The sequence below is a fragment of the Pseudomonas sp. Sample_14 genome (genome assembly GCF_004307515.1).
GTDB classification, from domain to species: Bacteria; Pseudomonadota; Gammaproteobacteria; order Pseudomonadales; family Pseudomonadaceae; genus Aquipseudomonas; species Aquipseudomonas atacamensis.
In genome coordinates this window covers 1-56,295 of the sequence record NZ_RCOC01000060.1, presented here as the reverse complement: position 1 = coordinate 56,295, position 56,295 = coordinate 1, and the positions used below count along the sequence as shown (strand labels likewise).

53 protein-coding genes and 1 pseudogene (1 of these 54 only partly in view) are annotated in these 56,295 nt (G+C 61.4%); 28 read left to right on the top strand and 26 right to left on the bottom strand.

Annotation, left to right across the window (positions count from 1 at the left end):
- Positions 1–20, bottom strand: partial view of an NCS1 family nucleobase:cation symporter-1 gene (locus tag D8U61_RS14125; RefSeq protein ID WP_130927141.1) — the 5' portion only. 1,465 nt of this gene lie to the left of the window's left edge; 20 of the gene's 1,485 nt are visible here — the first part of the coding sequence; its start codon is at positions 18–20; its stop codon lies beyond the left edge, outside the window.
- 624 nt (positions 21–644) lie between these two features.
- Here D8U61_RS14125 and hydA point away from each other — a divergent pair.
- From hydA to preA, 3 genes are all read left to right on the top strand, one after another.
- Entirely contained in the window at positions 645–2,084 is a 1,440-nt protein-coding gene (hydA, locus tag D8U61_RS14120) for a dihydropyrimidinase (protein ID WP_130927140.1), read from the top strand.
- A 164-nt stretch (positions 2,085–2,248) separates the two neighbouring features.
- Positions 2,249–3,616 carry an NAD(P)-dependent oxidoreductase gene (locus D8U61_RS14115; protein WP_041480947.1) on the top strand — a complete coding sequence of 456 codons (1,368 nt, stop codon included), beginning with the start codon at positions 2,249–2,251 and terminating at the stop codon, positions 3,614–3,616.
- A complete protein-coding gene (gene preA, locus D8U61_RS14110; protein ID WP_071172797.1) occupies positions 3,617–4,891 on the top strand; it encodes an NAD-dependent dihydropyrimidine dehydrogenase subunit PreA in 1,275 nt (424 codons plus the stop codon).
- A gap of 202 nt (positions 4,892–5,093) precedes the next feature.
- On the opposite strand, the gene D8U61_RS14105 is transcribed toward preA, so the two are convergent.
- Together D8U61_RS14105 and D8U61_RS14100 are read right to left on the bottom strand one after the other, a co-directional pair.
- Positions 5,094–5,714 (bottom strand): TetR/AcrR family transcriptional regulator, encoded by a 621-nt coding sequence (locus tag D8U61_RS14105; RefSeq protein ID WP_024013291.1) that lies wholly within the window; start codon positions 5,712–5,714, stop codon positions 5,094–5,096.
- A 90-nt stretch (positions 5,715–5,804) separates the two neighbouring features.
- Positions 5,805–6,827, bottom strand: coding sequence for a hypothetical protein (locus tag D8U61_RS14100; RefSeq protein ID WP_130927139.1), 1,023 nt, complete (start codon positions 6,825–6,827; stop codon positions 5,805–5,807).
- Positions 6,828–7,107: 280 nt separating this feature from the next.
- Between D8U61_RS14100 and D8U61_RS14095 the strand changes: the two genes are divergently transcribed.
- Positions 7,108–7,389: a hypothetical protein gene (locus D8U61_RS14095; protein WP_024013293.1), complete on the top strand. Its 282-nt coding sequence runs from the start codon at positions 7,108–7,110 to the stop codon at positions 7,387–7,389.
- 51 nt (positions 7,390–7,440) lie between these two features.
- Here D8U61_RS14095 and D8U61_RS14090 read toward each other — a convergent pair whose 3' ends face one another.
- Positions 7,441–7,647 (bottom strand): hypothetical protein, encoded by a 207-nt coding sequence (locus D8U61_RS14090; RefSeq protein ID WP_016775135.1) that lies wholly within the window; start codon positions 7,645–7,647, stop codon positions 7,441–7,443.
- 244 nt (positions 7,648–7,891) lie between these two features.
- On the opposite strand from D8U61_RS14090, the gene D8U61_RS14085 reads away from it, so the two are divergent.
- The 4 genes from D8U61_RS14085 (at position 7,892) to paoC (ending at position 13,688) form a co-directional block, all read left to right on the top strand.
- Entirely contained in the window at positions 7,892–9,646 is a 1,755-nt protein-coding gene (locus D8U61_RS14085) for an L-lactate permease (RefSeq protein ID WP_056789178.1), read from the top strand.
- Positions 9,647–9,916: 270 nt separating this feature from the next.
- Positions 9,917–10,540: an aldehyde dehydrogenase iron-sulfur subunit PaoA gene (gene paoA, locus D8U61_RS14080; protein ID WP_110645584.1), complete on the top strand. Its 624-nt coding sequence runs from the start codon at positions 9,917–9,919 to the stop codon at positions 10,538–10,540.
- On the top strand, positions 10,537–11,493 hold the full coding sequence (locus D8U61_RS14075) for a xanthine dehydrogenase family protein subunit M (RefSeq protein ID WP_125926933.1): 957 nt from the start codon (positions 10,537–10,539) through the stop codon (positions 11,491–11,493). The genes paoA and D8U61_RS14075 overlap by 4 nt, the downstream gene beginning before the upstream one ends.
- Positions 11,490–13,688: an aldehyde oxidoreductase molybdenum-binding subunit PaoC gene (paoC, locus tag D8U61_RS14070; protein WP_130927138.1), complete on the top strand. Its 2,199-nt coding sequence runs from the start codon at positions 11,490–11,492 to the stop codon at positions 13,686–13,688. The genes D8U61_RS14075 and paoC overlap by 4 nt, the downstream gene beginning before the upstream one ends.
- Before the next feature lie 337 nt (positions 13,689–14,025).
- Here paoC and D8U61_RS14065 read toward each other — a convergent pair whose 3' ends face one another.
- A complete protein-coding gene (locus D8U61_RS14065) occupies positions 14,026–14,502 on the bottom strand; it encodes a cupin domain-containing protein (protein WP_130927137.1) in 477 nt (158 codons plus the stop codon).
- A 96-nt stretch (positions 14,503–14,598) separates the two neighbouring features.
- Between D8U61_RS14065 and D8U61_RS14060 the strand changes: the two genes are divergently transcribed.
- Positions 14,599–15,492: a LysR family transcriptional regulator gene (locus D8U61_RS14060; RefSeq protein WP_130927136.1), complete on the top strand. Its 894-nt coding sequence runs from the start codon at positions 14,599–14,601 to the stop codon at positions 15,490–15,492.
- Between the two features lie 6 nt (positions 15,493–15,498).
- On the opposite strand, the gene D8U61_RS14055 is transcribed toward D8U61_RS14060, so the two are convergent.
- A complete protein-coding gene (locus D8U61_RS14055; RefSeq protein WP_177433333.1) occupies positions 15,499–16,458 on the bottom strand; it encodes an aldo/keto reductase in 960 nt (319 codons plus the stop codon).
- A gap of 111 nt (positions 16,459–16,569) precedes the next feature.
- Between D8U61_RS14055 and D8U61_RS14050 the strand changes: the two genes are divergently transcribed.
- Positions 16,570–17,340, top strand: coding sequence for an alpha/beta fold hydrolase (locus tag D8U61_RS14050; protein WP_130927135.1), 771 nt, complete (start codon positions 16,570–16,572; stop codon positions 17,338–17,340).
- Positions 17,341–17,590: 250 nt separating this feature from the next.
- On the top strand, positions 17,591–18,457 hold the full coding sequence (locus tag D8U61_RS14045) for a CAP domain-containing protein (protein ID WP_125926928.1): 867 nt from the start codon (positions 17,591–17,593) through the stop codon (positions 18,455–18,457).
- Position 18,458: 1 nt separating this feature from the next.
- On the opposite strand, the gene D8U61_RS14040 is transcribed toward D8U61_RS14045, so the two are convergent.
- Positions 18,459–19,217: an OBAP family protein gene (locus D8U61_RS14040; RefSeq protein ID WP_225914459.1), complete on the bottom strand. Its 759-nt coding sequence runs from the start codon at positions 19,215–19,217 to the stop codon at positions 18,459–18,461.
- Between the two features lie 141 nt (positions 19,218–19,358).
- Entirely contained in the window at positions 19,359–19,526 is a 168-nt protein-coding gene (locus D8U61_RS27810; RefSeq protein WP_024013301.1) for a hypothetical protein, read from the bottom strand.
- A 177-nt stretch (positions 19,527–19,703) separates the two neighbouring features.
- On the opposite strand from D8U61_RS27810, the gene D8U61_RS14030 reads away from it, so the two are divergent.
- Positions 19,704–20,132: a nuclear transport factor 2 family protein gene (locus D8U61_RS14030; RefSeq protein ID WP_024013302.1), complete on the top strand. Its 429-nt coding sequence runs from the start codon at positions 19,704–19,706 to the stop codon at positions 20,130–20,132.
- A gap of 69 nt (positions 20,133–20,201) precedes the next feature.
- Here the strand turns inward: D8U61_RS14030 and mqo are convergent, their stop codons facing one another.
- Entirely contained in the window at positions 20,202–21,848 is a 1,647-nt protein-coding gene (gene mqo, locus D8U61_RS14025) for a malate dehydrogenase (quinone) (RefSeq protein ID WP_024013303.1), read from the bottom strand.
- A 529-nt stretch (positions 21,849–22,377) separates the two neighbouring features.
- Here mqo and D8U61_RS14020 point away from each other — a divergent pair.
- Positions 22,378–22,809 (top strand): nuclear transport factor 2 family protein, encoded by a 432-nt coding sequence (locus tag D8U61_RS14020; protein ID WP_125926925.1) that lies wholly within the window; start codon positions 22,378–22,380, stop codon positions 22,807–22,809.
- Between the two features lie 159 nt (positions 22,810–22,968).
- Here the strand turns inward: D8U61_RS14020 and D8U61_RS14015 are convergent, their stop codons facing one another.
- Positions 22,969–24,582 carry a methyl-accepting chemotaxis protein gene (locus tag D8U61_RS14015; protein ID WP_130887969.1) on the bottom strand — a complete coding sequence of 538 codons (1,614 nt, stop codon included), beginning with the start codon at positions 24,580–24,582 and terminating at the stop codon, positions 22,969–22,971.
- 243 nt (positions 24,583–24,825) lie between these two features.
- Here D8U61_RS14015 and sodC point away from each other — a divergent pair, with 243 nt between their 5' ends.
- Positions 24,826–25,347, top strand: a complete 522-nt coding sequence (gene sodC / locus D8U61_RS14010) for a superoxide dismutase family protein (RefSeq protein ID WP_110600990.1) — start codon at positions 24,826–24,828, stop codon at positions 25,345–25,347.
- Between the two features lie 4 nt (positions 25,348–25,351).
- On the opposite strand, the gene D8U61_RS14005 is transcribed toward sodC, so the two are convergent.
- Entirely contained in the window at positions 25,352–26,005 is a 654-nt protein-coding gene (locus tag D8U61_RS14005) for a DUF2238 domain-containing protein (protein WP_130927134.1), read from the bottom strand.
- Between the two features lie 161 nt (positions 26,006–26,166).
- Here D8U61_RS14005 and D8U61_RS14000 point away from each other — a divergent pair, with 161 nt between their 5' ends.
- Entirely contained in the window at positions 26,167–26,481 is a 315-nt protein-coding gene (locus D8U61_RS14000; RefSeq protein WP_016775151.1) for a DUF2388 domain-containing protein, read from the top strand.
- 80 nt (positions 26,482–26,561) lie between these two features.
- Positions 26,562–26,963 carry a hypothetical protein gene (locus tag D8U61_RS13995; RefSeq protein WP_174823844.1) on the top strand — a complete coding sequence of 134 codons (402 nt, stop codon included), beginning with the start codon at positions 26,562–26,564 and terminating at the stop codon, positions 26,961–26,963.
- Here the strand turns inward: D8U61_RS13995 and ligD are convergent, their stop codons facing one another.
- A complete protein-coding gene (gene ligD, locus D8U61_RS13990; protein ID WP_130927133.1) occupies positions 26,964–29,588 on the bottom strand; it encodes a DNA ligase D in 2,625 nt (874 codons plus the stop codon).
- 409 nt (positions 29,589–29,997) lie between these two features.
- On the opposite strand from ligD, the gene pcsA reads away from it, so the two are divergent.
- A complete protein-coding gene (gene pcsA, locus D8U61_RS13985; protein WP_016775154.1) occupies positions 29,998–30,720 on the top strand; it encodes a phosphatidylcholine synthase in 723 nt (240 codons plus the stop codon).
- A 134-nt stretch (positions 30,721–30,854) separates the two neighbouring features.
- Here the strand turns inward: pcsA and D8U61_RS13975 are convergent, their stop codons facing one another.
- The 4 genes from D8U61_RS13975 to D8U61_RS13960 all read right to left on the bottom strand — a co-directional run bounded on the left by D8U61_RS13975 (position 30,855) and on the right by D8U61_RS13960 (position 33,850).
- Positions 30,855–31,667 (bottom strand): class I SAM-dependent methyltransferase, encoded by an 813-nt coding sequence (locus D8U61_RS13975; protein WP_130927132.1) that lies wholly within the window; start codon positions 31,665–31,667, stop codon positions 30,855–30,857.
- A 163-nt stretch (positions 31,668–31,830) separates the two neighbouring features.
- Entirely contained in the window at positions 31,831–33,042 is a 1,212-nt protein-coding gene (locus D8U61_RS13970; RefSeq protein ID WP_130927131.1) for a cytochrome c biogenesis protein DipZ, read from the bottom strand.
- Positions 33,043–33,130: 88 nt separating this feature from the next.
- Complete coding sequence (locus D8U61_RS13965; protein ID WP_122751049.1) at positions 33,131–33,553, bottom strand: hypothetical protein; 423 nt, start codon at positions 33,551–33,553, stop codon at positions 33,131–33,133.
- A gap of 33 nt (positions 33,554–33,586) precedes the next feature.
- On the bottom strand, positions 33,587–33,850 hold the full coding sequence (locus tag D8U61_RS13960) for a DUF2790 domain-containing protein (RefSeq protein WP_016775158.1): 264 nt from the start codon (positions 33,848–33,850) through the stop codon (positions 33,587–33,589).
- A 297-nt stretch (positions 33,851–34,147) separates the two neighbouring features.
- Between D8U61_RS13960 and D8U61_RS13955 the strand changes: the two genes are divergently transcribed.
- The 4 genes from D8U61_RS13955 to D8U61_RS13940 all read left to right on the top strand — a co-directional run bounded on the left by D8U61_RS13955 (position 34,148) and on the right by D8U61_RS13940 (position 38,289).
- Positions 34,148–34,888 (top strand): response regulator, encoded by a 741-nt coding sequence (locus D8U61_RS13955; protein ID WP_024013314.1) that lies wholly within the window; start codon positions 34,148–34,150, stop codon positions 34,886–34,888.
- Positions 34,885–36,195 (top strand): HAMP domain-containing sensor histidine kinase, encoded by a 1,311-nt coding sequence (locus tag D8U61_RS13950; RefSeq protein ID WP_130927130.1) that lies wholly within the window; start codon positions 34,885–34,887, stop codon positions 36,193–36,195. Before D8U61_RS13955 ends, D8U61_RS13950 begins: the two co-directional genes overlap by 4 nt.
- Positions 36,196–36,345: 150 nt before the next feature.
- Positions 36,346–37,392, top strand: coding sequence for a class I SAM-dependent methyltransferase (locus D8U61_RS13945; protein ID WP_130927129.1), 1,047 nt, complete (start codon positions 36,346–36,348; stop codon positions 37,390–37,392).
- A 54-nt stretch (positions 37,393–37,446) separates the two neighbouring features.
- Positions 37,447–38,289 carry an NAD-dependent protein deacetylase gene (locus D8U61_RS13940; RefSeq protein ID WP_130927128.1) on the top strand — a complete coding sequence of 281 codons (843 nt, stop codon included), beginning with the start codon at positions 37,447–37,449 and terminating at the stop codon, positions 38,287–38,289.
- Between the two features lie 150 nt (positions 38,290–38,439).
- Here the strand turns inward: D8U61_RS13940 and D8U61_RS13935 are convergent, their stop codons facing one another.
- The gene (locus tag D8U61_RS13935; protein ID WP_125918735.1) at positions 38,440–40,056 is read right to left on the bottom strand and encodes a L,D-transpeptidase family protein; all 1,617 of its coding nucleotides are present in this window, start codon (positions 40,054–40,056) and stop codon (positions 38,440–38,442) included.
- A 152-nt stretch (positions 40,057–40,208) separates the two neighbouring features.
- Between D8U61_RS13935 and D8U61_RS13930 the strand changes: the two genes are divergently transcribed.
- Entirely contained in the window at positions 40,209–40,922 is a 714-nt protein-coding gene (locus D8U61_RS13930; RefSeq protein ID WP_016775166.1) for a murein L,D-transpeptidase catalytic domain family protein, read from the top strand.
- Here the strand turns inward: D8U61_RS13930 and D8U61_RS13925 are convergent.
- Positions 40,919–41,539 carry a cell wall hydrolase gene (locus tag D8U61_RS13925; protein ID WP_016775167.1) on the bottom strand — a complete coding sequence of 207 codons (621 nt, stop codon included), beginning with the start codon at positions 41,537–41,539 and terminating at the stop codon, positions 40,919–40,921. The two genes, D8U61_RS13930 and D8U61_RS13925, sit on opposite strands and share 4 nt — an antisense overlap.
- A 198-nt stretch (positions 41,540–41,737) precedes the next feature.
- Here D8U61_RS13925 and D8U61_RS13920 point away from each other — a divergent pair, with 198 nt between their 5' ends.
- From D8U61_RS13920 to D8U61_RS13900, 5 genes are all read left to right on the top strand, one after another.
- A complete protein-coding gene (locus tag D8U61_RS13920) occupies positions 41,738–42,589 on the top strand; it encodes a CAP domain-containing protein (RefSeq protein WP_125918736.1) in 852 nt (283 codons plus the stop codon).
- A gap of 119 nt (positions 42,590–42,708) precedes the next feature.
- Positions 42,709–43,707 carry a GTP 3',8-cyclase MoaA gene (gene moaA, locus D8U61_RS13915; RefSeq protein WP_016775169.1) on the top strand — a complete coding sequence of 333 codons (999 nt, stop codon included), beginning with the start codon at positions 42,709–42,711 and terminating at the stop codon, positions 43,705–43,707.
- Between the two features lie 25 nt (positions 43,708–43,732).
- On the top strand, positions 43,733–44,632 hold the full coding sequence (locus tag D8U61_RS13910) for a bestrophin family protein (RefSeq protein ID WP_130927127.1): 900 nt from the start codon (positions 43,733–43,735) through the stop codon (positions 44,630–44,632).
- Positions 44,633–45,195: 563 nt separating this feature from the next.
- Positions 45,196–46,560 carry a glutamine synthetase family protein gene (locus D8U61_RS13905; RefSeq protein WP_130927126.1) on the top strand — a complete coding sequence of 455 codons (1,365 nt, stop codon included), beginning with the start codon at positions 45,196–45,198 and terminating at the stop codon, positions 46,558–46,560.
- A 147-nt stretch (positions 46,561–46,707) separates the two neighbouring features.
- Positions 46,708–47,991: an FAD-binding oxidoreductase gene (locus D8U61_RS13900; RefSeq protein WP_130927125.1), complete on the top strand. Its 1,284-nt coding sequence runs from the start codon at positions 46,708–46,710 to the stop codon at positions 47,989–47,991.
- 111 nt (positions 47,992–48,102) lie between these two features.
- Here D8U61_RS13900 and D8U61_RS13895 read toward each other — a convergent pair whose 3' ends face one another.
- The 3 genes from D8U61_RS13895 to D8U61_RS13885 all read right to left on the bottom strand — a co-directional run bounded on the left by D8U61_RS13895 (position 48,103) and on the right by D8U61_RS13885 (position 50,718).
- Entirely contained in the window at positions 48,103–48,888 is a 786-nt protein-coding gene (locus D8U61_RS13895; protein WP_130927124.1) for a DeoR/GlpR family DNA-binding transcription regulator, read from the bottom strand.
- 186 nt (positions 48,889–49,074) lie between these two features.
- On the bottom strand, positions 49,075–50,130 hold the full coding sequence (locus D8U61_RS13890; protein ID WP_130927123.1) for an AbrB family transcriptional regulator: 1,056 nt from the start codon (positions 50,128–50,130) through the stop codon (positions 49,075–49,077).
- 165 nt (positions 50,131–50,295) lie between these two features.
- Positions 50,296–50,718: an HD domain-containing protein gene (locus D8U61_RS13885; protein WP_024013327.1), complete on the bottom strand. Its 423-nt coding sequence runs from the start codon at positions 50,716–50,718 to the stop codon at positions 50,296–50,298.
- Positions 50,719–50,876: 158 nt separating this feature from the next.
- Between D8U61_RS13885 and D8U61_RS13880 the strand changes: the two genes are divergently transcribed.
- Complete coding sequence (locus D8U61_RS13880; RefSeq protein WP_076563430.1) at positions 50,877–51,308, top strand: hypothetical protein; 432 nt, start codon at positions 50,877–50,879, stop codon at positions 51,306–51,308.
- 70 nt (positions 51,309–51,378) lie between these two features.
- Here the strand turns inward: D8U61_RS13880 and D8U61_RS13875 are convergent, their stop codons facing one another.
- The 5 genes and pseudogenes from D8U61_RS13875 to D8U61_RS13855 form a co-directional block, all read right to left on the bottom strand.
- Entirely contained in the window at positions 51,379–51,663 is a 285-nt protein-coding gene (locus D8U61_RS13875; RefSeq protein ID WP_125927653.1) for a hypothetical protein, read from the bottom strand.
- Between the two features lie 143 nt (positions 51,664–51,806).
- Positions 51,807–52,355: a cupin domain-containing protein gene (locus tag D8U61_RS13870; RefSeq protein WP_011333561.1), complete on the bottom strand. Its 549-nt coding sequence runs from the start codon at positions 52,353–52,355 to the stop codon at positions 51,807–51,809.
- Positions 52,356–52,704: 349 nt separating this feature from the next.
- Positions 52,705–53,988 carry an FAD-binding oxidoreductase gene (locus D8U61_RS13865; RefSeq protein WP_024013330.1) on the bottom strand — a complete coding sequence of 428 codons (1,284 nt, stop codon included), beginning with the start codon at positions 53,986–53,988 and terminating at the stop codon, positions 52,705–52,707.
- A 49-nt stretch (positions 53,989–54,037) separates the two neighbouring features.
- The gene (locus tag D8U61_RS13860; protein WP_130927122.1) at positions 54,038–55,528 is read right to left on the bottom strand and encodes an aldehyde dehydrogenase; all 1,491 of its coding nucleotides are present in this window, start codon (positions 55,526–55,528) and stop codon (positions 54,038–54,040) included.
- Positions 55,529–55,783: 255 nt separating this feature from the next.
- Positions 55,784–56,295, bottom strand: a pseudogene (locus tag D8U61_RS13855) (glutamine synthetase); the annotation flags it as partial.

Below are 56,295 nucleotides of genomic sequence, written 5' to 3'. Positions count from 1 at the left end.
TGTGATCTGGTCTGTTGCATGGCCGCTCCACTGTTCTTCTGATTATTTTTTGCTCATCAGGCGGCTGGCGCATACGACGCCAGCCGGACGATGGCCGGAGGAACTGACAACTTTCATGCACCGGCCATGGTGTCAGCGGCGGGATCAATAAACGTGCCGGGTCTGGCGCTTAACGCTTGGGCGGTGCACTGAACGCTTTGCAACTTTCTGATATTCATCAGTTTTAATTGAATATTCGATGAGTCCGGGAAAACTTGTCTGAACGCTCAGGCTAAACGTCGGGCAAGTTGTCCGAAGTGTCAGGACTCAAACTGGTGCACTGCATTTATTTTTGTCGGTGAACCCGCAACCGCAGTACAACTTCAAGCGGCTGATTTCACATAGGAAATCTTGCTCATATTTCCATCCTGTCAAGTGCGTCAAAATGGTGAACGGCCTCACCATTTTGGTGATTTCCATTATTTATCCTTATTTATCAATAGCTTGAAATATCTATAAGCTTATAAAAAATATTCTTGATCATTCTTGAAATCGCGACTAGTTTCTATTCCTGACAGCGATGACAGGAATACGAACTGCGGCGCTGTACTTCAATAAAACATCTAGAACCGGCACAAGTCGGTCATGCCTGCGAGGAATCCGGAATGTCTCTGTTGATCCGTGGCGCCACCGTTGTTACCCATGATGAAAGTTACCGCGCCGACGTCTATTGCGCTGACGGCGTGATCAAAGCCATTGGTGAAAACCTCGACATTCCCGCCGGCGCCGAAGTGCTCGACGGGAGTGGCCAGTACCTGATGCCCGGCGGCATTGACCCGCACACGCACATGCAGCTGCCGTTCATGGGCACCGTTGCCAGCGAAGATTTCTACAGCGGCACCGCTGCCGGCCTGGCCGGCGGCACTACCTCGATCATCGATTTCGTCATTCCCAATCCGCAGCAATCGCTGATGGACGCGTTTCATCAGTGGCGCGGCTGGGCACAAAAGTCCGCGTCGGACTATGGCTTCCACGTCGCGATCACTTGGTGGAGCGAGCAGGTGCGCGAGGAAATGGCCGAGCTGGTCAGCCACCACGGCATCAACAGCTTCAAGCATTTCATGGCCTACAAGAACGCGATCATGGCCGCCGACGACACTCTGGTGGCGAGTTTCGAGCGCTGCCTGGAACTTGGTGCGGTGCCGACCGTGCACGCGGAAAATGGCGAGCTGGTCTATCACCTGCAACGCAAGCTGATGGCCCAGGGCATTACCGGGCCGGAGGCGCATCCGCTGTCGCGACCTTCGCAGGTCGAAGGTGAAGCCGCGAGCCGGGCGATCCGTATCGCCGAAACCATCGGAGCGCCGTTGTACCTGGTGCACGTTTCCACCAAGGAAGCTCTGGACGAAATCACCTATGCGCGCAGCAAGGGCCAGCCGGTTTACGGCGAGGTGCTGGCCGGGCACTTGCTGCTTGACGACAGCGTCTATCAACACCCGGACTGGCAGACCGCCGCCGGCTACGTGATGAGCCCGCCGTTCCGTCCACGCGGCCATCAGGAGGCGCTGTGGCACGGGCTGCAGAACGGCAATCTGCACACTACCGCCACCGACCATTGCTGCTTCTGCGCCGAGCAGAAAGCCGCCGGCCGCGACGACTTCAGCAAGATTCCCAACGGCACCGCCGGTATCGAAGACCGCATGGCGGTGCTGTGGGATGAAGGCGTCAACTCCGGACGATTGTCGATGCAGGATTTCGTTGCGCTGACCTCCACCAACACAGCGAAGATATTCAATCTCTATCCACGCAAAGGTGCGATCCGCGTGGGCGCCGATGCCGATCTGGTGCTGTGGGATCCGCAAGGCACTCGGACCATTTCCGCCAAGACCCACCATCAGCAGGTGGACTTCAACATCTTCGAAGGCAAGACCGTGCGCGGCGTGCCGAGCCACACCGTCAGCCAGGGCCGCGTGGTCTGGGCCGATGGCGACCTGCGCGCCGAACGCGGCGCCGGACGCTACATCGAACGGCCGGCCTATCCGGCGGTGTTTGATTTGTTGAGCAAGCGGGCGGAGTTGCATAAGCCGACTGCCGTTAAACGCTGACCCCTAGTGATCGTTCCCATGCTCTGCGTGGGAATGCAGCCCGGGACGCTCTGCGTCCCATTGGAACGCAGAGCGTCCCTTGAGGCATTCCCACGCAGAGCGTGGGAACGATCAACCACTGCCCATCAGAGGCAGCACCTCAATTAGCCATGAGGCCATAAACCGTGATCGAGACCCTGAACCACCTCCCCCACCCGCACGAAAGCGCGGCCGCCCTCGCCGGCCATTTCACTGATCTGGCGCCGCCGCTCAATGCCCGGCAGGCGCATCTGGAAGCCTCGCGCTGCCTGTATTGCTACGACGCGCCTTGCGTCAATGCATGCCCCAGCGAAATCGACATCCCGTCATTCATCCGCAACATCCATCAGGACAACGTCCAGGGCGCGGCGCAGAAAATCCTTTCGGCAAACATCCTCGGCGGCAGTTGCGCGCGGGTCTGTCCGACGGAAATCCTCTGCCAGCAAGCCTGCGTGCGCAACAACGCGCAGGAATGCGCGCCCGTGCTGATTGGTCTGCTGCAACGTTACGCCGTGGACAATGCGCATTTCGCTGAACACCCGTTCCAGCGCGCCCCGGCCACGGGCAAACGTATCGCCGTGGTCGGCGCCGGGCCGGCCGGGTTGTCCTGCGCCCATCGCAGCGCGATGCACGGGCATGACGTGGTGATTTTCGAAGCACGGGAAAAGGCCGGCGGGCTCAACGAGTACGGCATCGCCAAGTACAAACTGGTCGATGACTACGCGCAGAAGGAGCTGGACTTTCTCCTGCAGATTGGCGGGATAGAAATCCGCCACGGCCAGAAACTCGGTGCAAATCTTACTCTCAGCGAACTGCATCAGCAGTTTGACGCGGTATTCCTCGGCCTCGGCCTGAATGCCAGCAAGCAACTCGGTCTGGCCCACGAAGACGCGCCGGGCCTGCTCGCCGCCACCGACTACATCCGCGAACTGCGCCAGGCCGATGACCTCACGCAACTGCCCTTGGCCGAACGCTGCATCGTTCTCGGCGCCGGCAACACCGCGATCGACATGGCCGTGCAGATGGCCCGCCTCGGCGCGCGCGACGTCAATCTGGTGTATCGCCGTGGTGCCGCAGACATGGGCGCCACCCACCATGAGCAGGACATCGCCAAAGCCAATCAGGTGCGATTGCTGACCTGGGCCCAGCCGGAGCAAGTGTTGCTCGATGATCAGGGCCGCGTGCGCGGCATGCGTTTCGCCCGCACCGATCTGGTTGAAGGCCGTCTGCAAACCACCGGAGAAACCTTCGAGCTGGCTGCCGATGCGATCTTCAAAGCCATCGGCCAGAGCTTCGATGACAACGCCCTCAGCGATCCGTTGGCGCGCGAACTCAAGCGTCAGGGCGAACGCATCGCGGTCGATGAACACCTGCGCACCAGCGTCCCCGGCGTGTATGCCGGCGGCGACTGCACCAGCCTCGATCAGGACCTTACCGTGCAAGCGGTGCAGCACGGCAAACGCGCCGCCGAGGCGATCAACGCTCAACTGATGCTCAACGTGGAGGCTGCGTAAATGGCCGATCTCTCGATAGTCTTCGCCGGTATCAAAGCGCCCAACCCGTTCTGGCTGGCCTCTGCGCCACCCACCGACAAGGCCTACAACGTGGTCCGCGCCTTCGAAGCGGGCTGGGGTGGCGTGGTCTGGAAAACCCTGGGTGAGGATCCGGCGGCGGTCAACGTTTCCTCGCGTTATTCGGCGCATTACGGCGCCAATCGCGAAGTGCTGGGCATCAACAACATCGAACTGATCACCGACCGCTCGCTGGAAATCAACCTGCGCGAAATCACTCAGGTGAAAAAGGATTGGCCGGATCGCGCGCTGATCGTGTCGCTGATGGTGCCGTGTGTCGAGGAGTCGTGGAAACACATCCTGCCGCTGGTCGAGGCCACTGGCGCCGACGGCATCGAACTGAACTTCGGCTGCCCCCACGGCATGCCCGAACGCGGCATGGGCGCGGCGGTCGGCCAAGTGCCGGAGTATGTCGAGCAGGTGACGCGCTGGTGCAAGACGTACTGCTCGCTGCCGGTGATCGTCAAACTCACCCCGAACATCACCGACATCCGCGTCGCCGCCCGGGCGGCGCATCGTGGTGGCGCCGATGCGGTGTCGCTGATCAACACGATCAACTCGATCACCAGCGTCGACCTGGACCACATGGTCGCCCTGCCCACCGTCGGCAGCAAAAGCACTCACGGCGGTTATTGCGGTTCGGCGGTCAAGCCGATTGCTCTGAACATGGTCGCGGAAATTGCCCGTGATCCGCAGACCCAGGGTTTGCCGATCTGCGGCATTGGCGGCATCGGCAGCTGGCGCGACGCCGCGGAGTTCATGGCGCTGGGCAGCGGTGCGGTGCAGGTGTGCACGGCGGCGATGCTGCATGGTTTCCGCATTGTCGAAGAGATGAAGGATGGCCTGTCGCGGTGGATGGACAGCCAGGGTTACGCCAATATCGCCGAGTTTTCCGGGCGCGCCGTGGGTAACACCACGGATTGGAAGTACCTCGATATCAACTACCAGGTCATCGCAAAGATCGACCAGGAGGCGTGCATCGGTTGCGGGCGTTGCCACATCGCTTGTGAAGACACCTCACACCAGGCGATCGGCAGTCTGAAACAGGCCGACGGTACGCATAAATATGAAGTGATCGATGAGGAATGTGTGGGCTGCAACCTGTGCCAGATCACCTGCCCCGTGGCCGACTGCATCGAGATGGTGCCGATGGACACGGGCAAGCCGTTTCTGGACTGGAATCATGATCCGCGCAACCCCTACCACGTTGCAGTCTGAAAAACCCCCTCACCCTAGCCCTCTCCCCAAGGGAGAGGGGACTGATTGGGGGATGCTGACAAACTTCGCCGACCTGAAAGAGTTGTTGTGAATCCATAATCGACACGGTCTTTCAGGTCGATGTACCTCTCAATACACCTCGGTCGGCCCCCTCTCCCTCTGGGAGAGGGCTGGGGTGAGGGTAAGCCCTTGATGGTGCTCTTCAAGGCTCCAGCCCGATCCCGCGCAAAATCACCCCCGTCACGGTCTGCACCGCCCGCTCGAACTGCATATCCGACAACGGCTGGTGATCATTGAGAATGTTCACCTGATGATCAAAGTCGGCGTAATGCTGGGTCGACGCCCAGATCATGTACAGCAAACCCGACGGCTCCACCGGCAGAATCCGCTTGTCCTCGACCCACTGGCGAATCTTCGCTTCCTTCATCTTCGCCCAGTCATACAGGCTCGCATCCAGCGCCTCGCCCAAGGTCGGCGCGCCGTGGATGATCTCGTTGGCCCAGACCTTCGAGCCATAGGGCCGGCTGCGTGAGTGGTTCATCTTGGCGCGGATGTAACTGCTCAGCACCACGCGCGGGTCGTCGAACATCTCGAAGCACAGGGCGTCCTGCTTCCACACTTCCAGCAGATCGAACAGCACTGCGCTGTACAGCTCGCTCTTGGTGCTGAAGTAGTAATGCAGATTGGAACGCGGCAACTGCACTTCGGCAGCGATGTCCGCCATGGCGGTGCTGCCGAAGCCTTTTTCGGCGAAAACCTTTTCCGCCGCCAGCAGGATTTTCTCGACGTTACTGCGGCGAATTTCGATCTTGTGATTGCCCATGTGGGCTCCCTGACAACAGCGTTGCGCAAGACTAGCATCCGCTCTGATCCGGGCGCGACCGCCGCCAACAAAACTTCGCAGGTACAAGCGCTATGGCACAGCGCTCACACCGATAGACGTTGGTTCACTCACGCCCAGATTACCTTCGACCTGCCCGGCCATGTGCAGCGTGCCGGCCATCACCCCCGTTGTCGGATTCTGCAGCAGCTTCTGCCAGGCCTTGTCGAAGGTGTTGCCGAGGCTGCTGCGGATCAGCGCTTCGCTGTCGGGGCGGTCGTTGGCCTGGATGATTGCGCGTATGCCGGCCACGCCGACCGAAATCATCGCCCCGGCGAGTTTACCCGCCGCTGCCGCCACTGCACTGGCGGCGCCGCGCGGGGCCATTTCGGCTTCGATGCGCTGGCTGGCGCGCTTGGCCACCGGGGCCATCGCCGCGTCGGTGGAGGAAATGCCCTTGGCGCCGCCGTCGGTGTGGATCTTGTCGATCAGTGCGGCGTACGCCGGGAGGGTGTTGAGCGGCTCGGTGCTGATGACTTTGAACAGCGACGCATCCCGCGCCGGCGGCGGGCCGAGGGCGATGGCCGGGATCTTCTGCAAGCGCCCGTTGAGCTGCGCAATCGGCACACCATGACGCTGGGCGATGAGCGGCATCTGCTGCGCCATCAATTGCGCGTAGAACGCCGTGGCCTGCGCCAGGATCGCATCCGGATCGATCTCCACGGCGACCGGCGCAAGGACTTTTTCCTGATATTGCTCAAGCAGATACGCCGCCAGCCGTTTCGCCGAAGCGTCCTGCTCGCCGCCGGCGCTGATCGTGTACCAACTGACCTTCATCGACAGCCATTCCTGGGTCCAGTAGCTGCTGAACCAGGGGATGAAATTTTCTTCAGTTTGCTGATAGACCCGAGTGCGCCAATGTTCCATCGAGCCACGGGCGAACAGCTTGACCTGCTCGGTGGCCTGCTGCGAAGCGCTGAGGATCTCGCGGTCGATCTGCTGCCAGGTTTGCGCCGACACCACCACCGCCTGCGGCGCACTCACCGGTGCCCGGGCCGAGGTGGCGCAGCCGGCCAGCAAAAGCAGTGCGGCGACGACCAGCGCTCGTGGGTTCACGGTGGTGGTGTCCTTTGGCTTGGGGAGGGGCAGGTTTGAGTATAGGTGGGTCAGTCGATTTCGATGCTGAAGGTTCCGGCCTCTTCGCGAGCAGGCTCGCTCCCACATTTGAAATGTGTTGCACCTGTGGGAGCGAGCCTGCTAGCGAAGGCGCCAGCAGCAGCACCACAAAACTCAACCATCACCACCATCGATATCCACCATCGCCACGATTGCCTTCCGCCCTCCCATGATGAAAGGCACGATTGACCCATCCGAAACACAACGAGGCGTTCACACCATGATCCACACCCAAGTCACCCTCTCCGTGAGTTTCCCGGTGTTCGGCAGCAACTACTATCAACAGCACGTCGTGCCGCGCAAGGCGCAGACGCTGGTGTTCAACAAGGATTTCGACGATCTGCTGATGCCCGCCGCCAGCAACCATTTCAGCAATGAAGTGGTCGGCCTCAACGATCAGTTCCGTTTTCTGAGCGACATACTCGCCACCCATTTGCTCGATCACGAGGCCTCGCTGCCTGCGCGATCCCGCGTCCAGGCGAACGCTCGTTTTTTCAACTGAAAGCTGATGCACAGAGGGCGTTCCTTTGACGGGAACGCCCTCTTCACTCAATCAGTCATCATCGCGATCACGGTGATAACGACGGCCATCGCGGCGGTCGTCATCGCGGTCGTCCCAGCGCCGATCATGGTCGTAATAGCGGCCATGGTCGCGGTCGTAGTGCCGGCCATGGCGGTGGTCATCATCAAAATCCGCAATACAGCCGCTGAGCAATACGGCGGCGGTCACAGTGAGCAGCATCGTTGTCGCTTGCTTCATTCAACACTTCCCTAAAACCCAAGGTCTTGACGACGGAAATCGCCACGCTGCCCGCGTCTTCGGGACGCAGTGCGCGCAGCCGCAGATACGACCGGGCAAAAACGCGTTGATTCAGTGGCCACTATCGACCGTTTGTCGGCTCGTTCGTCGCAGCCGAACAGCGGCGTAACGCCACCTATACTGCTTGCAACCTACCCCCATGCAATGGATCTGCGCCCTCAATAACAATAAGCAGAGGTGGATCATGGTCTGGCAGCAAATCTACGACCCGTTCGGCAACCCGGTACTCTCCACGCTGATGGCCGCAGTGCCGGTGGTGGTGATGCTCGCGGCGCTGGCGTTCTTTCACGTCAAGGCGCATCTGGCGGCGCTGTTGGCGCTGGCGTCCGCCCTGCTGATCTCGATTTTCGCCTTCGACATGCCGGCGGGCATGGCCGGTTCGGCGGCGTTATTCGGCGCGGCGAATGGCTTGCTGCCGATCGGCTGGATTGTGCTCAACATCATCTTTCTGCATCGCCTGACCACCGAAAACGGTTCGTTCAAAGTGCTGCAGGATTCCCTCGCGCGGATCACCGATGATCGACGCTTGCAGTTGCTGCTGATCGCCTTCTGCTTTGGTGCATTCTTCGAAGGTGCGGCAGGCTTTGGCACGCCGGTAGCGGTGACCGGGGCGATTCTGATCGGCCTGGGTTTTTCGCCATTGGCCGCATCGGGTCTGGCGCTGATCGCCAACACTGCGCCCGTGGCTTTCGGTGCGCTGGGCACGCCGATCATCACCCTGGCCAAAGTCACCGGGCTGGACGAGATGGAGCTGTCGATGATGGTCGGGCGGCAGCTGCCGTTCTTCTCGGTGCTGGTGCCGTTCTGGTTGATCTGGGCGTTTGCCGGGTGGCGCAAGATGCTCGAAGTGTGGCCGGCGATTCTGGTGGCAGGGGTGAGTTTCGCCATCCCGCAATTTCTGGTGTCCAACTACCACGGGCCGATGCTGGTGGACGTCATCGCTGCGCTGATTTCCATGGCCTGCCTGACGCTGTTCCTCAAGGTGTGGAAACCGGCGACCATCCACACCTCGGCAGCGTTGTCCGGGCGCGTCGACAACTCCAAGGTCGACGAAGAGACAGTCACCGCCAGCGCCGCGTTCAGCGATCAGGCGCGTCCGGCAGTGATGCGGGCTTGGATGCCGTGGATCATTCTCACGGTGTTCGTTTTTGCCTGGGGCACGCAGGGCTTCAAGAACATGTTCGATACGCGACCGGTGATCGACCCGGTCACGCAATCGGCCAAGCTCGACCCGCAAGGCAAACCGGTGCGCGAGGCCAATCCGATTTTCGCCCCGGCGGTGACCTTCACCGGTCTGCATCTGCAAATCGAGAAAGTACCGCCGGTTGTCGCGGCGCCGAAAGCCGAGGAAGCGATTTACAAGTTCACCTGGCTGACCGCGACCGGCAGCGGGATTTTGCTGGCGGCGATTGTTGGCGGTCTGCTGATGGGTTATTCGATCCCGCAACTGATCAAGCAGTACCTGCGCACGTTGTGGGTGGTGCGATTTTCGTTGATCACGATTGCGGCGATGCTCGCGCTGGGCTTCCTCACGCGCTATTCGGGGCTGGATGCGACCATGGGCCTGGCGTTTGCGGCGACGGGGATTTTCTACCCGATGTTCGGCACGCTGCTCGGCTGGCTGGGGGTGGCGCTGACCGGTTCCGACACGGCTTCGAACGTGCTGTTTGGCGGCTTGCAACGGGTGACCTCGGAACAGCTGGGTATCAGCCCGGTGCTGATGGCCGCTGCGAACAGTTCCGGTGGGGTGATGGGCAAAATGGTCGACGCGCAGTCGATCGTCGTCGCCTCCACCGCGACCCGTTGGTATGGGCATGAGGGCGAGATCCTGCGTTACGTGTTTTTTCACTCGATCGTGCTGGCGATCCTGGTCGGCGGGCTGGTGACGTTGCAGGCGTATGTCGCACCGTTTACCTCGATGGTGGTGGGTGGGCCATAACTGAAAAACATAACTCCACTGTGGGAGCGAGCCTGCTCGCGAAGAGGTCGGCACATCCAGCAGCGGCTGGGTCTGACCCGACGCTTTCGCGAGCAGGCTCGCTCCCACGGGTCTATTGATGAGCTGCGCACATAACTCTTTAGCGCAAATCCGACAAAACCTTTTCCCTCCCGCTGCGGTCACTCCTTTTACGAGACTGGCATGCATGCCGGCGCGCCCGTTTGGGCCTTTTGCAATCCTGCCGCCCGATGAGAGAAAAGGAATCGAACCATGCCGATTTCCCGACGCAACTTCATGATCCTCGGCGCCGTAACCGCGACGGCGTTCGCCATGCCCCCCTTTATCAGCCTCAAGGCCTACGCGGCCAGTCTGGAGCAACCGGCCATGAGTAAAGTGACCCTGCAAGTCAACGGTAAACCGCAAACCCTCGAAGTAGACACCCGCACCACGCTGCTCGACGCCCTGCGCGAACACCTGCACCTGACCGGCACCAAAAAAGGCTGCGACCACGGCCAGTGCGGCGCCTGCACGGTGATCGCCGACGGTCGGCGGATCAATTCCTGCCTGACCCTCGCAGTCATGCACGACGGCAGTGACGTGACCACCATCGAAGGCCTCGGCATGCCGGACAAGCTGCACCCGATGCAGGCCGCGTTCATCAAGCACGACGGTTACCAGTGCGGCTATTGCACCCCTGGGCAGATCTGCTCGGCGGTCGCTGTGCTCAAAGAAATCCGCGACGGCATTCCCAGCCACGTCAGCCCGAGCCTGACCGAGCCGCCGAAACTGATTGCCGCCGAACTGCAGGAGCGCATGAGCGGCAATATCTGCCGCTGTGGCGCTTACTCGAACATCATCGAAGCCATCACTGAAGTCGCGGAGGTGCCGGCATGAGAGCCTTCAATTACAGCCGCGCCGACTCGCCTGCCGCAGCCGCTTCCCAGGCTGCGCAAGTCGAGGGCGCCAAGTTCATCGCCGGCGGCACCAACCTGCTCGACCTGATGAAACTCGACATCGAAACCCCGGTACACCTGATCGACATCAACCACCTCGGCCTGGACCAGATCGAAGCAACACCCGAAGGCGGACTGCGCATCGGCGCGCTGGTGCGCAACACTGATCTGGCCGCCGACGCGCGCGTGCGCAAGGACTACGCCCTGCTCTCCCGCGCCTTGCTCGCCGGGGCCTCCGGGCAGTTGCGCAACATGGCGACCACCGCCGGCAACCTGCTGCAACGCACCCGCTGCCCGTACTTTTACGACACCCATCAAGCCTGCAACAAACGCAACCCCGGCAGTGGCTGCGCGGCGATCGGTGGCGTGACCCGGCAACTCGGAATAATCGGCGTCAGCGACGCTTGCATCGCCACCCACCCGAGCGACATGGCCATCGCCATGCGCGCGCTGGATGCGCAGATCGAAACGGTCAAGCCTGACGGCAGCACGCGCAGCATTCCCATGGCCGATTTCCATCAGTTGCCGGGCAGCACGCCGCATATCGAAACCAGCCTTACGCCCGGCGAATTCATTACCGCCGTGACCCTGCCGGCACCGGTCGGCGGCACGCACATTTATCACAAGGTGCGGGATCGCTCGTCCTACGCGTTTGCCCTTGTTTCAGTCGGTCTGATCCTGCAAAAGGACGGCACGGGCCGTGTCGCCGTCGGCGGCGTTGCGCCGAAACCGTGGCGGGTCGAAGCCGCTGAAGCGCTGTTGCCCAAGGGCGCCAAAGCGGTCAGCGAACGCCTGCTCGAAGGCGCTACACCCACCGATGACAACCAATTCAAACTGACACTGGTCGAGCGCACGCTGGCTTCGGTGTTGGCGCAAGCGAGGGAAACCGCATGAAATTCGACACGCCCGCCACCACCAATCCCATCGACCGCCTGAAGGTCGTCGGCCAGCCCACCGAGCGCATCGAAGGCCCGTTGAAAACCAGCGGCCAGGCCACTTATGCCTACGAACAACATGAAGCGGCGGCCAATCAGGCCTACGGATTCATGGTCGATTCGGCGATCGCCAAAGGGCGGATCAAAGCCATTCATCTCGACGAAGCCAAAGCCGCGCCCGGCGTACTCGCAATCGTCACTGCCGAGAATGCCGGCAAGCTCGACAAAGGCGATTACAACGCCGCGCATCTGCTCGCCGGTCCCGAAGTGCAGCACTACCAGCAAGCCGTTGCATTGGTGGTTGCCGAAACCTTCGAACAGGCCCGCGCCGCCGCGCAACTGGTCAGGGTCGATTACGAGACCAGCGAAGGCAAGTTCGATCTGGCCAGCGTCAAAGACCTCGGCGTCGAGCCGAAAGACGAGCTGCCGGACGTCAATCACGGCGACTTCGACAAGGCCTTCACCGCCGCGCCGGTGCAGTTCGATCAGACCTACACCACACCAGACCAGTCCCACGCGATGATGGAACCGCACGCCACACTCGCCGCGTGGAAAAACGATCATCTGACCGTGTGGACTTCGAACCAGATGGTCGCCTGGAGTGTCGGTGACATCGCGAAAACCCTCGGCCTGCCGAAGGAAAAAGTCCGATTGGTCTCGCCGTACATCGGCGGTGGTTTCGGCGGCAAGCTGTTCATCCGCGCCGACGTGATCCTCGCCGCTCTCGGCGCGCGCATGGCGGGGCGGCCGGTGAAAGTCGCCCTCGCCCGCCCGCAAATGGCCAACAACACCACCCATCGCCCGGCAACGATTCAGCGCATCCGCATGGGCGCCACGGCGGACGGCAAACTGACCGCCATCGCCCATGAAGGCTGGTCAGGCAACCTCGCTGACGGCAAGGTCGAACTGGCCGCGCAACCGAGCCAGTTGCTCTACGCCGCAGAAAACCGCCGCGTCAGCATGCGCCTCGCACCGCTCGACCTGCCTGAAGGCAACGCCATGCGCGCGCCGGGTGAAGCGCCGGGGCTGATGGTGCTGGAAATCGCCATGGACGAAATGGCCGAACAACTGAAGATGGACCCGGTGCTGTTCCGCATCGCTAACGACACACAAGTCGACCCGGTGAAAACCGAGCGGCCGTTCTCCCAACGCCAACTGGTCAAATGCCTGCAGATCGGCGCGGAGAAATTCGGCTGGGATCAGCGCAAGGCGCAACCGGGCAGCCGTCGTGAAGGCCGGTGGCTGATCGGCATGGGCGTGGCGGCGGCGTTTCGCAACAACCTACTGGTCAAGTCCGGCGCCCGCGTACGCCTGGAGCGCGACGGCAAGGTGGTTGTCGAAACGGACATGACCGACATCGGTACCGGCAGCTACACGATCATCGCGCAGACCGCTGCCGAGATGATGGGCGTTGGTCTCCATGATGTGGTGGTGCGTCTGGGCGATTCGGACTTCCCGGTGTCGGCCGGTTCCGGTGGCCAGTTCGGCGGCAACTGCTCGACCGCCGGGGTCTACGCTGCGTGCGTGAAACTGCGCGAAGCGGTGGCGCAGAAGCTGGGGCTGGCGGCGGATCAGGCGGAGTTCGCCGATGGTCAGGTGCGCGTCGGCAGCAAGAGCCTGCCGCTGCGCAACGCGGCTGAAGGCGGCGCATTGGTCGGCGAGGACAGCATCGAATTCGGTGATCTGGCCGAGAAGTATCAGCAATCGACCTTCGGCGCGCACTTCGTCGAAGTCGCCGTCGATGCCGCCACTGGCGAAGTTCGCGTACGGCGCATGTTGGCAGTTTGCGCTGCGGGGCGAATTCTCAACCCGACGTCGGCGCGCAGTCAGGTCATCGGCGCGATGACCATGGGCGTCGGCGCGGCGTTGATGGAAGAACTGGCGGTGGACAAGCGCCTGGGCTTTTTCGTCAACCATGACCTCGCCGGATACGAAGTGCCGGTGCACGCCGACATACCGCATCAGGAAGTGATTTTCCTCGAAGAAACCGATCCGATTTCGTCGCCGATGAAGGCCAAGGGCGTGGGTGAATTGGGAGTTTGCGGCGTGAGTGCGGCGGTGGCGAATGCGATCTACAACGCCACCGGCGCGAGGGTGCGGGAGTATCCGATTACGCTGGACAAGATTCTTGATTCGTTGCCGGAGATGATCTGAAGCGAAAAGCCCCTCATCGGAACGCCGCCCGCCTAGCCCTCTCCCAAAGGGAGAGGGGACCGATCCGGGTATATTCAGGATGTGCAGCGACGTGAAAGTCTTCTGTGTATCCATAATCGCAACGGCAAGTTCAGGTCGATGCACATCGCAAGACACCTCGGTCGGCTCCCACTCCCCCGGGAGACGCCTGGGGTGAGTGGCATGCTGTTAGCGCACTTGCATGGGGCGCTAGGGGTCGAGTGGATTCACCACCACGCTTGCAGAATGCCGAACGTCTCGAGCGTCCCCCAATCGACTCCCTCTCCCTCGGGAGAGGGCTGGGGTGAGGGGCGCGGTTTCACTCGATCTTTGGATATTGCTCATCACTGACCTGCTCCATCCAGTCCACCACCTTGCCATCCAGCACTTCGGCGATCGCGATATGACTCATCGCCGTCGTCGGTGCTGCCCCGTGCCAATGTTTGGCGCCCGGGGCAATCCACACGGTATCGCCCGAGCGGATTTCACGCACCGGCTGGCCCCACTCCTGCACGAAGCCTGCCCCCGAGGTGACGATCAATGTCTGCCCCAGCGGATGGGTATGCCATGCAGTTCGCGCGCCCGGCTCGAACGTCACGGTCGCGCCGCTGATCCGCGCCTCATCGGTGCCTTTGAACGGCGCATCCACCCGCACCGTGCCGGTAAACCAGTCAGCCGGTCCTTTCGCCGACGGTTGCGAGCCATTCGGTGTGACCGTGACACGCGGATTTTCAGTGGCCTGCACCTCACCAGCCAGCAGCGAGAGCGTCAGTGCGGAAGCAGCAATCGGGTTCATGGCGTTTCCTCCGATAAATGATTCAACCACTGTAGCGATCCGCACTCTTTGGATAATCGACTAGAATCCGAAAAAACTTATGCAGGACGATCATCAATGCTTCGTGAAAACGCCACCGACCTGCTCGCCTTTCTCGCCGTCGCCCGTGAACGCAGTTTCACCAAGGCTGCGGCCAAACTCGGCGTGTCGCAATCGGCGCTCAGCCACACCATTCGCAGCCTCGAGGCGCGACTCGGCCTGCGCCTGCTGACCCGCACCACGCGCAGCGTGTCGCCGACCGAGGCCGGCGAACACTTGCTGCAAACCATCGGCCCGCGCTTCGAGGAAATCGAGGTGGAACTGGCCGCCCTGAGCAACCTGCGTGAAACCCCGGCGGGCAAGATCCGCATCAGCGCCACCGACCATTCGCTGAACTGGATCCTGCGTCCGGTGTTGCAGGATTTCCTGCCGCAGTACCCGGATGTGTCCGTCGAGGTTTGCTGTGACTATGGTTTCGTCGACATCGCCGGCCAGGGCTTCGATGCCGGTGTGCGCCTGGGCGAAGACGTCGCCCAAGGCATGATCGCCACCCGTATCGGTCCGGACATGCGCATGGCCGTAGTCGGCTCCCCCGCCTACTTCGCCCGGCGCGATCCGCCGCAAACCCCGCGCGACCTGACCGACCACGCCTGTAACAACCTTCGCCTGCCAACCAATGGCGGGCTGTATTCGTGGGAGTTCGAAAAGGACGGTGAAAGCCTGAAGGTGCGCGTCTCCGGCCAGGTCACCCTGAATGGTGTGTACCCATTGCTCGACGCCGCGCTGGACGGTTTCGGGCTGAGCTACATCCCGGAAAACGTCGTCGCGCCTTTTCTGGCGGACGGTCGCCTGGTCCAGGTGCTGGGAGACTGGTGCCCGACATTTTCCGGTTATCACCTGTACTACCCGAGCCGGCGCCAGGCAGCGCCAGCGTTTGCGTTGTTGCTGGAGGCGTTGCGCTATCGCGGTTGACCCGGCTCAGCCCAGCAACGCAATCAACTGATGCCGCTGCGCATCGGTCAGCATCGGCCCAAAACCGGCTCCGGCGTTGTCAGCCATGTAGCGCGGATTGCTGGTGCCGGGAATCACACAGGTCACCGCCGGATGCGCCAGGAGAAATTTCAGTGCCAGTTGCGGCCAGCTGTTGACCTGTACATCCGAGACCCACGCCGGCAGCGGCTTGCCCTTGAGCCGGGCGAGCAAATCACCGCCGCCAAACGGCCGATTACAAATCACCGCGACCCCACGCTCGCGGCACAGCGGCAGGATGCGTTTCTCGACCGCACGATCATCCAGAGCGTAGTTGATTTGCAGAAAATCCAGCTTCTCGGCTTTCAGCACGGCCTCGACATCGTCATAGGCCGACGAGGTGTAATGGGTGATGCCGATGTAGCGAATCCGCCCCTGCTCCTGCCATTCGCGCAGGGTCGGCAAGTGGGTTTGCCAGTCGAGCAGGTTGTGAATCTGCATCAGGTCGATGCGCTCGGTTTGCAGCAGTCTGAACGACTGCTCCATCTGCGCGATGCCCTCCTCGCGCCCGCGCGTCCACACCTTGGTGGCGAGGAACGCCGGCGAGCGCGGTTCGTGAATCGACAGCAGTTCACCGGTGGTCTGCTCGGCGCGGCCGTACATGGGTGAGCTGTCGATCAGCGTGCCGCCCTTCCTGAACAGCGCTTCGAGGACGGCGGGCAACTGCCGGTAAACCGGATCGCCCGGCGCGACGTCGAAACCGCGATAGGTGCCCAACCCGACCATGGGCAGTGCCTCGGAGCTGGAAGGGATGGCGCGGGTCTGCATGGTCTGGTCTCCTGCCGTGGGCGGCGCAGTGGCGGTCGGCGCTACGCTGCCGGCCAATGCCCGATCAATGGTGAGCAGCGCCGCAGCTTGGGCAGCCAGCGTGAGCAAGCGGCGACGTGAGTAACCCTCAGTGTGGCGCATGCGAGTCCTCCTGCTGCGCGGATCTGTTGCACGGTGTGTGCGCCGGCTGTCAGGCGCAGTCGCTGAACTACACTGCCACAGCCAACCTTTCTCCCCGTTAAAAGTAGCCGAATGTCCCGAACCCTGATGTCACTCGTCGTTTTCATCATTGCCGTGTACCTGGTGCTGTGCGCCGCGCTGTTCGTGTTTCAGCGCTCGCTGATCTGGTTTCCCCAGCCTGCCGCCGTGGTTACAGCGGACTCGCGAATGAAACTGTCGATGCCGGATGCCGAGGTCTGGGTGACAACCCGAGAGCGCAGCGGATCGCGCGCACTGATTTATTTCGGCGGCAATGCCGAGGACGTATCGCGAAATCTGCCGGAATTCACTGAGGCGTTTCCTGACTACGCGCTGTATTTCCTTCATTACCGGGGCTTTGCTGGGAGCACCGGCTCGCCATCGGAAGCCGCGATCGCCGAAGATGCACTGGCGTTGTTCGATCAGGTCTATGCCACTCATCCGCAGGTCGCCGTGGTCGGTCGCAGCCTCGGTTCGGGGGTGGCGGTGCGCCTGGCCAGTCAGCGGCCGGTGCAGAATCTGATTCTGGTGACGCCGTTTAACAGCCTCGAGGAAATCGCCGCACGGCAATACCCGTGGGTGCCGGTGAAGTGGTTGCTCAAGGATCGTTTTGAATCGGGCAAGTACGCGGCGCATATCCGCACGCCGACGTTGCTGTTGGCGGCCAGCGATGACGACGTGATTGGACGCAGCAGCACGCAGCGCTTGTTCGAGAGTTTTCCTGCGGGCGTGGCGACGCTGAAGGTGGTGCCGGACTCGGGGCATAACTCCATTTCCGAGCGGGGGGAGTATTTGCGGTGGATGGGGGATGTGTTGAATCGCTAGTGGTTGTTTGCCAGTGATAGAGGGGTCGACCGGGGCGGCGTCTTCGCGAGCAGGCTCGCTCCCACAGTTGTTCCGAGTACGCCGTAAGCGCGATGTGGGAGCGAGCCTGCTCGCGAAGGCAGCGGTTCAAACAACAGCAATTCAATTGCATTGCCGCCACTGAACCAAGTCCAAAAAACCCAGTCCTATCCGCGCCGCCACACACGGCTCCCTCACTCTAGCGCTGTCCCCTTTCAGAGCTGTCCGTCCCATGCGCCACGCCGTTCGTTCGTCTCGCTTCGTTTCTCTGTGCCTGCTGATCCTGTTTCCTTTGTTCACTGAATCCGCCCACGCCAGTGCGGAGCGCGAGCTGGTGGCCGCCATCAATGATTACCGCGCCCATCCGCAGCGCTGCGACCGTCGCCCTGCGCAGCGTCTGGCGCCTTTGGCTTTGAAATCGAATCTGGCCTTGCCGATCGGCTATCGCTACGGCGGCGGCATGCGCGAGGCGTTGAAGTCTTCCGGCTATTCAGCAATCACGGTGCGCAGCATCCGCATTATCGGAGCCGAAGACGCCGACGAGGCCTTCGATCAGTTGCAGAGCGATTATTGCGGCGCCTTGCTGGATGCGAACTACGCCGACATCGGCATCAGCCATTCGCGCAATCAATGGCAGGTGGTGCTGGCGCAACCGGTGCTCGACAGCCGCGTCGGTGACAACCGCAGCGTCGGCAAGGCGCTGCTCGCCGAGGTCAACGCTGCCCGCGCCCGGCCGCGTATGTGCGGCCGCCAGCGCTTTGCCGCCGCGCGGCCATTGAGCTGGAATGCCGCCCTCGGCGCAGCGGCTCAGGGCCACAGCAAAGCCATGGCTTACGGCAATTATTTCGCCCACCGCGATCCCGACGGTGACATGCCGGCCGACCGCGCCCGTGCTGCCGGTTATCGCGGCCGCCAGGTCGGGGAAAATATCGCTGCGGGACAAAGCTCACCAGGCAAAGCCATGGCCGGCTGGCTGGCCAGCCCGGGCCACTGCGCCAACCTGATGAACCCGATGTTCACTCAGGTCGGCGCCGGCTTCGCCAGCGAAGCGCGCAGCGACGACGGCGTTTACTGGACGATGCTGTTCGGCGCGCCGTAAATCACGGCTGACTCCGCGCATTCTCATCGCTTGGCGTGGCCGGGCGCGGCATGACGTGTTGATGGCCGGTCGGGTCGTTGAGCTGGATGACATTACCCTTCTGCCACGCATCAGCCCCCGTTGCGACAGGCGCCGGTTTGATCCCGGCGCGGGCCTTTTTCTTTTCGGCGCTATCAATGCCCAGACGCTGATCGCGCTGGCGGATCATTTGCGCATCGGCCTGACCGTCAGCGGTAAAGCCCATCATCAGCTGCGGCACGCCCAGCGGCAGTTGCTTGTCCTGATCGGTGTGCCAGGTGTGCCAGGTCTTGCCGTAGGTATTGGCGAGTTTTTCCATCAAGCGCGTTTCTGCCACTTGCGGGATGCCCGGCGCGACCAACTGGCCAGAACTGACTTCGTGAGCGTGGCTGTGCCACAAGGCTTTCTCTTTTGCCGGCAATTGCGTGAACAGGCGCTGGCTGATGATGTATTCGACGCCCATCAGCTTGGCTTCAGCGGTGTTGCCGTCGTAGATCACACACTGGAACACTTCTTCGTTGAGCGCCGAGCAGTAGTGGTGCGCTTCCATCTGCGCGCCGGGATGACCGTTGTAAAAATGGAAACCATCGAGGTACATGTTCAACGCGCGGATCGGCGGTTTGTCCTGCAACCACTGTGCGCCGACTTCGAGCATTTCCGTGTCGGACGCCTTGGCCTGGCCGGGTGTCTGCACCGGCGAATCGGTGTTGCTCATGGCGCAACCGGTCAATGCGGCGACCATCAAACCGATAGGAACCCAACGTCCCTGTGAGGTTGTCGTACGCATGTTTCACTCCTCGAACTTTCAGTGACGGGCGCGTGCTGGCCCTGTTCTGCAACTGAAAGCAGGAGATCGGCAGAGTTCGAAAAAGCTGCGTGCGGATCAGACTGGAGAGATCGTCGCCAGCACGCCGATCAGAATGGTCAAGGTCAGAAAGCCGCCGAGAAAAATCGCCATCTTGTACATGTTGCGCTCCTTGAGGCTGGGTGTGCGGTGCACCGGACGCTGCGGGATGAGGTCGGAGGGTGATTGGCCACACTGCCGGGGCATTCTGAGCCTGTGGCTGTACTGAATACAGAGGCAGATGAAACAGAAAAATACGGATCAGATGCGCATCTGATCCGCTTCGGGCATGAAGCGGTATTCAGGCTGAGACTTGAGGATCCACTTTCGGCGCGGTTGATCTACAGTCATGCCGACCGACAACAATAAAAAACCGGAGTGACCATGCCCGACCTCGCCTTGCAGCCCAACGTCGCCGCGTCCCTCGAGCGCTGGCACGGGATGATCCGCAGCGGCAATCTCAAAGCCCTGCCCGAACTGCTCGATCCGCAAGCTGTGTTCCGCTCGCCCATGGCCCACACGCCCTACCCCGGCGCGCCGGTGGTGGCGATGATCCTCAACACCGTGTTCGAAGTCTTTGAAGATTTCGCCTATCACCGCGAGTTGGCGACGGCGGATGGCCTGAATGTGATTCTCGAATTCAGCGCCAGGGTCGGCAGCAAGGAACTCAAGGGCATCGACATGATTCGCTTCGATGAACACGGCAAGATTGTCGAGTTCGAAGTGATGGTGCGGCCGCTGAGCGGCTTGCAGGCACTGGGCGAAGAAATGGGTCGGCGCCTCGGTGCCTATCTCGCGTCCGCAAAAGCCTGAATCCACCCTGCATAAAAAAACCCACTGACCGTCGCCGGTTCAGTGGGTTTTTGTGTGTCAGGGTTCTGCTTACAGAGCCATGTCACGTGCAGCGTTTTCCTTCGGCGCTACGGCTTTGTCAGCCGCAGGTGCCGCCGGAGCAGCTACCTGACCGATCGCTGGAGGCGTCGGCAGTTCGAGGATTTTCGCGGTGTAAGCCCACTCTGCAGCCACTTTGGCCGGATCGCTGTTCAGCTGGGTGCCGTAGCTCGGCACGATCTGGTGCAGCTTGGTCTGCCACTCAGGGGATGCGACTTTGTCTTTGAAGACTTTCTGCAGCACGCTCAGCATGATCGGTGCAGCGGTCGACGCGCCCGGCGATGCGCCCAGCAGGCCGGCGATCGAGCCGTCTTGCGAAGCAACGATCTCGGTGCCCAGCTTCAGCACGCCACCAGCGGCTTCATCACGCTTGATGATCTGCACGCGCTGGCCGGCTTGCCACAGACGCCAGTCTTCGGCTTTGGCGTTCGGGAAGTACTCCTTCAGCGCGTTCAGACGGTCTTCATCCGACAGCATCAACTGACCGGCAAGGTACTCGACCAGCGGGTATTCCTTGATGCCGACCTTGGTCATTGGCCAGATGTTGTGGGTGGTGGTGCTGGTCAGCAGGTCGAAGTACGAACCTTCCTTGAGGAACTTGGTGCTGAAGGTCGCGAACGGGCCAAACAGAATGACGCGCTTGCCATCCAGAACACGGGTGTCCAGGTGCGGAACCGACATCGGTGGCGCGCCAACCGAAGCCTTGCCGTAGGCCTTGGCCAGGTGTTGCTCGGCAATCGTCGGGTTCTCGGTCACCAGGAACGAACCGCCAACCGGGAAGCCTGCGTATTCCTTGGCTTCCGGAATGCCCGACTTCTGCAGCAGGTGCAGGGCACCGCCGCCAGCGCCGATGAACACGAACTTGGCGTCGGTTTCGGTCTTGCTGCCGTCCTTGAGGTTTTTGTAGCTCACACGCCAGGTGCCGTCGGCGTTCTTGGTGATGTCTTCGACTTCGCTCGACAGCTTCAGATCGAAGTTGGGTTTGGTTTGCAGGTGAGCGGCGAACTGGCGGGTGATTTCGCCGAAGTTCATGTCCGTACCCAGCGGGCTCCAGGTGGCCGCGATTTTCTGGTTCGGGTCACGCCCTTCCATCATCAGCGGTACCCACTTCTTGATCACCGCCGGGTCTTCGGAGTACTGCATGCCGGCGAACAGCGGGCTCGCCTGCAGGGCTTCGTAGCGCTTTTTCAGGAACTTGATGTTGTCATCGCCCCACACGAAGCTCATGTGCGGTGTGGTGTTGATGAACGAGCGAGGGTTCTTCAGCACGCCCTGCTGAACCTGCCAGGCCCAGAATTGACGGGAAACCTGGAACGCTTCGTTGATCTCGACAGCTTTCGGGATCGTTACGTTGCCCTTGTCGTCTTCCGGGGTGTAGTTCAGCTCGGCGAGGGCCGAGTGACCGGTACCGGCGTTGTTCCAGCCGTTGGAGCTTTCCAGGGCGACGCCATCGAGACGCTCGACCATTTCCATCGACCAGGTCGGTTCCAGCTCATTGATCCACACACCCAGGGTGGTGCTCATGATGCCGCCGCCGATCAGCAGGACGTCAACTTTCTTGGCTTCGGCAGCATTGGCAGACGACATCCCCATCGCCAAAGCCAGACCGAGCAAGGCTGTGTTCACTTTCTTAAACATCTGTTGCACCTATGATAAAACGCCTTCCGCCCGTCGTTGTTATCAGTCTGCGTTGCGCTGTGTTGACGCTCAGGCTGGCGTCGCGCAATCCGGCACACTTCAATATTGACGGGTGGGCACACAAGGCCGACATGTGGCATCGACCTCAGTTAATGTCCCTTCTGAACTGACTTCTTATCGTTATTGGCTTCAGCTGCTTGAGCGACAGGGATCCCGTCGGCCCGCCCGAAAGGCCAGCCAACCGAATTAAGTCAAAGCAAATTTGGCGCGGAGAATATCACGTCAGGGCGAACCCGCGCGTCTGTTCCCGACTTGAAAGTCTTTTTCCGCTCAGGGGCTTATCGGCCATGGGCGATCAAACATGACTGCGATCAGGCATTGGCCTGCAAAGTTTTTTGCGCGATGCGCATCGCAACTTGATAAATCAGTGCCAACCGCTCGTTGTTCATGCAGAAAATAACCTGCTACGTTGTACGATGACTGACGAACCTAGCCAGTCATCCCTACCCAATAACAACAAGGAAACAACATGACCAAATCCCGCCTCCTCATTGGCTTGTTCTGCGCGTTCAGCGCCTGTGCCATGGCCGCCCCTGCCCCAGCGGAAAAGGACGTTGCCCAAGCAGTTGATCACCTGACTCAGGCGATGCTGCACAAAGACATCGCCGAGTTGAACGCTCTGACCGCGCCGAACCTGACCTACGGCCACTCCAGCGGCAAGATTCAGAACAAGCAGGAATTCATCGCCGACATCGAAACCGGCCGCAGCGCATTCAAGACCCTGGAGATGCAAAAGCAGACCATCACGATGTCCGGCGATACCGCATTAGTGCGCCACCACTTCTCCGCACAGGCGTTGAAAGGGACCGAGGTGATTCCGACCGAGATCGAGAATTTCCAGATCTGGCAGAAACAGGGTGGGAAATGGTTGTTGGTTGGGCGGCAGGCGTTCAGGTTTTGATTGAGGGCACATTGGCCTGATTCAGTGTTGCCCGAGCTGGCCTATTCGCGAGCAGGCTCGCTCCCACAAAGGACTCGACACTGGCGAACCTTGTGGGAGCGAGCCCGCTCGCGAAAGCGCTGGCTCAGGCAATGGAAAACCAGCTGGTCTACCTCAACATCACAACCGAAACCGATCCACCGACCGCGCCAACTGCCCCGCCAGATTCGACAACTCATCCGTAGTCGTCGCCGTCTGCCCGATCACCCGGCTATTGCCCTCGCTCATTCCCGCAATCATTTCCACCTGATGGGCGATCTCGTTACTGGCCTGGCTCTGTTCGCCAATCGTGCGGGTGATGTCGTTGACCAGTTGCGTGGTGTTCAGCGTGGCGTCGAGGATCTCGCGAATCGCCCGCTCGACTTCCGCCGTCACCGCCATGCCCTTGTCGACCTGCGCCACGCCCGCCTCCATGCTGCTGACCGCCTCGCGCGTGCTGTTCTGGATGCGCGCGACCATGGCGGCGATTTCCTGGGTCGAAGCGCTGGTGCGTGCGGCCAGACTGCGCACTTCATCGGCGACCACGGCAAAACCACGGCCCTGTTCACCCGCCCGCGCTGCCTCGATCGCCGCGTTGAGCGCCAGCAGGTTGGTCTGGTCGGCGATGCTCTTGATCACCTGAATGATGTTGAAGATTGCCTCGGATTCCTGATCCAGCGTGCGGATCACCTGCGCCGACTGCTGTGCCGAGCGGGCGATGTCGTCCATGTCGCTGACCACTTGATGAATCACCCCGCCACCCTCCTTGGCCAGGTTTTCGGCCTGATTGGCCATGCTCAGGGCACGTTCGGCGTGGCGGGTGATTTCTTCGATACTGGCGGTCATCTGGCTGGCGGCGGCCGCCATGGTGCCGGCGGCAACGCTTTGCTGCTGGCTGCTGTCGGCGACCTGATGGCAGCCCTGGCTGAGCTGCTCGCTCATGCCACTGACGCCGTGAGCGTTGCGCCGGACCACGTCAATCATGTTGCGCAAATCGCGCTGCATGGTCGCCAATGTGCGTATCAAAACGCTGGCTTCGTCCTTGCCGGCGGGCTCGACAATTGGTTCGCTGAGATTGCCATGGGCAATGCTTTCAGCGATGCGGCTGGCGGATTTGAGCGGCCCCATGATACTCAGGATCACCCAGCGCCCCTGAATCAGCAGCAGCAACAGACTGACGACCAGCACCACTGCCAGCGCAAGATTGGCGTGGCGGATGGCCGCTTCGGTGCCTTCGCTGGTGTGCAGGGTGTTGTTTTCGATCAGTTCGCTGAGCGCGCCCATCTGCTCTTCGAGCTGAGTAAACGCGCTATTGAACGTGCCGAGCTGCTGTTGGGCGGCATCCGGCTTGTCCAGCGCCACGCCGACGATCTGCTCGGCGGATTTGATGTAGGTATCGAGGCTCGGCTTGATCTGCTCCAGCGCCGTGCGCAACTGCGGGTTGATCGGCAGCTTCAGGTTGTCATCCAGCACTTCACGAAAATGCCCGGCGTGCTCGGTGAGCGAATCGCGCACCTCGGTGGCGGTGGCGGTGCTTTTGCCCAGGCCGACCAGCATCGCCGAATAGACATCGGCGCGCAGGGCGTCGTGCATCATGTCCGCTTCCATGTGATTGCGCAGCGCGCTCATGCTCACCGTGTTATCGCCGACCGCCGTGGCCATTCGCAGGTTGCCGACGTAGCTGACCAGACTCACGATCAGCGCCGTCAGCAGGCTGGTCGCAATCAGCAACACCAAACGCAGTTTGATCGACACCGTTGAATCTCCCGTGGGCACGCTGGATTGCGCTTGTCGGATTTCAGTTAAGCCTATGTGCAGGGAACTGCCGACACAGAGCGTATCGGCTGATGTCAGCGGCGACTTGAATCCGGCAAAACTTTTCAAGCGTGAACCCGGTCACACCTTGCAGCGCCGCTGGATACTGCCTTCATCGCCGGTTAACCCCGGCAGGCTATCAATCCAGCGCTTCGAACATTCATGCAGCTGAAGGAAACGCTTATGAAACGCGCACTGTGGTTTGGTCTGCTCGGCACGTTGGCAATCGGCACCGCACAGGCAGCAACGGAGAAAGTCGCAATCAATCTGGTCAGCGCCGACGGCGCGCCGCAGGCGATCGGCTCGGTCACTGTCAGCGAGACGCCGTACGGCCTGTTGTTCACCCCGGACTTGAAATCGTTGCCAGCGGGTATTCACGGTTTCCATGTCCATGAAAACGGCAGCTGCGAAGCGGGCACCAAGGATGGCGTCAAAGGCGCAGCACTGGCCGCTGGCGGACACTTCGATCCGGCGAAAACCGGCAAGCACCTTGGCCCTTACGCCAACGGGCATCTGGGCGATCTGCCGGCGGTATATGTGATGGCTGATGGTGTCGCCAACTACCCGGTGCTGGCGCCGCGCCTGAAGAAGATCGCCGAGATCAAGGGCCACGCCCTGATGATTCACGCCGGCGGCGATAACCATTCCGACATGCCCAAGCCTCTGGGCGGTGGCGGTGATCGCATGGCCTGTGGGGTGATCTGATCCCTCACCGCGGCGCTCGGCGCCAGCGCGTCAATACCAGCAAGGACAGCCCGGCGCCGAACAGCGCCAGGGCCATGTCCTTCTGCGAATCCCAAGGATCATTCTGCGCACCGACGAAGGCCTGGCCAGTGTCGTCGCCCAGGTAAGCGCCGCCGACCCATTCGATCAATTCGTACAACGCCGACGTCGCCAGCACTACATTCAGGGCCAACAGCGCCAGCCACGCGCCGCGCAACGGCGTCAGGCGCAGCAGCACTTCGCGAATCGGCCAGACCAGCAGCAATCCATAGCTAAGGTGCACCAGCCGATCATAGTGATTGCGTTCCAAGCCAAGAACTTTGTTGACGCTGACCCCGGCCAACAGCGTGCCCCACTGATCGTACGGCACCCGCGAATAGGTGTAATGCGCGCCGACTTCATGAATGCACAGGAAGGTGAAGAGCATCCCCAGCGACAGCGTCGACAGGCGAAAACGCCGATGCGCCAGCAGCAGGGTCAACACCAGCGCCAACGCCAGGACATTTTCCAATAGCCAGTCGACGCGGCTGCGCGGGAACAGGCCGAGCGCGATGGTCAGGCAGACAAATCCAGCGAGCAAAAGCGCTTCGATCCGCGTATCTGCCGGTTGGGCAACGTTATCGCTGACTCTGACGAGCATGGGTCGATTCTCGGCAATACAGGCAAGCGGTAGACCCTTGCCGGTTTTGCCCGGTTCCTCGCCGCTACGTTTTTGCGGCCTACGGAACTCCCGCGCGCCGTTCACCTCTGAGGTTATGTAGTCCCTTCCCTTTTTGCTTAGCGCTTGTGGAGGAACACGTCATGCGCAAGTTAGTCCTGATTTCTTCTCTTATGCTTTGCCTGCCGGTCGGTTCGGCGCTGGCCCGCGTTGACGCGGGTGATGTCGCCACTTCGGCCGGTGTGTCCGCGTCGCTTTACTCGACCTTCAAGGACGACAAAATGGTGATTCCGGCCCGTGACGACGTGTCTGCATTCGTCGCCAGCGGCGGGGCCATTCGTGGGGTTTATCTTGAGTCGGTACTGCAACAGGTGCGCCAGGCCAACCCTGGCTTGAACGCCAGTGATGAAGACCTGGCCAACGCCATTCTGGTGCAATACGAAGGCGTGCAGCAGTAGTCACGAGGGAAGCAGCGGCCGATGGACGGCCGCTGAGTGCGCATAGGCAAACATGTCCGACGGCCTCTATGATGGAGGCCATGACGACCACCGTGCCCTTGCGCTCACCCTGCCCTCCCGGCGCCTGCATCTGCGGGCGCGATCCGTTGCTGGAAACGCCCGGCGCGGATGTGCGCATCCTGCGCTTGACTCGCGCTGAGGAAAAAATTCTTCTGGCGCGCCTGGAACAACTCAAAGACCTCGCCGACCTCAAACGCCTGCAACAGCGTATGTACGAGCAACTCGGCATCCGTGTCGACGTCGCCCCCGGTTTCAACGAAGTGCGCACCATGCGCGGTATCGCCATTCAGATCGACGAGCTGCCAGGCCTGTGTCGCAAGACTCGCGCGGCAATTCCGGCGGCGATTCGCAAGGGCTTGGAAAACCACCCGCAAATCGCCTTCGAACTGCTCAACGCCCACGACTTGCTGCGCGACACCTGATCACTTTTTCATGCCGACGCGTTTGCGCATCTCGGCGGTGATGGTCTGGCGGGTTTTCTTCATGTCCGCCCAAGGCTCATCACCGACTTCGGTCAGACGCTCGTGAACGTTGTAGATGTTCCAGTGATTACCGCCCTTGATTTCAGCGACTTCCTCTCGGTACAGCGGCACCGACACCGGCATGCCTTCCCGCGCCCGTGCGGCGTAGGCGCAAATGGTGGTGGCGCCGAGGCCGTTGCGCAGGTAATCGATGAAGATCCGCCCGACGCGGTTTTTCGGCCCGGACACCGCTGAAATACGATCCGGCAGCAACTTGGCCATATGGCTGACGATGGCGTGGCTGAAGTCCTTCACTTCGTCCCAGCCATGCTTGCGCGTCAACGGCACCACCAAGTGAATGCCTTTGCCGCCACTGGTTTTCAGGAAGGCTTTGAGGCCCAGCTCATCGAGCACGGTGAGGGTCAGCGCGGTGGCTTCAACCATGCTTTTCCATGGCAGCGCCGGATCCGGGTCGAGATCGAGGACGAAACGATCGGGCTTGTCCAGATCCACCTTTGTAGCGTTCCAGGTGTGCAGCTCGACGGTACTCATCTGCACCGCGCCGACCAGCGCTTCGGGATTGTTGATCATCATCACTGGCTGGCCGGTGATGTCCTTGTCTAGTGCAGTAATCCCCGGGATAGCCAGGCGTTCGGCGTTCTTTTGGAAGAACAATTCGCCGGCAATGCCGTCCGGTGCACGCACCAACGCCACGGGGCGATCCTTGAGTTGCGGCAGGATGTATTCGGCGACACTGGCGTAATACTGCGCCAGTTGCATTTTGGTCGTGCCGCTGACGGCGTCGATCACCCGATCCGGGTGGGTAATGCGTACCTTGCCGCCGGCCAGTCCTGATTGCGACGGTGCGGTCTCGGCTTTTTTGCTGGCGGCGGTTTTCTTTGCCGGCTGCTTGTCGGCGGTTTTGGTCTTTTCGGTTTTTTCGTTCTTTTCGTACTTGGCAGCTTTCACAGGCTTCGCTCGCTCCTCGGTAATGTCCTTGGCCGGTTTGTCATCGCGCAAACCATGGAATACGGCGTGGCGCACCGAGCCGTCCTTGGTCATCTCGGCGAATGCCACTTCGGCCAGCAGTTTGGGTTTGAGCCAGTGCACACCTTTGGCCTCGAAACCGCTGGGCGGATTGACCACTGCGGCGCTTTTGGTCTGCAACGGCTTGAGTTGGGCGAGGATGCTTTTCAATGTGGTTTCGTTGAAACCGGTGCCGACCTTGCCGGCATAGCGCAACTCGCCGCTGTCAGCGTCGTGCAGGCCGAGCAGCAAGGCACCGAAGGCACTGCGCGCGCCTTTCGGATCGGTGTAGCCGACGATGACGAATTCCTGGCGATGTTTGCACTTGAGCTTGATCCAGTCGCCGCTGCGCCGCGACACATAAGGCGAGCCGAGCCGCTTGCCGATCAGGCCCTCCATCTGCATTTGGCAGGCGCTGTTGAGCAGCGCGTCCGGGGTTTCTTCGAAGGCTTCGGAGAAGCGCAGCGTTGACGATTCTTTCTGTGCGCCGAGGATGGTGCTCAGCGCGGCGCGGCGTTCTTCCACCGGCACGTCCCGCAGGTCGACGCCATTCAGATACGGCACGTCGAACAGGTAATAAACAATGTTGCCGCTGCGCCCGGCATCAAAAGCATTCTGCAACGCCTGAAAGTCCGGCACGCCTTGCTCATTGGCCACGACCATTTCACCGTCCAGCCATGCCGACTCCAGACCCAATGCCGCCAGCGCCTTGGCCTGCTGCGGCAGCTTGTGCGTCCAGTCGTGACCATTGCGGGTGAACAGCTGCACCTCATCGTGATTGATCCGCGCCATGATCCGGTAGCCGTCGAACTTGATCTCGTAGCTCCACTGCCCTTCGGGTGCGCTGTCGACCAGCGTCGCCAGTTCCGGCTTGATCAGTGCCGGCAACTTGGCCTTGCGCGCGCCGGTGAGCTGCCCGGACGCCTGCTTGCGCGGCTTGGCCGGGGCCTTTTTTACCGGTTTGGCTTTATCGGCAGCAGCCGCCGATTTGCCGACAATCGTGCGCTCACTGAGCACGCTGTCGGGCTCGGCGACCAGCACGTCGAAATCATCCTGCGGTCGCGCGGCGTTGTCCTGATGCTTGATCAGGAACCATTGTTCTTTCTTGCCCGGCATGTGCGTACGCACCAGATTCCAAACGCCGCCGAGCTTCTCGCCCTGAAGCTCGAACTTCAGTCGGCCCTTGGCATAGGCCTTGTGCGGATCGTCCAGCGGAATCCACACGCCGCGATCCCAGACGATCACATCACCGGCGCCGTAATGCCCCTCGGGAATGCTGCCTTCGAACGTCGCATAATCGAGCGGATGATCCTCGACATGAATCGCCAGACGCTTGACCGACGGGTCCAGCGACGGCCCCTTCGGCACCGCCCAGCTCTTCAGGGCGCCGTCGAGTTCGAGGCGAAAGTCGTAATGCAGGTGCGAAGCGTCGTGCTTCTGGATGCAGAACTGCAAAGCATGATCCTTGGCCGACTTACGGCCCGAGCGCTTGACTGCGGCCGGCTCCGACGTCGCGGAAAAATCACGCATGCGGTTGTAATCGTCGAGGTTCCTGTTCATGAGCACACCGATGGCAGACGGGTTCTGTTATGCAGAAGAGCGACACGGCGGCGGAAAAATTCAATCGAGGTAAAAAAGCCCCGGACGGATGGAGCGGCCGGGGCTTGTAACGACACATCCAGTAATTGGCTGGGGCTGGCTAAACAGAGTGCAGACGCTAAGACTTTTCCGGCCTGATTGCGTCAGGCAACGATAGACCGACGCAGCCATAGCGCCAGCACCGTTGGGCTGACGCCGGCTCACCGATGAAATCGCACCCGAGAAATTTTCCGCGAGCCAGCTAAGATTCATGGGTGGTGAACCTTATCCCGGCCAAACCGGTCGATAGCTGCAACCCGACCCGGTTTGCCGACGCCCTTTCTGACGATGGGCGATACCCGGCTTGCTTCACTTTCTGGAGAACGCCCCCGTGATATCCACCGTACACATCGCCAGGCTCAAAGCATGGGGCGCCCATGGTTTTACCGCGACTGGCGTGGTCACCGCCTTCCTCGCCACCCTCGCCCTGCTGGAAAACCAGCCGATTCATTGCCTGATGTGGCTGGGCGTGGCGCTGATCGTCGACGGCCTCGATGGCGCACTGGCGCGCAAGGTCAATGTGCAATCGGTGCTGCCGAGTTTCGACGGTTCGATCCTTGATCTGGTCATCGATTACCTGACTTATGTATTCATCCCGGCACTGTTTATCTACCGCTACATTCCCCTGCCCGATTACACCCTGTTGCTGACGGTGTCGGTAATTCTGGTGTCGTCGCTGTTCTGCTTCTGCAACGTCAACATGAAGAGCAAGGACAACTATTTTGTCGGCTTCCCTGCGGCCTGGAACGTGGTTGCGCTGTGCCTGTACATCATCGGCCCGGGGCCGTGGATCACCTTTCTCACCGTGATCGGTCTGGCATTGCTGACGGTGACCCGGATGAAGTTCCTGCACCCGTTCCGCGTGCGTCGTTTCATGCCGATCAATATCGCGGTGACGGCGATCTGGCTGTTGTGCAGCCTGTCGCTGGTGCTCAATCACCCGGTGATCAATCCGCTGGTAATGGGCTTGTGGTTGCTGATGTCGGCTTATTTTCTGGGGATCTGCATCTGGCGCACGGCGCTGGAGTGGTTTGATCGCAGCCATTTGAAATAAGCACATCCCCCTGTGGGAGCGAGCCTGCTCGCGAATGCGGTGGTTCCATCAACATAAAGGTTGGCTGGCACACCGCTTTCGCGAGCAGGCTCGCTCCCACAGAGATCTTCATCGACCAGGAAATCCGATGTGGACTAGCGCTTGGTAATCACCACCTCCAGATACTCACTCGGCACCACCAGCGACGCCTCCCCGCCGCGATTCGACCGGTTGAGCAACTCTGTCAGATCATCCTCCAGCGCCTGTCCGGCCTCCGCCGACAACACCGCAAAAGCCTTGTGCACCGGCCCGTACCAGTGGCGAAAGATGTCAATGAAATGCGCCGCCGAGCGGTAGCGGAAATTGAAGTGGCTGCGGGTCACGCGTACGACAAAATCGCGGTCATCGAAATGCTTGTGCAGCCACGCATCCGAGCCCCAGTTCGATGGCGGCTGAGCAACCGCGGGCGGTGGCAGATGCTGGCCGAGAATCTTGAACATCTGCCCGACGAAGCCCTCCGGCGTCCAGTTGGCCATACCGATCCGCCCGCCCCGCCGACAGACCCGCCCAAGCTCAGCAGCAGCGCTGACCTGGTCAGGCGCGAACATCACGCCGAACGTCGACAACACGGCGTCGTAGCTTTCATCGGGAAAAGGCAAAGCCTCGGCATCGGCCACCTGAAAAATCACCTCCAGATGTTCGGCCCGGGCGCGATCCTGACCACGCTCTAGCAGTGCCGCGACGTAATCGGTGGAGGTCACCACACAACCGCGCCGCGCCGCTGCCAGGGTGGCGTTGCCGTTACCGGCGGCGACATCCAGCACCTGTTCATCACAGCGCAGATCGCAGGCCTCGGCGAGGCTTTCACCGACGATCTGCAAAGTCGTGCCGATCACGGCGTAGTCGCCACTGGCCCAAGCGACTTTCTGACGTTCCTTCAGGGCAGTGAGATCAATCGGGGTACTCATGACAGCGAGCTCCGTGGCAGAGAGAAAGCACAGGCTGCGACGCGGACCGTGCTTGCTCACTATCGCGCCGAGGCTGCCCGGCGTCCCTGTCAATCGTCCGGCAACCCCGTAAACCGGGCACTTTGCCGATGAGTGGTGAAGATCTGTCAAGCGCATGAAACACTCAGGCTGCCGGCGCCTTGGCCTCTTCCAGCAACTGCTTGATCATCTGCTCCTGCTCGGCATAGCGACCTTCACCGAAGTGGCTGTAACGCATCTGGCCCTTGGCGTCGATCAGGTAATGCGCCGGCCAGTATTGATTGTCGAAGTTGCGCCAGATCGCGTAGTCGTTGTCGATCGCTACCGGGTAGGTGATGCCGAGTTTTTTCACCTGATCCTTGACGTTGTTGATGATGCGTTCGTAGCCGTATTCGGGGGTGTGCACGCCGATCACTACCAGGCCGTCCTTCTCGTATTTCTTCGCCCAGTCTTTGACGTACGGCAAGGTGTGCTGGCAGTTGATGCAGTCGTAGGTCCAGAAGTCCACCAGCACCACTTTGCCGCGCAGGGATTCGGCACTGAGCTCTGGTGAATTGAGCCATTGCACGGCGCCCGACAGCGACGGCATTGCGCCCCGGGCCTCGTCCATCATCGAATCGGCGCGGACCTTGCTGACGAAGTAGTCGACCACTTTCGGCACGTTTTCCAGGACGTTTTTCTCGACGCTGGCCACGCCCTCCGAAGACGTATTGGCGAGCAGGGTTTTGTCGGCGCCCGTCGAGATCACCGCGACCGTAGCAAGCACCGCAACCCCGGCACCGCGACGCAACCAGCCGCTGAACGGGATCGACGGTTTCAGCCGATTGACCATACCGCGTCCGGCGAAGATCAACGTGCCCAGCGACAAGGCACTGCCGACGCCGTAAGCCAGCAGCAACAGGCTGGTCTGCGCATTGGCGCCTTGCAACATTGCGCCGGTCAGAATCACCCCCAGGATCGGCCCGGCACAGGGCGCCCACAACAGGCCGGTGGCGACACCGAGCATGATCGAGCCCATCGGTCCGGCACGTTTACGCGTGTCCTGATCGAGACGATTGCCAAGCGCGACAAACGGCCTGGTCAGCCAGTCACCGACGCGGGCCGAGATCAGCGACAGGGCGAACAGCGCCATGACCAGCAAGGCGACGTGGCGGCCGGTGTTGCTGGCCTGGATCACCCACTCGCTGCTGACCACCGCGAGGCTGGAGATCAGCGCGAAGGTCAGCGCCATGCCGGCGAGGGTCAGGAAGATCGAGGAACGGGTACGGTTTGCGCCAGCGAACAGAAACGGCACCACCGGCAGGATGCACGGACTGAGAACGGTCAGCAGACCGCCGAGAAATGCGATGAGGTACATAAGGGGTCACCTTGGAATGGGGGCTGGGCACGCAACCGGCCAGCGAGGGAAACGTCCCCTCGCTAGCTCGCTTTATTTACACCGTGGCTCATGCAATCTGGCCGTCGAGCAACTGCCCTTGAGGCGTACGACTGGCACCGTTTTCCGCGACCAGTTGGCCTTGCGGTGTACGGCTGGAACCATCAGCGGCGACCATCTGGCCTTGCGGTGTGCGGCTGGAACCGTCAGCGGCAACCATCTGCCCCTGCGGCGTGCGGCTGGATCCGTCAGCGGCGACCATCTGCCCCTGCGGTGTGCGGCTGGAACCGTCAGCGGCAACCATCTGCCCCTGCGGTGTGCGGCTGGAGCCGTCAGCGGCGATCAAGGCATCGCTGCCCTCCTTCGCCACGGTGGTCAGCTGGAAGCAGGTGCTGCTGGCGCAACTGCTCTGCTCCACAGCACTGTTGGCGTGGGCGGCGGCACCGGTGAAGGCGAAGGCTGCTGCGGTCAGAAAGCGCGAGACGTTGTTCATGGCAAAACTCCTTGCAGAAAAAGTAGGGATGACTCAGTTCTGGTTGTTGCAGCCGTCAGCGAATTTGCTGTAATCCAGCTCGCGGGTTTTGCCCGCGGAATCGAGGTAGGTCATGCGCGCCTCGGTGATGCCGCAGGTCACCGAGGTGTCTTCGGTCATCGACAGCACTTTCTGGATATCCAGATGGGTGCCGTAGGTGTAGGTTTGCCGGCTGACGTCAGCTTCGGCGTGGGCCGACAGGGTGCAGATGTTCAGAGCGGCGAACAGGCAGGCGGCGAATACGGATTTGTTGTTCATGGTGTAATCCTCAAGGCTTCAGTGGGTTTGAGCCGAGGCGGTCTGTGTGTGCCTCGATGGAGCCTATTTGAGGCCTTCGAGGTATCGCGTCTGTGTCAGGAAAGGACGAGAATCACTCGTTGTGTATCCATGCAGCGTGTAGATACAGAGCGATACAAAACCCCGAAAAAATGGTGATTTTGCGTCGGTGTGTATCCGCCGCTGCGGCAGATACACTGCAATACAAAGGCAGGCGGGCGTGCGGTCTACGGCGCTATAGACTGCACGGCATTCCCCCTTTGACAGAGGCTTGAACCGATGGAACATGTCGATCACATTCTCATCGTCGACGACGACCGCGAGATCCGTGAACTGGTAGGCAACTACCTGAAGAAGAACGGCCTGCGCACAACAGTGGTCGCCGATGGCCGGCAAATGCGCAGCTTCCTTGATGCCAACACCGTCGACCTGATCGTGCTCGACATCATGATGCCCGGTGACGATGGCCTGCAGCTGTGCCGCGAATTGCGAGTCGGCAAACACAAGGCGACGCCAGTGCTGATGCTCACCGCGCGCAACGATGAGACCGATCGCATCATCGGTCTGGAAATGGGCGCCGACGATTACCTGAGCAAACCTTTCGCCGCCCGCGAACTGCTGGCGCGGATCAACGCCGTGTTGCGCCGCACGCGCATGTTGCCGCCGAATCTGGTGGTCACCGAAGCCGGACGCCTGCTGGCGTTCGGTCGTTGGCAGCTGGACACCTCGGCCCGCCACTTGCTCGACAGCGACGGCACCATGGTTGCCCTCAGCGGCGCCGAATACCGCCTGCTGCGGGTGTTCCTCGACCATCCGCAACGGGTGCTCAGCCGCGATCAACTGCTCAACCTGACCCAGGGCCGCGAGGCCGATCTGTTCGATCGTTCGATCGATCTGCTGGTCAGTCGCCTGCGTCAACGCCTGCTGGACGATGCTCGCGAGCCGGCCTATATCAAGACCGTGCGCAGTGAAGGTTATGTGTTTTCGCTGCCGGTCGAACTGCTCGGAGCTTCGGCATGAAACTCAAGCTGCAATGGCCGCGCACCCTCGCCTCGCGCCTGTCGCTGATCTTCCTGATCGGGCTGATTCTGGCGCAGGGCCTGTCGTTCGGCGCGCAGTATTACGAGCGTTACCAGAGCGCGAAAAGCACCATGCTCGGCAACCTCGAAACCGACGTCTCGACGTCGATGGCCATCCTCGATCGCCTGCCCGCCGCCGAACGCGAGGCCTGGCTGCCGCGTCTGGCCCGGCGCAATTACGGCTACCTGCTCAATGAGGGCGAACCGGGCATGCCGGTGACCTCGGCTGAAAAGTCCGTCGCGATCGCCTCGATTACGGCGGCGATCGGCGACACTTATCCCATCGTGTTTACCGAAGTTCCCGGCGGTCCGAGACAACATTTCCAGGGCCACTTGCGCCTGAGCGACGGCAGCCCGGTGACCATCGATATCCGCCCGGCGATGGTGCCGTTGTCACCGTGGTTGCCGGTGGTGCTGCTCGGCCAACTGGCGTTGCTGATCCTCTGCACCTGGCTCGCCGTGCGCATCGCCATCCGCCCCCTCACTCGACTCGCCAACGCCGTGGAAACCCTCGACCCCAACGCTCACCCGATCAAGCTCGACGAGCAAGGGCCAACCGAAGTGGTCCACGCGGCACGGGCGTTCAACGCCATGCAGACGCGCATCGCCGCCTACTTGAAAGAACGCATGCAACTGCTCGCGGCGATTTCCCACGACCTGCAAACGCCGATCACCCGGATGAAACTGCGCGCAGAATTCATGGACGACTCGGTCGAGAAAGACAAACTGAGCAGCGACCTGGGCGAAATCGAGCATCTGGTGCGCGAAGGCGTGGCTTACGCTCGCAGCGTTCACGGCGCCACCGAAGAAAGCCGGCGTACTGATCTCGACTCGTTCCTCGACAGCCTGGTCTTCGACTATCAGGACATGGGCAAGGACGTGCAGCTCGGCGGCAAAAGCAAAGCGGTAATCGAAACCCGTCCGCAGGCCCTGCGCCGGGTGCTGGTGAACCTGACCGACAACGCCCTGAAATTCGCCGGCGCCGCGCAATTGCAGGTCGAAGCGCAGGGCGACAGCCTGTCGGTGAAAGTCCTCGATCGCGGCCCGGGCATCGCCGAGGCCGAACTGGCGCAGGTGCTGGAACCGTTCTACCGCGTGGAAAACTCGCGCAACCGCGACACCGGCGGCACCGGGCTCGGACTGGCGATCGCCCAGCAATTGGCGTTGGCGCTCGGTGGCTCGCTTATGTTGAGCAATCGTGAAGGTGGCGGGTTGTGCGCTGAACTGAAGTTGCCGCTGCCACGCTGAGAAAAACACCGACTAGACTCATTCATTACCCAGTCGAGGGGGCCGCAGGACGTCTGCTGTGCCCTGCCCCAATCCGTGACCACCGCCCGGTGGCGCCTGCCTCGACATTCAACGCCGCCGGACGGTGATCCTGTTTCAGGAGCACACGTGATGAATGAGGCGAAGCTCAACGAATTCATGGGCAAACTGGTCAACGACATGGGCGGCGCGGCGATGCTGGCCAACGTTATCGTCGGCGAAGAACTCGGTCTGTATCGGGCAATGGCCGACAGCCAACCGATCAGCCCCGAAGCCCTTGCGGCGAAAACCACCTGCAATCCGCGCCTGGTACGCGAATGGCTCAGCGCCCATGCCGCATCAGGCTATATGGAACACGTTGACGGTCAATTTCGCTTGCCTGAAGAACAGGCACTGGCGCTGGCCGTGGAGGATTCGCCGGTGTATGTCGCTGGCGGTCTCGGCGTGGTGGCGTCGTTTTTCCATGACAAGGACAAACTGGTCAAGGCCATGCGCGGCAATGGCGCCTTGTCGTGGGGCGATCACCACCCGTGCATGTTCAGCGGCACTGAACGCTTCTTCCGCCCCGGCTACAAAGGTCACCTGATTGCCGAATGGCTTCCGGCCCTGGACGGCGTGGTGGCCAAGCTGGAACGCGGGGCCAAGGTTGCCGACATCGGCTGCGGTCACGGCGCCTCGACGGTGATCATGGCTCAGGCGTTTCCGAAATCGCAGTTTGTCGGCTTCGACTTCCACGCGCCGTCAGTCACAGTCGCTACGCAACGCGCCGAAGAAGGTGGCGTGGGCAATCGCGCCAGATTCTTCGAGGGCACGGCGAAAAACTATCCCGGCGGCGACTACGACCTGATCTGCTTTTTCGACTGCCTGCACGACATGGGTGACCCGGTCGGCGCCGCTCGCCACGCTTATGAGTCGCTGAAAGATGATGGCACGGTGTTGCTGGTCGAACCGTTCGCCAACGACAAACTGGACGACAATCTCAACGCGGTCGGGCGCCTGTTCTACGCCGCCTCGACGTTTATCTGCACGCCCAATTCGCTGTCCCAGGAAGTCGACCTCGGGCTCGGTGCGCAGGCCGGTGAATTGCGCCTGCGCAAAGTCTTTGTCGAGGCCGGATTCAAGCAGTTCCGCCGCGCCACGCAAACGCCTTTCAACCTGATACTGGAGGCGCGCAAGTAACCCGTGCGGATCGCGTGCTAACCTGCCGGCACTGCCCATTCTGGAGTGCTGAGCATGCTCGATAGCCCGATCCGCGAACATCTCGATATGCTGTTGCAGGCCATGGCCGACGATAAATTCCTGATATTGACCGGCGCCGGCATCAGCACGCCATCGGGCATTCCGGACTATCGCGACAGTGACGGCGTGCGTCGCGGGCGGCAGCCGATGATGTATCAGGAATTTCTTGCCGCCCCGGAATCACGCCGGCGTTATTGGGCGCGAGCGATGCTCGGCTGGCCGCGCGTGCGAAAGGCCCGACCGAATGCCGCGCATGAGGCGCTGGCGACATTGCAGCAGCGTGGCCGGATCAGCGCCTTGATCACGCAGAACGTCGATACCTTGCACGATCAGGCCGGCAGCCACGATGTGATCGAATTGCACGGCAGCCTGCATCGAGTGCTGTGCCTGGATTGCGGGCAGCGCAGCGAGCGCGACGCGATCCAGCGCCAGATGGAGGCACACAATCCTTATCTGACTGGTGTTGATGCGGTGCAGGCGCCGGATGGCGATACCTTGCTGGATCCGGCGTTTGAAGCGCGGTTTCAAGTGCCCCGGTGCCCGCATTGCGCAGGTGAGCGGATGAAACCGGATGTGGTGTTTTTCGGCGAGAACGTAGCGCAACCGACGGCCGCGCGGGCCTTGGCCGCTGCCGAGAATGCGGCGGGGTTGTTGGTGGTGGGATCGTCGTTGATGGCGTATTCCGCGTTTCGCTTGTGTCGGGTGATTGCCGAGCGTGGCAAGCCGTTGATGGCGATCAATCTGGGCAAGACCCGGGCGGATGATCTGCTCGATTTGAAGATTGAAGGCTCGTGTGAGGAGCTTTTGCCGTGGTTGGTGGAGGAGCTGGGGCGGTGAGATTTTGAGTAATGGGTTCGGCTTGAAATCGGCCCCTCACCCTAGCCCTCTCCCGAGGGAGAGGGGACTGACCGAGGTGTTTGTACGGGATTCGTCGACCTGAAATCACTCATCGAACTCAGATCTTTGACTGCCGTGCTGGTGCCGGACTCAATGCGCCCGATCCAGCCCCGCCAGCAATGCGCTGTCGTGGCTGTAGATGTCCGGCGCATAACGCACATGGCCGCTGCTGTCGACTTGCGCCGTCCAGTAGGTCATCAGGATTGGCACCGGCGCCGACAGGCGAAATTCATGGGTGGTGCCGGTTGCCAGCAAAGTCTCGGTGCGAGCTTTTTCTGCCGGGGACAGCAGCAGATCGCGCAGTTGCAGCGGGTGCTCGACGCGCACACAACCGGAGCTGAACGCCCGTGGGCCTTTGTCAAACAGCGCCTTGCTCGGCGTGTCGTGCAGGTAGACCGAGAACGGGTTGGGGAAACGGATGACCATTTGGCCCAGCGGATTGCGCGGGCCGGCGTCCTGACGCAGGAGGATGTTGCCGGGGTTGTCCCAGTCGATGTCCGCTGCCGCCAGAGGCTGACCGTTGGCATCGAGCACTTGCAGGTTCTGGCGGCTGAGGAAAGTCTGGTCCTTGCGGATTTCCGGCAGCTTGTCTTCTTTCCAGATGGTCGGCGGTACGGTCCAGGTCGGGTTCAGCGTCAGGCGGGTGACGCGGGATTTGAGCAGCGGCGTCTGGCGTTCCGCGCGGCCGACCTGGGTGCGGGTCTGCCACACCGGTTGACCGCCCTGATACAGCGTCAGCTCAGCGGCGGCCACGTTGACCACCAGGCCACTGGGCTCCATGTCCTGGGCGATCCAGCGGAAACGTTCGAGATTGACGCGCAACTGATCGCGGCGGGTCAGCGGGCTGATGTTCAGCTCGGCAATGGTGCCCGGCCCGACCACGCCGTCAGCCTGCAACGAATGACTGGCCTGAAAGTGCTTCACCGCTTCCACCAGCACGTCATCGTAGGCGTTGTCCGGTGTCACCAGTGCGTGTGTCAGATAACCTTCGTTGTACAGACGACGGGCCAGTTCCGGCACGCGCGGGTCTGCCATCGCCGGACGCAGCAACGGGCCGTTGCCCACCGGCTGCCATTGCGGCAGGGCTTGCAAGCGTTGCGCGGCGTACAGCTGACGCAGGCTTTGATATTGCGGTAGATGCGGACGCGCCAGGTCGAACGCCGCAGCAATATCGTTCATGCCCGGCACGGCAATACTGAGCAGTTGCGCCTGACGATCGGTCGGCGGGCCGTCGACACGCCACAGCGGTTCGAAATGCGATTGCAACAGACGGCCGTAATGCAGATCCTGCAAGGCCTGCAGGTAGTTGCGGCTGATGTCGATGTCGGCGCACAACTCGCCATCCTGCGGCGGCGTAGTGGCCACGGCGTAGCGATTCGGATTCAACCCATCATCGGCCAGCAGCTGCAATTGCGCGCGCAATGCCGGCAAGCGTGCCGACTCACTCGCCCACACCGGCATCCAGTCCTGCTGTTCATAAAACGCCTGCAATTGGCTCAACGCCGGGCCATTGAGACGCGGAGCGATGGCCGGGCACGACTGCGCCAGGCTGATCAAAACCGCCTGCAACGGGCTGCGCGGCTCGACCGGCAATTGCGTTTCAGGCGTCGGCAGGGTTTCGAGCGGGGGCAGCGGCTCATCGGCGCAAGCGACAAACGGCGCAGCGAGCAAACAAATGCTCAAGTAGCATGCGTACTTTTTGAACAACTGCTTTACTCCAATCCATGGCCGTCCAGATGACGGTCAACCTTACATCAGGTGCGCTGAACAGTCAGGCTCGAACCGCGAGCCTGCGGGTATTGACTGGGAGTCAGGAGCCAAAGTGCCGTTTATGTAGCAAGTTGAGGACACTTTATAAAATGTTGACGTTTTTGCGCCGACTTCTGTTGAGCACCGCGACCCTTGTCGCCGTGACCAGCCCGGTATTTGCCGCCGGCAAGCCATCGCCGGTTCTCTACAACAGCCTCGCCCACGCCGCGCCGGAACTCAATCCCCAGGCGCTCAAAGGTGCATTGAACGCCATGCAATGCGCGGTCAACAACGGCGCGAAACCCTCGCGGCATCTGGCGATCATCGATTATTCGCAACCGTCCACCGAACGCCGCCTGTGGATCTTCGATCTGAGCAAAAAGAAACTGGTGCTGCGTGATCTGGTTGCCCACGGTTCGAACTCCGGGGAAAACTTCGCCACGCAGTTTTCCAATCGCGAAGGCAGTTATCAGTCCAGCCTCGGTCTGTTCCGCACTCAGGAAAGCTACGAAGGTACTCACGGCTATTCGCTGCGCATGGATGGTCTGGAACCCGGTTTCAATGATCTGGCCCGTGATCGCGCGATCGTGATTCATGCCGCCAGTTACGTGAACCCGCTGTGGAGCAAGCGTCAGGGGCGTATCGGCCGCAGTCAGGGTTGCCCCGCCGTGCGGCCGCAGATCGCCAAACAGGTGATCGATCGCCTGAAGAACGGCCAGTTCATGTTTTCCTGGTATCCGGATCAGCGCTGGCTGCAAAAGTCACCGTATCTGAACTGCCAGCCGCAGCAGGTGGCGAGCATTCTCAACACCCACGCCAGTTAACGCGCGTCGCCGCCGGCGGGTTTGTAGAACAGGAACCTGCCGGTCTGCGCGGTGTTGCGATAGGCCTTGGCCCAGCTCGGGTGCACGCCGCGATCGTGAAAATACAGGGCACCGCGCGTGCGGTCCTTGAGCTGACGGTTCAACGCCTTGCCGGCGATTTCCTTGGCCAGCGCGTATTCGGCGTCTTCCTTGACCTGATCGGGCTTGCCATCGCACCACCAGGAAAACTGGCAATTGCCGCTTTCCGATCCTTGCTTGACCACCGCGCACACCGTGTCGGGAAAGCCGTCGTGGCCGAGGCGATTCATCACCACGCTGGCGACGGCTTCCATTTCCGGGGTGTCCTTGCCCTTGGCTTCCCAATAGATACTGCGCGCCAGACAGGTCAGCGGATCGTCCAGCGGCGCGGCGCCGGCCGGGTCTACCGCCTGCGCTTCGGTGGGGGTGATGGCCTCGGATTTTGGCGCTGGCGCGGCGCTGACTTTATCCGCCGCTTTCTCCTCCAGCACCTCGGCTTTCTGTTCGGCCTTGGCCTCGATCGGCGCCTGCGCCCCGGCCCATGCTGCGCCGGTCAAAAAGATCCACAACAAACCGCCCGCCAAGCCTTTCGATCCCATGTCGATTCTTCCGTCAGCGCCCGCCCGGGGCAAGATGTTACGTCGGTGAGACGCCCGGTTTGCGGGGTCTTCGCAGAGTGTAGCGAGCAAATGCGCGGGCACACCAGCGCAGAAAAAAATCCGCCGCAAAGAAAAACACATTCACTCACCGGGGGCCTTTCGCGCATCATGGGCGCATTCAGCTCAAGGGAGATTTCCATGCGCTTCATGCCGTCCGTTTTGCGTTGTGCCGCACTGTCGCTGGGCGTGGTGTTCGCCACCTCGGCGCTGGCTGCCGATGAACTGCAATTGATCGAGTCGATCAACAGCTATCGCAGCCAGCCGCAGCGTTGCGGCACGCAGGCATCGAACGAGTTGCCACCGCTGTCGGCCGATCCACGTCTGCGCCTGCCGGCCAGCGGCGCGGTCGATCTGCAGCAGGCCATGACCAGCGCCCACTACCCGATGGTCAACGTGCAGGCGATCACCCTCAACGGCCCGCGCGATGCAGCGGCGGCGATGCAGGCGATCAAGGAAAGCTTCTGTAAGGTGGTGCTCGATCCGCAGTTCGTCGATATCGGCGTCAACCGTGTCGACCGCGACTGGCGCATAGTCCTCGCGCGGCCGTTGCTGACGGCGAAACTCGGCGATGCACAAAGCGAAGGGCAAAAGCTGCTGGCGCAACTCAATACCGCGCGCGGCCAGGCGCGCCAGTGCGGCGGGCAGTCCTTCGCGGCGGCAGCACCGCTGGCGTGGAATGCCACGCTGGGCACGGTCGCTCAGGATCACAGCCGCGACATGGCCAACAACAATTACCTCGACCACAAGGACGGCGACGGCCGCACGCCGGGCGACCGCGCCGAGCTGTCCGGTTACAGTGGGCAACTGGTCGGCGAGAACATCGCCGCCGGGCAAGACACCGTCGGCAAGGTCGTCGACGGCTGGCTCGCCAGCCCCGGGCATTGCGCCAATCTGATGAATCCGCAATATCAGGAACTGGGCGCCGCCTACGCGACCGACCCGAAAAGCAACGCCGGCATTTACTGGACGGCAATGTTTGGCGCACCGTAACGCATCATCGACGCCGTCAATCACTCGGTCAGCCAGAGTGATTGGACGGCATGGCGAACGCAGCCTACCCTGCGCGATCTGCGCCCGCTGACGGCGCTCCACATCCACGAGGCGAGCCCATGACACAGCGTGAATTGATCGATGGTCACAACCGCCGCGTGGATTATCTGCGCCTGTCGGTCACCGACCGCTGCGATTTTCGCTGCGTCTATTGCATGGCCGAGGACATGCAGTTCCTGCCGCGCCAGCAGATCCTCACCCTCGAAGAGCTGTTCCAGGTGGCGCAAAGCTTCGTCGCCCTCGGCACGCGCAAGATCCGCCTCACGGGTGGCGAGCCGCTGATCCGCCCCGGCGTCGTGCAACTCTGCGAACAGATCGCCGCCCTGCCCGGCCTGCGCGAACTGTGCCTGACCACCAACGGCTCGCAATTGGGCCGACTGGCCCAGCCGCTGTTCGACGCGGGGGTCAAGCGCCTGAACATCAGCCTCGACAGTCTCGATCCGCAGCGCTTCAAAGAGCTGACCCGCACTGGCGATCTGGCGCAGGTCATCGACGGCATCGATGCCGCGCGTGCCGCCGGTTTCACCCGTACCAAGCTCAATTGCGTGGTGATGCAGGGCCGCAACGATCACGAGATCAACGATCTGGTCAGTTTCGCCATCGAGCGTGATCTGGATATTTCCTTCATCGAAGAGATGCCGCTGGGCGCGATCGCCGAACACAGCCGCGCCGAATCCTTCTATTCCAGCGCGCAAGTACGCGAACGCATCGCCGAACGTTTTACCCTGATCGACTCGACCGAATCGACGCAAGGGCCGTCGCGCTACTGGCGCGTGGCCGAAGCACCGAACATTCGCCTGGGCTTCATTTCGCCACACAGCCACAACTTCTGCGGCACCTGCAATCGCGTGCGCCTGACCGTCGAAGGTCGCTTGCTGCTGTGCCTGGGCAACGAGCATTCGATGGACCTCAAAGCGGTATTGCGTGCCCATCCGGGCCACCCGGAACGTCTGGAGAACGCGATCATCGAGGCGATGAAACTCAAGCCGTATCGACACAACTTCGAAGTCAACGACGACGTGCAAGTGGTGCGTTTCATGAACATGACCGGCGGCTGATCCGCCGCGCAACCGGGACCGCGAGATGATCGTCAGACCGAGACCCAATCAGTTCGCCGTGCTGTTCACCCTCAAAGGCTCGATCGCCAAACGCATCGCCGTGCGCACCTTGATGCTGACACTGCTGGCGGCAGCGATTGTGCTGATCGAACTTCTGGTGCCGAGCTACTTCGCCCAGATCAATTCGACGCCGTTCACCCTGCTCGGTCTGTCGCTGTCGATCTTCCTGAGCTTTCGCAACAACGCCTGTTACGACCGTTGGTACGAGGGCCGCAAGGCCTGGGGCGAGGTGCTGCTGCGGGTGCGCGCGGTGATGCGCGAAACTCAAGGCATCGATGACACGCGCCTGCGTGGACAACTGTTGCGCAACCTGTGCGGTTTCGCCCACGCGTTGAATGCGCGGTTGCGTGGAGACAGTGAGGAGCAGGCCAGCACCGACTGGGTCAGCCCGCCGATCGATGGGTCGGCGCCGGATCACTGCGGCCAGATCCTTCATCAGGTCGGGCGCCAGTGTTCCGAGCTGGAAACGGCCGGTGTGCTGTCGCCATGGCGTTATCAATTGCTGGCCAATCACCTGACCTGCCTGAGCCAGGCCCAGGCCGTGTGCGACCGCATCAAGAACACGCCACTGCCCTTCCCTTACACCCTGCTGCTGCACCGCACCATTTACCTGTTCTGCCTGTTGCTGCCGTTCGCCATGGCGCAATCGCTGGGTTGGTTGACGCCGCTGTTCACGGCAATTGTCAGCTACACCTTTTTCGGCTTCGACGCGATTGCCGATGAACTCGAAGACCCGTTCGGCCGCGATGAAAACGATCTGCCGACCGATGCGCTGGTGCGCACCCTGGAGCGCGATGTGCTGTACGAACTCGGCGTCTCGCCGTTGCCGCCCGCGCCGGAACCGGACGATTACGTGCTGCGCTGAATGGCTCAGCGGCGGGCTCGGCGTGTTGACTCTGGATCGAGGTGCTGCCATTCGCGAGCAGGCTCGCTCCCACAGTTGAAATGCACTCTCCTGTGGGAGCGAGCCTGCTCGCGAAAAAGGCAACTCGGTCAATTAGCCCAAACGCTGGAAAGCGCCACCGACGAATCTTCCATTTACACGCGCGCAAATTCCCCCTTACTATCCGGGCACACCGGTCGCCGGGCCTGCCCTGCCGCCGACGCTTTCCGCCAACGGAAACACGCGTTATGAGTACGTCACCACAACAACCGCAAAGGTTGCACGTCTCTGCTGTACGCGCCCACTGCAACAGGGGCCGCGTATGAACCGCATCGTCAATCTGCCCATGGCCCTGCGCCGCTCCAAGCTGCGTCACTCCGCACGCCCGCCGGATATCGCCATTCCTGCCTGATCGCGTGAGCTGTAACCGCGACAGTCAATTTCCCGATTTTCCTGATACCCCTGCCGGGACACTTACGCCTTTTTGTCGCGTCGTGTCCGGCCGAATCTGCGCGCGTGTGCGGCGCCACCGTGAGTGATTTGCCATGAAATTCGCAGCCATCGAAGAAGCACGCCTGTTCCTCGAACAGAACCCCGATATCGACATGATCGAACTGTTCATTCTCGACGCCAACGGCGTGCCGCGCGGCAAGCTGTTGCATCGCGAAGAACTGCTCGCCGTGTATGAAAGCGGCCGACCGCTGCCGAGCACCATCCTCGGCCTGACCGTACAAGGCGAGGATGTCGAGAACTCCGGACTGGTCTGGGATGTGGGCGATATCGACTGCCGCGCCTATCCGCTGCAAGGCAGTCTGGTGCGCCTGCCGTGGCGGCAGATTCCGACCGCTGCGGTGCAGGTCAGCATGCACCCGAGCGAGGGCCTGCCGGCGAGCATCGCTGATCCTCGGCACCTGCTGATCAAGGTCATCGACGGGCTCAAGGCCGAGGGCTATCACCCGATCATGGCCTGCGAGCTGGAGTTCTATCTGCTCGACGCCAAACGCGATCACAACGGCCGCCCGCAACCGGCGCTGGACGCTGACGGCGGACGACCGCGACACACGCAAGTCTACGGTTTGCGCGAGCTGGAGCAGATCGAGCCATTCCTCGCCGACCTCTACAGCGCGTGCAAACTGCACGGTATTCCGGCGCGCACGGCGATCTCCGAATACGCCCCGGGGCAAGTGGAAATCACCCTTGAACACGGCGATGCGCTGGAAGCGATGGATCAGGCGGTGCGCTACAAGCGTCTGGTCAAAGGCGTGGCGCACAAGCACGGCATGCAGGCGACGTTCATGGCCAAGCCGTTCGATGATCTGGCCGGCACCGGCATGCACATGCACGTCAGCCTGGCCGATGCCGAGGGGCGTAATTTGTTCGCTTCTGAAGACCCGGCCGGCACACCGCTGTTGCGCACGGCGATCGGCGGCATGCTCGCCTCGCTGCTCGATTCGCTGCTGCTGTTCTGCCCCAACGCCAACTCCTACCGGCGTTTCCAGGCCAACAGCTACGCGCCACTGGCGCCGACCTGGGGTGTCGATAACCGCACGGTCAGCCTGCGCGTACCCGGCGGCCCGGCGCCGACACGACACATCGAACACCGCATCTGCGGCGCCGACGCCAACCCGTATCTGGCAGCGGCAGCGATCCTCGCCGGCATTCACCGTGGCATTCGTGAAGAGCTGGATCCGGGGGCACCGGTCGAGGGCAATGGTTACGCTCAGGCAAAAGAATTGTTGCCGACCGATTGGCTGACGTCGCTACAAGCGCTGGAAAATTCACAGTGGGCACGAGAGGCGTTAGGGCAGGAATTCCTTGGGGTGTATCTGGCGGTGAAGCGTGCCGAGTACCGGCAGTTCATGGCTGAAGTGGGTGAGCAGGATTGGCGGTGGTACCTGACCGAGGCTTAAAGATCCAACACCGAACCTGTGGGAGCGAGCCTGCTCGCGAAGGCGTCATCACATTCAACATTTTGGGTGACTGACACACCGCTTTCGCGAGCAGGCTCGCTCCCACAGGGAATGCACTTCGAACCTGAATTTTTTGTGGACCACGACATGACCATTCACTGCAATTCCTACTACACCGCCACCCTCAACCACGACACCGACTACCCGACCCTGCAAGGCCGGCACAAGGTCGATGTGGTAATCATCGGCGGCGGTTTCACTGGCGTCGCCACTGCCGTCGAGCTGGCGGAAAAAGGCCTGAAAGTCGCCATCGTCGAAAGCCACAAGATCGGCTGGGGCGCCACCGGGCGCAATGGCGGGCAAGTCACCGGCAGCCTCTCCGGCGACGGCGCGATGCGCAAGCAGATGCGCGCGAAACTGGGCGATGACGTGGACGATTTCATCTGGCATCTGCGCTGGCGCGGGCATGAAATCATCCGCCAGCGCGTCGAGAAATATGCGATCCAGTGCGACCTCAAACACGGCCATTTGCACGCGGCGTACAAGCCGAGCCACATGGTCGGTCTGCGCAAGGATTACGACGAAGCCGTGCGTCGCGGATTGAGCGATGAAGTGAGCCTGCTCGACCGCAGTCAGGTTCGCGACCTGCTGCAAAGCGAGCTCTACCACGGCGCCATCAAGAACACCCGCAACATGCACCTGCACCCGCTCAACCTGTGCATTGGCGAAGCACGCGCAGCCGAAAGCCTGGGCGCGCTGATCTTCGAAAACAGTGAAGTGCTGGAGATCATTCACGGCGACACACCTGGCGTGCGCACCGCTCACGGTCAGATCGACGCCAGTCAGGTGATGCTCGCCGGTGACGTCTATCACAAGCTCGAACCGGGTCAGCTCAAGGGCAAGATCTTCCCGGCCATGGGCGGCATCGTCACCACCGCGCCGCTCGGTGATCTGGCGCAACAGATCAACCCCGAAGACCTCGCCGTGTACGACTGCCGCTTCGTCCTCGATTACTACCGGCTCACCGCCGACGGCCGTTTGCTGTTCGGCGGCGGTGCCAACTACAGCGGCAAGGATTCGCGCGACATCGCTGCGGAACTGCGCCCGTGTATCGAACGCACGTTCCCGGCGCTAAAAGGTGTGGCGATCGATTACCAGTGGAGCTGCGCGATGGGCATCGTCATCAACCGCATCCCGCAACTGGGCAAGCTCTCGGACAACGTCTGGTATTGCCAGGGCTACTCGGGACATGGCATCGCCACCACGCACATCATGGGCGAAATCATGAGCCGGGCAATCACCGGGCAAATGGAGCAATTCGACACCTTCGCCGCGTGCCAGCACATTCGCGTGCCAATGGGCGACCTGCTGGGCAACCCGTTGCTGGCGGCGGGGATGTGGTATTACCAGATGCTTGAGCGGTTGCGCTGAATTCACTGGCCCTATCGCGAGCAGGCTCGCTCCCACATTGGATTTGTGCACGACACAACACTCTGTGGGAGCGAGCCTGCTCGCGAAGAGGCCCTCAAACCCCATACAAACTCAATCCGGCAACTGCTCCACGACAATCCCCAACCGCCGATAATCCTCGACGCTCCCCGACCCGGGATGCCGCTCGGTAATCAACCTATGCAGGCGCGTACACGGCGCCACCACAAACGGCTCCACCGCACCCAGCTTGTCTGCCGTAGTCACTGCAATCACCCGCGTTGCACTGTCGAGCATCGCCTGTTTGATCGGCACTTCATCGAAATGCAGCGAGGTGATCCCCACTTCGGGATGAATCGCACACACCCCGGTAATTGCCAGATCCGCCTTGATCCCCGCCAGCAGTCGCAGCGCTTCCTGACCACTGGCCGACATCGAATGCGGATTCAATTCACCACCCGCCAGAATCACTTTCACGCCTTTGTATTCCGACAGGGCAATCGCCGTCAGTGGGGAAGCGGTCACGGCAGTGATGCGGATGTCGGCGGGTAGCGCGCGCGCCACCTGCAACGTGGTCGAGCCGGAATCGAACAGCACAATCTGCCCGTCCTCGATGTGCTGCGCCGCCAATTGCGCCAGACGCACCTTGACCTCGTCGGTCTCATCCAGACGGGTGAAGTAATCCTTGCCCGAATCCTTCGGTCGCGGCAACGCCCCGCCATGCACCCGCTGCACCAGCCCGGCGCTGTCCAGCTCGGCGAGGTCGCGGCGGATGGTGTCCTCGGACACCGCGAAATGCTGGCTCAGCTCGGAGGCCATGACCTTGCCGTCACGTTCGAGAAGCAAAAGGATTTTCTGCCGGCGCAGGGACGGCAATTCGGCGTTGGAGTGGTCGTGCATGGTTATGCCTGTTTGTGCTTATAGTTGCAGGTTTCAGCGACACTAGCGAAAGTCTCAGGCAAATACAAACGCAACGGCTATCAATGCTTTCGATCATTGGAATCAACAAGGCGAATTTTTTCTTTGCGCTGCGCCTGTTCACAATGGCCCCACTCTCAAAAGCTCAGGATGCACAGCCCATGAATCTCAACTTCGCCTTCGCCTGCATGATCGTCGTGTCGTTCGCGATTGCCTTGGGCCACGCCTGACCTGCACCAACAACGCCGGGGCAAAATGCAGCAGCACCATCCGGCTCAGATGATGCGTCAGGATAAACACCACATTCAGCCCGCCACCAAACGCGACAATCGCAATCGTCTCGATCGCGCCCGGCATGTACGCCAGCCACAGCGACAGCGGATCAGTGCCCAGCCAGCGCGCGGCCAACTCGGCAAACGCCGCTGCGACGACGATCATCAAGCCGACCGAAACCAGAGCGGTGCGCCCATGACGCGCCAGCTCTGCGATGCCCAGCCCCTGAAACCGTGAGCCGATACGCACGCCAAGAATCAGTGCGGCCAGGTTCAAACTCCACTCCGGCATGTGAAAGCCGTGCAGCCATCCCGACTTCACAAATACAGCGGTTATGAGAATTGCGGTAAGCATGAATGGTGCCGGGACGCCGACCAGCAACAACAGGCGGCCGAGCAATACGCTCAGCGCGATGACAGAGAACGCGGTCAGCGCCATGCCTGTGGTCAACGGATCGCTGGCGACTTCAGCCACCGCCGCTTGCCCGGGAATGAGCAAACTCACCAGCACGGTGATCAACAGCAGTCGCATCAGATGCACGATGATGACTTTGCTCGAAGCCTTTTCCGACTCAAGCAAATCGAACACTGCGGCCAACGCGCCGGGATACACCGCCAGCAGTGCATCGGTGCGGTTCCAACCGGCGCCGCGTGTCAGCCACCATCCGGCGAGTGCGATTTGTACGGTCAAGCAGATCAGCAACACGCCAAGGCTGGGCAACATCGTCGCGGCCGTTTCACTGTCCCATGCTTCGAACATCAGCCCGGTGGCGATGCCCAGCGTGACCTGGATGTAGCCCAGTCCATAAGGAGTTGCCGGAGCAATGCCGGTTTTGCTGGCAAACAACGCAGTAACGACAATCGAGCCCAACAGCAAGCCGTGAGGCACGCCTTCAAACTGCAACAACGCGCCGAAACCAGCCGCAACCAACAAGCACACAATGGATTTCATAGTTCGCCTTCCTGGCTATTTTGTGAGACACCACCATTCCCTGGTAGGAGCTGCCGAAGGCTGCGATCTGATCGTTCCCACGCTCTGCGTGGGAATGCAGCCGGGGACGCTCTGCGTCCCAAAAGATCGCAGCCTTCGGCAGCTCCTACAGGGGGATTTGCATTCCTAAGCGCGAAGGCGCGCAATCGCCCGCCGATATTTCTCGATCCGCTCCAGATCCTCCCAACTCGGCGAGGCGATCCGCGAGATATCGCTGTTCTCTTCCAGATCCGCCAGCTTCACCACCCGGCCAATCGGGTTTTGCGCGGCGCGGTCGACAAAATCCTCGTAGGACTCGCCCGGCACTTTGGTCACTGCCGCGATCGCCGCCAGCACCTCTTCGCTAAAGCCTTCCCCGCGCAAATCATCCAGACTCACCCCGCAATCCTCGACCACATCGTGCAGCACAGCGACGATGCGCTCCTCCAGCGTATTCATGCGCAACATGACTTTCAGCGGATGCAAAATGTACGGCGCCCCGCCCTTGTCCACCTGCCCGGTGTGGGCCGTGGCGGCAATGGCGATGGCGCGTTCGAGGGTTTGGGCCATGGGAATCGAATCCTGCGCCGAATGTTTCTGATTGTTGCGCAGTGTACGCGAAGATCGCTCAGCGCAAACCGATTGAACCTTGCCCGCCCTCGCCGCCTCGAAACCAGACAAGCGCCAAATCACCGATCAGACGCGGCGCCATTGGAGAGGAATTGCCGATGAAAACCCGACTGCTGCTCCTGATCGCCACGTTCGCCATCATCCCCACCTGCGTCATGGCCGAAGGCTGCGACGTGCAGACCCGCTCCTCCAGCGCCTCGGTGCCCGCCGTGGAAACCCACAGCTGCTACGAATACGAAGGCATGCCCGTGGACTCCATCAACTGGTCCTGCAGCAACGAAAGCAAGGACACCCTCAACGCCACCAAGAAAAAAGTCGATCGCTGCGACGACCACTACCAGGCCACATGCACCGCCCGCCTCACCCAGGAATCCTTGGCCAACCCGCACTCGACCAGCAAAGACAAAAGCGCCAAACCGCTGAACATGCCCGACAACGCCAAAGTCACCACGTATTACTACGACGGCGAGCACCTGGCGCAGGCAAAGATTGATTGTGAGAACAGCGGCGGGAACTGGAAGGCTAAGTAACCTCGGTCATCGAGGATTGCCTGATAGAGAGCCCGGCTTGATGCCGGGCTTGCTGCATCTGCAAACAGCTTCAACCCTCACCAGCACCGTTGCTGGTGCCGCTGTCGTTCGATTGCTTCGAACCACTGGGTTTGGAACCCGAAGGTGTCGAGCCGTCATTGTTGGTGGTGTTGCCCTGCGTGCCTTTGGGCACGGTGGCCCCATTGGAATGAATGTCTTCCGGCGCACTCGGGTTGGTCTGGCTATTGCCGTCGTTAGCGGTGGGTGCCGGGGTGTCGCTGGCGGCTGTCGCGTAGAGCGAAGTGGCGGATAACAGCGTGGCCAGGGTGAATGCTGCGAGACTGGATTTATGCATGTCGGCGGTTCCTTTGCGGGGGTGAGTTATGCATTGGAAGCGCATGCGCGGGGAAAATGCGGGAGGGCTGACGAATGGCAGGAACAAACAACCCGACACCTCGTAAAAGATGCCGGGTCAACAAAAAATAATGCGTTATCCGATCAAAAATTCGCCGGCGTATTCGCACTGATAATCTCTGCCTCATCCGCGCCGATGTTGCGGAATTTATGCGGCAACGTCGTCGGAAAGTAATACCCGTCCCCCGCACTCAGCACACTCACCTGCCCGTCCACGGTCAGTTCCACCGTGCCGCGCGTGACCAGCCCGCACTCTTCGCCTTCGGCATGCACGATCGGCTCTTCGCCGGAGCTGGCGCCGGGGGCGTATTGTTCGCGGAGCAGGCGCATCTGGCGGCTGGGCACGGAGGCGCCGATGAGCAGCAGGCGCAGGCCGTGGCGGCCGAGGTCGGGTTGTTCGTTGGCGCGGAACACGTATTGGTGTTCGCGCGGGGGCTGGTCGAAGGTGAAGAAGTCGGCCAGGGACATCGGTATGCCTTCGAGCAGCTTTTTCAGCGAGCTGACGGAGGGGCTGACGCGGTTCTGTTCGATCAGCGAGATGGTCGCGTTGGTCACGCCGCTACGCCGGGCGAGCTCGCGCTGGGAGAGTTTGTAGCTTTCGCGTACTAGTTTGAGTCGAGAACCCGTATCCATGACAGCCTTATGTAAGAGCGACTTAAGGGCGATGGGGGTGGGTGGCGGGTGACGCGCAGGTCGCGCGGATCACGTTGCTCCCGTGTCCCGGAACCGTGAAAGGCGGCTATTAAATCACGTTTGCCGGTGTTGCTCAGCAGGTTCGATGGATGGTGCGGCAAAAGTCCTGTAGGCCTTGGCAATACAGTCACTGTGGGAGCGAGCCTGCTCGCGAAAGCGTAGTGTCTGGCGAATCGATGTCGCCTGATATGGCCTCTTCGCGAGCAGGCTCGCTCCCACAGTGGACATCAGTGCTTTTGCCTAAGTGAAAAACCGGCGAGGTCTTTCGAACCGTCGCCGGTGAGGTCAATCAGACGCCGAAGCGGTCGCGCAGGGAATAGTAGACCGCACCCAGAGCGGTAAGCGGTGCGGAGAAGGTGCGGCCGCCGAGCATCGGCATGTGCGGCAGCGAGGCGAAGGCGTTGAAGCGTTCGGCGTCGCCGCGGATCATTTCCGAGATCAGTTTGCCGGCCAGGTGCGAGCAGGTGACGCCGTGGCCGCTGTAGCCCTGCATATAGTAGGCGTTCTTTTCGATACGGCCGAATTGCGGCATGCGCGACATGGTCAGCAGGAAGTTGCCGGTCCAGCGGTAGTCGATCTTCACGTCTTTGAGCTGCGGAAAGGTCTTGAGGATCTTCGGCCGGATCAGTTGCTCGATATCGTCCGGCTCCCGCGCGCCGTAGACCACACCACCACCGTAAAGCAGACGGTTGTCAGCGGTCAGACGGTAGTAATCCAGCAGGTAGTTGCAATCTTCCACGCAATAGTTGTTGGTGATCAGGCTGCGCGCCTGCTGCTCGGTCAGCGGTTCGGTGACGACGATCTGCGAGCCGCACGGCATGCTTTTCGCGGTGACGCGGTTGTCGAGACCTTGCGGCAGATAAGCATTGCCGGCGATCAGCAGGTATTTGGCGCGGACCAGGCCTTTGGCGGTGCGCACGGTGATCGGCTCGCCGTAGGTAATTTCCACCGCCGCCGATTGCTCGTAGATCTTGCCGCCCAAACGCACGATGGCAGCGGCCTCCCCTAGCGCCAGATTTAGCGGATGAACGTGGCCGCCCTGCATGTCCAGCAAGCCGCCAACGTAAGCGTCGGAACCCACTTCGCGACGAATATCCGCTGCATCGAGCATCTTCAGATTGCGGTTGCCGTAGCGTTCCCAGTTGCGCTTCTGCTCGGCCAGGCCGTTGAGCTGTTTCTTGTTCATCGCTGCGAAAATACCGCCCGGGCGGTAGTCGCACTTGATGTCGTAATCCTTGATGCGCGAACGAATGATATCGGCGCCTTCGAAGATCATGCTGCCGAGGATTTCTGCAGTCTTGTCGCCGTAGCGCTCTTCGATGACGTCGACGTCGCGGCTATAGGAATTGACCAGTTGCCCGCCATTGCGCCCGCTGGCGCCGTAGCCGACTTTCGCCGCTTCCAGCACCGTGACTTTGTAGCCGGCTTCGCTGAGGAACAGTGCCGATGACAGGCCCGTGTAGCCGGCGCCGATAATGCAGACGTCGCAGTCCAGCGCTTCTTCGAGAATCGGGAAGTCGATGACTTCGTTGCGGGTGGCGGCGTAGTAGCTGTTTACGTGTTGCTGTTTCATAGGTTTCTCCGAGGGCCGCCAACCAGGGGCGGCCGCCGCTGTAAAAGAGTCAGAGCTTGATCCAGGTCGCTTTCAGCTCGGTGTACTTGTCGAACGCGTGCAGCGATTTGTCGCGACCGTTGCCCGATTGCTTGAAGCCACCGAATGGCGCGGTCATGTCGCCGCCGTCGTACTGGTTGACCCAGACGCTGCCGGCGCGCAGGCCGCGGGCGAAGGTGTGCGCCTTGCTCAGGTTGCTGGTCCACACCCCGGCGGCGAGGCCGAAGATGCTGTCGTTGGCGATCTGCAGGGCTTCTTCGGCAGTGTCGAAGGTGATCAGCGACAGCACCGGGCCGAAGATTTCTTCTTGGGCGATAGTCATCGCATTGGTCACGCCGTCGAAAATCGCTGGCTGCACGTAGAGGCCGCCGGTTTCTTCGAGGGTGCGTTGGCCGCCGGCAATCAACTCGGCGCCCTGCTCGCGGCCGATGCTGATGTAGCGCAGCACGTTGTCCAGTTGGCGCTGGTCGACCACGGCGCCGACGGTGGTCGCCGGATCCAGTGCGTGCCCCGGTTTCCACGCTTGCAGCGCTTCCACCAGCAGCGGAATGAACTGCTCGCGAATCGAGCGCTCGACCAGCAGACGCGAGCCGGCAGTGCAGACTTCGCCCTGGTTGAAGGCGATGGCACTGGCCGCCGCTTGGGCTGCCGCGCGCAGGTCCGGGACGTCAGCAAATACCACGTTCGGGCTCTTGCCGCCGGCCTCGAGCCAGACGCGTTTCATGTTGCTCTGCCCGGCATAGATCATCAGCTGCTTGGCGATCGCCGTGGAGCCGGTGAAGGCCAGCACGTCGACGTCCATGTGCAACGCCAGCGCCTTGCCGACGGTGTGGCCGTAGCCCGGTAGCACGTTGAACACGCCCTTCGGAATACCCGCCTCCAGCGCCAGTTGCGCGATGCGGATGGCGGTCAGCGGTGATTTTTCCGAAGGCTTGAGGATGAACGAGTTACCCGCCGCCAGCGCCGGGGCGAATTTCCAGCTGGCCATGATCAGCGGGAAATTCCACGGCACGATCGCTGCGACCACACCGGACGGCTCACGGGTGACGAGGCCGAGTTGGTCGTGCGGCGTGGCAGCGACTTCGTCGTAGATCTTGTCGATGGCCTCGGCGCTCCAGCGGATCGCGTTGGCGGTCGCCGGGATGTCGATGTTCATCGAATCGCTGATCGGCTTGCCCATGTCGAGGGTTTCCAGCAGTGCCAGTTCTTCCTGGTGCTGCAGGATCAGATCGGCGAAGCGGATCAGCACGCGCTTGCGCTCGGCCGGGGCTTTTTTCGCCCAGATGCCGGAGTTGAAGGACTGGCGCGCGGCTTCGACGGCCAGGTTGGCGTCGGCTTCATCGGTGCTGGCGACGGCGGCAAGAAAGCGGCCATCGACCGGGCTCAGGCATTCGAAGGTGTCGCCACTGAGTGCCGGGCGATATTCACCGTTGATGAAGGCGCGGGATTCGATGGACAGGGACTGGAAGCGTTGTTCCCAGTCGTTGCGGGTTGTGGTCATTGTTTTTGAGCTCGACAAGGGGGAATTTGGGGGTTGGTCTGGTTGCTTTGCCTGGCCGGGAATCGCTGCCCTCACCCTAGCCCTCTCCCAGAGGGAGAGGGGACCGATCGGGGGATGTCTGGTAACTGCGCCGACCTGAAAAATCTTTGCCGAATCCATCATCGACTGGATCGTTCAGGTCGCCGGAAATCTCCAGACGACGCGGTCAGTCCCCTCTCCCTCCGGGAGAGGGTTAGGGTGAGGGGCTTTTGATCTTCAGACCGTATGCAGATACCAGTTGTACTCAAGGTCAGAGATCGAGTTCTCGAACTCGGCCAGCTCGCTTTCCTTGCACGCGACGAACACGTCGATGTACATCGGGTCGATGTAGCGCGCCATGACTTCGCTGTCGTCGAGCTCGCGCAGGGCGTCGCGCAGGTTGTTCGGCAGGCTCTGCTCGTTCTGCTCGTAGCTGTTGCCTTCGACCGGTGCGCCGGGCTCGATCTGGTTGGTCAGGCCGTGGTGAATGCCGGCCAGTACCGACGCCATCAGCAGGTACGGGTTGGCATCGGCACCGGCGACGCGGTGTTCGATGCGCACGGCGTCCGCTGAACCGGTCGGCACGCGCACGGCCACGGTGCGGTTGTCGATGCCCCAGCTCGGCGAGTTCGGCACATAGAATTGCGCGCCGAAGCGGCGGTACGAGTTGACGTTCGGGCAGAGGAACGCCATTTGCGCCGGCAGGGTCTCGAGCACACCGCCGATCGCGTGACGCAGTGCGGCGTTCT

What these genes read in the sequence shown, in the direction of transcription:
- D8U61_RS14040 (WP_225914459.1), bottom strand. Translation starts at nt 19,217, where the DNA reads ATGGTCGCCGCATTGACCGGTTGCGCCATGAGCAACACCGATTCGCCG.
- D8U61_RS14105 (WP_024013291.1), bottom strand. Translation starts at nt 5,714, where the DNA reads ATGGGCAATCACAAGATCGAAATTCGCCGCAGTAACGTCGAGAAAATC.
- D8U61_RS13885 (WP_024013327.1), bottom strand. Translation starts at nt 50,718, where the DNA reads ATGGCCCAAACCCTCGAACGCGCCATCGCCATTGCCGCCACGGCCCAC.
- D8U61_RS14055 (WP_177433333.1), bottom strand. Translation starts at nt 16,458, where the DNA reads ATGCGCCACACTGAGGGTTACTCACGTCGCCGCTTGCTCACGCTGGCT.
- hydA (WP_130927140.1), top strand. Translation starts at nt 645, where the DNA reads ATGTCTCTGTTGATCCGTGGCGCCACCGTTGTTACCCATGATGAAAGT.
- D8U61_RS13905 (WP_130927126.1), top strand. Translation starts at nt 45,196, where the DNA reads ATGAAATTCGCAGCCATCGAAGAAGCACGCCTGTTCCTCGAACAGAAC.
- D8U61_RS13890 (WP_130927123.1), bottom strand. Translation starts at nt 50,130, where the DNA reads ATGAAATCCATTGTGTGCTTGTTGGTTGCGGCTGGTTTCGGCGCGTTG.
- D8U61_RS13920 (WP_125918736.1), top strand. Translation starts at nt 41,738, where the DNA reads ATGCGCTTCATGCCGTCCGTTTTGCGTTGTGCCGCACTGTCGCTGGGC.
- mqo (WP_024013303.1), bottom strand. Translation starts at nt 21,848, where the DNA reads ATGTTTAAGAAAGTGAACACAGCCTTGCTCGGTCTGGCTTTGGCGATG.
- D8U61_RS14065 (WP_130927137.1), bottom strand. Translation starts at nt 14,502, where the DNA reads ATGAACCCGATTGCTGCTTCCGCACTGACGCTCTCGCTGCTGGCTGGT.
- D8U61_RS14000 (WP_016775151.1), top strand. Translation starts at nt 26,167, where the DNA reads ATGCGCAAGTTAGTCCTGATTTCTTCTCTTATGCTTTGCCTGCCGGTC.
- D8U61_RS13955 (WP_024013314.1), top strand. Translation starts at nt 34,148, where the DNA reads ATGGAACATGTCGATCACATTCTCATCGTCGACGACGACCGCGAGATC.
- D8U61_RS13925 (WP_016775167.1), bottom strand. Translation starts at nt 41,539, where the DNA reads ATGGGATCGAAAGGCTTGGCGGGCGGTTTGTTGTGGATCTTTTTGACC.
- D8U61_RS13860 (WP_130927122.1), bottom strand. Translation starts at nt 55,528, where the DNA reads ATGACCACAACCCGCAACGACTGGGAACAACGCTTCCAGTCCCTGTCC.
- D8U61_RS14060 (WP_130927136.1), top strand. Translation starts at nt 14,599, where the DNA reads ATGCTTCGTGAAAACGCCACCGACCTGCTCGCCTTTCTCGCCGTCGCC.
- moaA (WP_016775169.1), top strand. Translation starts at nt 42,709, where the DNA reads ATGACACAGCGTGAATTGATCGATGGTCACAACCGCCGCGTGGATTAT.
- D8U61_RS14085 (WP_056789178.1), top strand. Translation starts at nt 7,892, where the DNA reads ATGGTCTGGCAGCAAATCTACGACCCGTTCGGCAACCCGGTACTCTCC.
- D8U61_RS13995 (WP_174823844.1), top strand. Translation starts at nt 26,562, where the DNA reads ATGACGACCACCGTGCCCTTGCGCTCACCCTGCCCTCCCGGCGCCTGC.
- D8U61_RS14090 (WP_016775135.1), bottom strand. Translation starts at nt 7,647, where the DNA reads ATGAAGCAAGCGACAACGATGCTGCTCACTGTGACCGCCGCCGTATTG.
- D8U61_RS13950 (WP_130927130.1), top strand. Translation starts at nt 34,885, where the DNA reads ATGAAACTCAAGCTGCAATGGCCGCGCACCCTCGCCTCGCGCCTGTCG.
- D8U61_RS13895 (WP_130927124.1), bottom strand. Translation starts at nt 48,888, where the DNA reads ATGCACGACCACTCCAACGCCGAATTGCCGTCCCTGCGCCGGCAGAAA.
- D8U61_RS13975 (WP_130927132.1), bottom strand. Translation starts at nt 31,667, where the DNA reads ATGAGTACCCCGATTGATCTCACTGCCCTGAAGGAACGTCAGAAAGTC.
- D8U61_RS13930 (WP_016775166.1), top strand. Translation starts at nt 40,209, where the DNA reads ATGTTGACGTTTTTGCGCCGACTTCTGTTGAGCACCGCGACCCTTGTC.
- D8U61_RS13900 (WP_130927125.1), top strand. Translation starts at nt 46,708, where the DNA reads ATGACCATTCACTGCAATTCCTACTACACCGCCACCCTCAACCACGAC.
- D8U61_RS13865 (WP_024013330.1), bottom strand. Translation starts at nt 53,988, where the DNA reads ATGAAACAGCAACACGTAAACAGCTACTACGCCGCCACCCGCAACGAA.
- D8U61_RS13910 (WP_130927127.1), top strand. Translation starts at nt 43,733, where the DNA reads ATGATCGTCAGACCGAGACCCAATCAGTTCGCCGTGCTGTTCACCCTC.
- D8U61_RS13940 (WP_130927128.1), top strand. Translation starts at nt 37,447, where the DNA reads ATGCTCGATAGCCCGATCCGCGAACATCTCGATATGCTGTTGCAGGCC.
- D8U61_RS14045 (WP_125926928.1), top strand. Translation starts at nt 17,591, where the DNA reads ATGCGCCACGCCGTTCGTTCGTCTCGCTTCGTTTCTCTGTGCCTGCTG.
- D8U61_RS27810 (WP_024013301.1), bottom strand. Translation starts at nt 19,526, where the DNA reads ATGCCCCGGCAGTGTGGCCAATCACCCTCCGACCTCATCCCGCAGCGT.
- D8U61_RS14075 (WP_125926933.1), top strand. Translation starts at nt 10,537, where the DNA reads ATGAGAGCCTTCAATTACAGCCGCGCCGACTCGCCTGCCGCAGCCGCT.
- D8U61_RS13965 (WP_122751049.1), bottom strand. Translation starts at nt 33,553, where the DNA reads ATGAACAACGTCTCGCGCTTTCTGACCGCAGCAGCCTTCGCCTTCACC.
- D8U61_RS14095 (WP_024013293.1), top strand. Translation starts at nt 7,108, where the DNA reads ATGATCCACACCCAAGTCACCCTCTCCGTGAGTTTCCCGGTGTTCGGC.
- D8U61_RS13960 (WP_016775158.1), bottom strand. Translation starts at nt 33,850, where the DNA reads ATGAACAACAAATCCGTATTCGCCGCCTGCCTGTTCGCCGCTCTGAAC.
- ligD (WP_130927133.1), bottom strand. Translation starts at nt 29,588, where the DNA reads ATGAACAGGAACCTCGACGATTACAACCGCATGCGTGATTTTTCCGCG.
- paoA (WP_110645584.1), top strand. Translation starts at nt 9,917, where the DNA reads ATGCCGATTTCCCGACGCAACTTCATGATCCTCGGCGCCGTAACCGCG.
- D8U61_RS14005 (WP_130927134.1), bottom strand. Translation starts at nt 26,005, where the DNA reads ATGCTCGTCAGAGTCAGCGATAACGTTGCCCAACCGGCAGATACGCGG.
- D8U61_RS14020 (WP_125926925.1), top strand. Translation starts at nt 22,378, where the DNA reads ATGACCAAATCCCGCCTCCTCATTGGCTTGTTCTGCGCGTTCAGCGCC.
- D8U61_RS13870 (WP_011333561.1), bottom strand. Translation starts at nt 52,355, where the DNA reads ATGGATACGGGTTCTCGACTCAAACTAGTACGCGAAAGCTACAAACTC.
- D8U61_RS13875 (WP_125927653.1), bottom strand. Translation starts at nt 51,663, where the DNA reads ATGCATAAATCCAGTCTCGCAGCATTCACCCTGGCCACGCTGTTATCC.
- D8U61_RS13880 (WP_076563430.1), top strand. Translation starts at nt 50,877, where the DNA reads ATGAAAACCCGACTGCTGCTCCTGATCGCCACGTTCGCCATCATCCCC.
- D8U61_RS13945 (WP_130927129.1), top strand. Translation starts at nt 36,346, where the DNA reads ATGAATGAGGCGAAGCTCAACGAATTCATGGGCAAACTGGTCAACGAC.
- sodC (WP_110600990.1), top strand. Translation starts at nt 24,826, where the DNA reads ATGAAACGCGCACTGTGGTTTGGTCTGCTCGGCACGTTGGCAATCGGC.
- D8U61_RS14050 (WP_130927135.1), top strand. Translation starts at nt 16,570, where the DNA reads ATGTCCCGAACCCTGATGTCACTCGTCGTTTTCATCATTGCCGTGTAC.
- D8U61_RS14030 (WP_024013302.1), top strand. Translation starts at nt 19,704, where the DNA reads ATGCCCGACCTCGCCTTGCAGCCCAACGTCGCCGCGTCCCTCGAGCGC.
- paoC (WP_130927138.1), top strand. Translation starts at nt 11,490, where the DNA reads ATGAAATTCGACACGCCCGCCACCACCAATCCCATCGACCGCCTGAAG.
- D8U61_RS13970 (WP_130927131.1), bottom strand. Translation starts at nt 33,042, where the DNA reads ATGTACCTCATCGCATTTCTCGGCGGTCTGCTGACCGTTCTCAGTCCG.
- preA (WP_071172797.1), top strand. Translation starts at nt 3,617, where the DNA reads ATGGCCGATCTCTCGATAGTCTTCGCCGGTATCAAAGCGCCCAACCCG.